General features: G+C 69.8%; 47 protein-coding genes and 2 tRNA genes. 32 read left to right on the plus strand and 17 right to left on the minus strand.

The window, feature by feature from the left end:
- Positions 1-73 precede the first annotated feature (73 nt).
- Genes scpB through VB080_RS06345 form a run of 5 tightly spaced genes read left to right on the plus strand, consistent with a single transcriptional unit; the run spans position 74 to position 4502 of the window.
- Positions 74-733 (plus strand): SMC-Scp complex subunit ScpB, encoded by a 660-nt coding sequence (gene scpB, locus VB080_RS06325; RefSeq protein WP_323417593.1) that lies wholly within the window; start codon positions 74-76, stop codon positions 731-733.
- Positions 730-1470: a pseudouridine synthase gene (locus VB080_RS06330; protein WP_323417594.1), complete on the plus strand. Its 741-nt coding sequence runs from the start codon at positions 730-732 to the stop codon at positions 1468-1470. Before scpB ends, VB080_RS06330 begins: the two co-directional genes overlap by 4 nt.
- Before the next feature lie 6 nt (positions 1471-1476).
- Positions 1477-2820 carry a proteasome accessory factor PafA2 family protein gene (locus tag VB080_RS06335; protein WP_323417595.1) on the plus strand — a complete coding sequence of 448 codons (1344 nt, stop codon included), beginning with the start codon at positions 1477-1479 and terminating at the stop codon, positions 2818-2820.
- A 26-nt stretch (positions 2821-2846) separates the two neighbouring features.
- On the plus strand, positions 2847-3857 hold the full coding sequence (locus VB080_RS06340; protein ID WP_323417596.1) for an FKBP-type peptidyl-prolyl cis-trans isomerase: 1011 nt from the start codon (positions 2847-2849) through the stop codon (positions 3855-3857).
- 12 nt (positions 3858-3869) lie between these two features.
- Positions 3870-4502, plus strand: coding sequence for a phosphatase PAP2 family protein (locus VB080_RS06345; RefSeq protein ID WP_323417639.1), 633 nt, complete (start codon positions 3870-3872; stop codon positions 4500-4502).
- A gap of 18 nt (positions 4503-4520) precedes the next feature.
- On the opposite strand, the gene gluQRS is transcribed toward VB080_RS06345, so the two are convergent.
- Positions 4521-5417 carry a tRNA glutamyl-Q(34) synthetase GluQRS gene (gluQRS, locus tag VB080_RS06350; RefSeq protein WP_323417597.1) on the minus strand — a complete coding sequence of 299 codons (897 nt, stop codon included), beginning with the start codon at positions 5415-5417 and terminating at the stop codon, positions 4521-4523.
- A 102-nt stretch (positions 5418-5519) separates the two neighbouring features.
- On the opposite strand from gluQRS, the gene VB080_RS06355 reads away from it, so the two are divergent.
- Genes VB080_RS06355 through VB080_RS06385 form a run of 7 tightly spaced genes read left to right on the plus strand, consistent with a single transcriptional unit; the run spans position 5520 to position 12475 of the window.
- Positions 5520-6470 (plus strand): helix-turn-helix transcriptional regulator, encoded by a 951-nt coding sequence (locus VB080_RS06355; protein WP_323417598.1) that lies wholly within the window; start codon positions 5520-5522, stop codon positions 6468-6470.
- A complete protein-coding gene (locus tag VB080_RS06360) occupies positions 6467-7429 on the plus strand; it encodes a WYL domain-containing protein (RefSeq protein ID WP_323417599.1) in 963 nt (320 codons plus the stop codon). The genes VB080_RS06355 and VB080_RS06360 overlap by 4 nt, the downstream gene beginning before the upstream one ends.
- 10 nt (positions 7430-7439) lie before the next feature.
- Complete coding sequence (locus VB080_RS06365; protein WP_323417600.1) at positions 7440-7631, plus strand: hypothetical protein; 192 nt, start codon at positions 7440-7442, stop codon at positions 7629-7631.
- A 40-nt stretch (positions 7632-7671) separates the two neighbouring features.
- On the plus strand, positions 7672-7914 hold the full coding sequence (locus tag VB080_RS06370) for a twin-arginine translocase TatA/TatE family subunit (protein ID WP_323417601.1): 243 nt from the start codon (positions 7672-7674) through the stop codon (positions 7912-7914).
- A gap of 2 nt (positions 7915-7916) precedes the next feature.
- Complete coding sequence (gene tatC, locus VB080_RS06375; RefSeq protein WP_323417602.1) at positions 7917-8744, plus strand: twin-arginine translocase subunit TatC; 828 nt, start codon at positions 7917-7919, stop codon at positions 8742-8744.
- Positions 8741-9724, plus strand: coding sequence for a diacylglycerol kinase family protein (locus VB080_RS06380; RefSeq protein ID WP_323417603.1), 984 nt, complete (start codon positions 8741-8743; stop codon positions 9722-9724). Before tatC ends, VB080_RS06380 begins: the two co-directional genes overlap by 4 nt.
- A 9-nt stretch (positions 9725-9733) precedes the next feature.
- Positions 9734-12475, plus strand: a complete 2742-nt coding sequence (locus VB080_RS06385) for a DEAD/DEAH box helicase (RefSeq protein ID WP_323417604.1) — start codon at positions 9734-9736, stop codon at positions 12473-12475.
- A 119-nt stretch (positions 12476-12594) separates the two neighbouring features.
- Here VB080_RS06385 and VB080_RS06390 read toward each other — a convergent pair whose 3' ends face one another.
- On the minus strand, positions 12595-13476 hold the full coding sequence (locus VB080_RS06390) for a hypothetical protein (RefSeq protein WP_323417605.1): 882 nt from the start codon (positions 13474-13476) through the stop codon (positions 12595-12597).
- Positions 13477-13632: 156 nt separating this feature from the next.
- Between VB080_RS06390 and hisF the strand changes: the two genes are divergently transcribed.
- Positions 13633-14394, plus strand: coding sequence for an imidazole glycerol phosphate synthase subunit HisF (hisF, locus tag VB080_RS06395; RefSeq protein WP_323417606.1), 762 nt, complete (start codon positions 13633-13635; stop codon positions 14392-14394).
- A 5-nt stretch (positions 14395-14399) separates the two neighbouring features.
- Positions 14400-14804, plus strand: coding sequence for an HIT family protein (locus VB080_RS06400; protein ID WP_323417607.1), 405 nt, complete (start codon positions 14400-14402; stop codon positions 14802-14804).
- A gap of 13 nt (positions 14805-14817) precedes the next feature.
- On the opposite strand, the gene VB080_RS06405 is transcribed toward VB080_RS06400, so the two are convergent.
- On the minus strand, positions 14818-16407 hold the full coding sequence (locus tag VB080_RS06405) for a SpoIID/LytB domain-containing protein (RefSeq protein ID WP_323417608.1): 1590 nt from the start codon (positions 16405-16407) through the stop codon (positions 14818-14820).
- Positions 16408-16720: 313 nt separating this feature from the next.
- Between VB080_RS06405 and VB080_RS06410 the strand changes: the two genes are divergently transcribed.
- The 5 genes from VB080_RS06410 to VB080_RS06430 all read left to right on the plus strand — a co-directional run bounded on the left by VB080_RS06410 (position 16721) and on the right by VB080_RS06430 (position 23264).
- Positions 16721-18469 carry an acetolactate synthase large subunit gene (locus VB080_RS06410; protein ID WP_323417609.1) on the plus strand — a complete coding sequence of 583 codons (1749 nt, stop codon included), beginning with the start codon at positions 16721-16723 and terminating at the stop codon, positions 18467-18469.
- On the plus strand, positions 18466-19011 hold the full coding sequence (ilvN, locus tag VB080_RS06415) for an acetolactate synthase small subunit (protein WP_323417610.1): 546 nt from the start codon (positions 18466-18468) through the stop codon (positions 19009-19011). Before VB080_RS06410 ends, ilvN begins: the two co-directional genes overlap by 4 nt.
- 2 nt (positions 19012-19013) lie before the next feature.
- Positions 19014-20042 (plus strand): ketol-acid reductoisomerase, encoded by a 1029-nt coding sequence (gene ilvC, locus VB080_RS06420; protein ID WP_323417611.1) that lies wholly within the window; start codon positions 19014-19016, stop codon positions 20040-20042.
- A gap of 167 nt (positions 20043-20209) precedes the next feature.
- Complete coding sequence (locus VB080_RS06425) at positions 20210-20803, plus strand: hypothetical protein (protein WP_323417612.1); 594 nt, start codon at positions 20210-20212, stop codon at positions 20801-20803.
- 55 nt (positions 20804-20858) lie between these two features.
- Entirely contained in the window at positions 20859-23264 is a 2406-nt protein-coding gene (locus tag VB080_RS06430; RefSeq protein WP_323417613.1) for an HAD-IC family P-type ATPase, read from the plus strand.
- An 8-nt stretch (positions 23265-23272) separates the two neighbouring features.
- On the opposite strand, the gene VB080_RS06435 is transcribed toward VB080_RS06430, so the two are convergent.
- Complete coding sequence (locus tag VB080_RS06435; protein ID WP_323417614.1) at positions 23273-23791, minus strand: superinfection immunity protein; 519 nt, start codon at positions 23789-23791, stop codon at positions 23273-23275.
- Positions 23792-23812: 21 nt separating this feature from the next.
- The gene (locus VB080_RS06440) at positions 23813-24886 is read right to left on the minus strand and encodes a 3-isopropylmalate dehydrogenase (protein ID WP_323417615.1); all 1074 of its coding nucleotides are present in this window, start codon (positions 24884-24886) and stop codon (positions 23813-23815) included.
- 39 nt (positions 24887-24925) lie between these two features.
- Here VB080_RS06440 and VB080_RS06445 point away from each other — a divergent pair, with 39 nt between their 5' ends.
- The gene (locus VB080_RS06445) at positions 24926-26011 is read left to right on the plus strand and encodes a branched-chain amino acid aminotransferase (RefSeq protein WP_323417616.1); all 1086 of its coding nucleotides are present in this window, start codon (positions 24926-24928) and stop codon (positions 26009-26011) included.
- 3 nt (positions 26012-26014) lie between these two features.
- Here VB080_RS06445 and tpx read toward each other — a convergent pair whose 3' ends face one another.
- On the minus strand, positions 26015-26512 hold the full coding sequence (gene tpx / locus VB080_RS06450; protein WP_323417617.1) for a thiol peroxidase: 498 nt from the start codon (positions 26510-26512) through the stop codon (positions 26015-26017).
- A gap of 101 nt (positions 26513-26613) precedes the next feature.
- On the opposite strand from tpx, the gene cimA reads away from it, so the two are divergent.
- A complete protein-coding gene (gene cimA, locus VB080_RS06455; RefSeq protein WP_323417618.1) occupies positions 26614-28233 on the plus strand; it encodes a citramalate synthase in 1620 nt (539 codons plus the stop codon).
- A gap of 7 nt (positions 28234-28240) precedes the next feature.
- Here cimA and VB080_RS06460 read toward each other — a convergent pair whose 3' ends face one another.
- A complete protein-coding gene (locus tag VB080_RS06460; RefSeq protein ID WP_323417619.1) occupies positions 28241-29542 on the minus strand; it encodes a thymidine phosphorylase in 1302 nt (433 codons plus the stop codon).
- Between the two features lie 57 nt (positions 29543-29599).
- Between VB080_RS06460 and VB080_RS06465 the strand changes: the two genes are divergently transcribed.
- The 5 genes from VB080_RS06465 to VB080_RS06485 all read left to right on the plus strand — a co-directional run bounded on the left by VB080_RS06465 (position 29600) and on the right by VB080_RS06485 (position 32728).
- A complete protein-coding gene (locus VB080_RS06465; protein ID WP_323417620.1) occupies positions 29600-30532 on the plus strand; it encodes a 2-hydroxyacid dehydrogenase in 933 nt (310 codons plus the stop codon).
- 61 nt (positions 30533-30593) lie between these two features.
- A complete protein-coding gene (locus VB080_RS06470; protein WP_323417621.1) occupies positions 30594-31397 on the plus strand; it encodes a fumarylacetoacetate hydrolase family protein in 804 nt (267 codons plus the stop codon).
- Position 31398: 1 nt separating this feature from the next.
- A complete protein-coding gene (locus tag VB080_RS06475) occupies positions 31399-32370 on the plus strand; it encodes a CPBP family intramembrane glutamic endopeptidase (protein ID WP_323417622.1) in 972 nt (323 codons plus the stop codon).
- Between the two features lie 145 nt (positions 32371-32515).
- Positions 32516-32587: transfer RNA gene (locus VB080_RS06480), tRNA-Gln, on the plus strand.
- Between the two features lie 65 nt (positions 32588-32652).
- A tRNA-Glu gene (locus VB080_RS06485) sits at positions 32653-32728 on the plus strand.
- Between the two features lie 57 nt (positions 32729-32785).
- Here VB080_RS06485 and VB080_RS06490 read toward each other — a convergent pair.
- From VB080_RS06490 to VB080_RS06515, 6 genes are all read right to left on the minus strand, one after another.
- Positions 32786-34204: an MGDG synthase family glycosyltransferase gene (locus VB080_RS06490; RefSeq protein ID WP_323417623.1), complete on the minus strand. Its 1419-nt coding sequence runs from the start codon at positions 34202-34204 to the stop codon at positions 32786-32788.
- 40 nt (positions 34205-34244) lie between these two features.
- Positions 34245-35921, minus strand: coding sequence for a cytochrome c oxidase subunit I (gene ctaD, locus VB080_RS06495; RefSeq protein WP_323417624.1), 1677 nt, complete (start codon positions 35919-35921; stop codon positions 34245-34247).
- Positions 35918-36787: a cytochrome c oxidase subunit II gene (gene coxB / locus VB080_RS06500; RefSeq protein ID WP_323417625.1), complete on the minus strand. Its 870-nt coding sequence runs from the start codon at positions 36785-36787 to the stop codon at positions 35918-35920. Before coxB ends, ctaD begins: the two co-directional genes overlap by 4 nt.
- Positions 36788-36988: 201 nt before the next feature.
- On the minus strand, positions 36989-37339 hold the full coding sequence (locus VB080_RS06505) for an iron-sulfur cluster assembly accessory protein (RefSeq protein WP_323417626.1): 351 nt from the start codon (positions 37337-37339) through the stop codon (positions 36989-36991).
- Positions 37340-37415: 76 nt separating this feature from the next.
- Positions 37416-38429: a glycerate kinase gene (locus VB080_RS06510; protein WP_323417627.1), complete on the minus strand. Its 1014-nt coding sequence runs from the start codon at positions 38427-38429 to the stop codon at positions 37416-37418.
- Complete coding sequence (locus VB080_RS06515) at positions 38426-38926, minus strand: hypothetical protein (RefSeq protein ID WP_323417628.1); 501 nt, start codon at positions 38924-38926, stop codon at positions 38426-38428. The genes VB080_RS06510 and VB080_RS06515 overlap by 4 nt, the downstream gene beginning before the upstream one ends.
- 170 nt (positions 38927-39096) lie before the next feature.
- Between VB080_RS06515 and VB080_RS06520 the strand changes: the two genes are divergently transcribed.
- Both VB080_RS06520 and VB080_RS06525 read left to right on the plus strand, forming a co-directional pair.
- Entirely contained in the window at positions 39097-39678 is a 582-nt protein-coding gene (locus tag VB080_RS06520) for a DUF3043 domain-containing protein (RefSeq protein ID WP_323417629.1), read from the plus strand.
- A gap of 8 nt (positions 39679-39686) precedes the next feature.
- Entirely contained in the window at positions 39687-39890 is a 204-nt protein-coding gene (locus VB080_RS06525; RefSeq protein ID WP_323417630.1) for a hypothetical protein, read from the plus strand.
- Positions 39891-39910: 20 nt separating this feature from the next.
- On the opposite strand, the gene VB080_RS06530 is transcribed toward VB080_RS06525, so the two are convergent.
- From VB080_RS06530 to VB080_RS06540, 3 genes are read right to left on the minus strand one after another with little or no spacing between them, the layout of a single operon-like run.
- Complete coding sequence (locus VB080_RS06530; protein WP_323417631.1) at positions 39911-40198, minus strand: hypothetical protein; 288 nt, start codon at positions 40196-40198, stop codon at positions 39911-39913.
- Positions 40195-41292 carry a glycine cleavage system aminomethyltransferase GcvT gene (gene gcvT / locus VB080_RS06535; protein ID WP_323417632.1) on the minus strand — a complete coding sequence of 366 codons (1098 nt, stop codon included), beginning with the start codon at positions 41290-41292 and terminating at the stop codon, positions 40195-40197. Before gcvT ends, VB080_RS06530 begins: the two co-directional genes overlap by 4 nt.
- A 12-nt stretch (positions 41293-41304) precedes the next feature.
- A complete protein-coding gene (locus VB080_RS06540) occupies positions 41305-42444 on the minus strand; it encodes an iron-containing alcohol dehydrogenase (protein WP_323417633.1) in 1140 nt (379 codons plus the stop codon).
- 557 nt (positions 42445-43001) lie between these two features.
- On the opposite strand from VB080_RS06540, the gene VB080_RS06545 reads away from it, so the two are divergent.
- On the plus strand, positions 43002-44501 hold the full coding sequence (locus VB080_RS06545) for a leucyl aminopeptidase (protein ID WP_323417634.1): 1500 nt from the start codon (positions 43002-43004) through the stop codon (positions 44499-44501).
- Positions 44501-46078: an FAD-dependent oxidoreductase gene (locus VB080_RS06550; RefSeq protein WP_323417635.1), complete on the plus strand. Its 1578-nt coding sequence runs from the start codon at positions 44501-44503 to the stop codon at positions 46076-46078. The genes VB080_RS06545 and VB080_RS06550 overlap by 1 nt, the downstream gene beginning before the upstream one ends.
- A gap of 29 nt (positions 46079-46107) precedes the next feature.
- Here VB080_RS06550 and VB080_RS06555 read toward each other — a convergent pair whose 3' ends face one another.
- A complete protein-coding gene (locus VB080_RS06555) occupies positions 46108-46434 on the minus strand; it encodes a hypothetical protein (protein WP_323417636.1) in 327 nt (108 codons plus the stop codon).
- 426 nt (positions 46435-46860) lie between these two features.
- Between VB080_RS06555 and sucB the strand changes: the two genes are divergently transcribed.
- Positions 46861-48846, plus strand: coding sequence for a 2-oxoglutarate dehydrogenase, E2 component, dihydrolipoamide succinyltransferase (gene sucB / locus VB080_RS06560; RefSeq protein ID WP_323417637.1), 1986 nt, complete (start codon positions 46861-46863; stop codon positions 48844-48846).
- Positions 48843-49417, plus strand: a 575-nt coding sequence (gene lipB / locus VB080_RS06565) for a lipoyl(octanoyl) transferase LipB (RefSeq protein ID WP_323417638.1), incomplete at its 3' end; no start/stop codon positions are given. The genes sucB and lipB, both read left to right, overlap by 4 nt.

A 49417-nucleotide genomic window follows, 5' to 3' on the forward strand; every position in this document is an offset into this window, starting at 1 on the left:
GGTGCCGAGGTGGCCGACGGCATCGGGTCCGAGTTCGACCAGACCACCGACGAGACGACGCAGGAATCGACTGATGAGTGAGCAGACCGACCAGGGCCGGGCGCAGGCTGGCGCTGCCGAGGAACAGATCCCCGAACTGGAGTGGGACGCCACCGCGCTGTCGGGTCCGCTGGAGGCCCTGCTGCTGATGGCCACCGAACCGGTGCCGGCGGCCGAACTGGCCCGGGCGGTGGACGCCCCAGAGGCGGTGGTGGTGGGCTGCCTGGAGCAGCTGCGCGACTTCTACGACCAGACCGGACGCGGCTTCGAACTGCGCAACCTGGCCGGTGGCTGGCGGTACTACACCCGTGCCCAGCACGCCGACCTGATCGGCGCCTGGCTGCTGGACGGCCAACCCGGGCGGCTCTCCCAGGCCGCTCTGGAGACCCTGGCGGTGGTGGCCTACCTGCAGCCGATCTCGCGCGGCCGAGTGGCCGCCGTCCGCGGGGTGAACGTGGACGGGGTGATGCGCACCCTGGCCACCCGTGACCTGATCGTGGAGACCGGCCGCGACCCGGAGAGCGGGGCGAGGCTGTTTGCCACCACCGCCACCTTCCTGGAACGGCTGGGCCTGACCAGCCTTGACCAGCTCCCGCCGCTGGCCCCCAACCTGCCCGACGCCACTGCCCTGGAGGCCGAACTGGCTGGCTTGGTCGCCGAACCCGAGACGCTCACCGAACAGGAGCCGGCATGACCCCCGAGACCGACGGCGTCCGACTGCAGAAGGTGCTGGCCCGTGCCGGTGTCGCCTCCCGGCGCGCCAGCGAGGAGCTGATCGCCCGCGGCCGGGTGGAGGTCAACGGTCAGGTGGTCAACGAGCAGGGTCTGCGAGTCGACCCGGCCCGCGACGTCATCCGGGTGGACGGCGCCCGGATCCCGCCCGAACGCAGCCACGCCTATCTGGTGTTGAACAAGCCGCGCGGCGTGGTCTCGACGATGGACGACCCGCAGGGCCGTCCGACTCTGCAGGACTACCTCGGCCGGCGCCGGGGAGAGCGGCTGTTCCATGTCGGACGACTGGACGCCGACACCGAGGGCCTGCTGATCCTGACCAACGACGGCGACTTCGCCCAGCGGCTCACCCACCCCTCCTACGAGATCCCCAAAACCTATGTTGCCGTGGTCGCCGGCAGCCTGGAGCACGCCACCCTGGCGAAGCTGCGACGCGGCGTCACGCTGGAGGACGGGCCGATCCGGCCCGACAGGATCCGGCTGGTACAGCGCGAGCGCGACCGTTCGATGGTCGAGATCACCCTCCACTCAGGCCGCAACCGGATTGTGAGGCGGCTGTTCGAGGCGGTCGGGCACCCGGTCCGCGAACTGGCCCGTACCGCGATCGGCCCGATCCGGCTCGGTCATCTCAAGTCCGGCGAGGTGCGCGACCTGACCAGCGAGGAGCTCGGCAAGCTGCTGGACACCGTGGGGCTGTAGGCCCGGGTGGAGCGGGTCTTCGGTATCGAGACCGAGTACGGGCTGCTCGGCCGCCGGGGCGCGTCCCGGCTCGGCTCCAGCGACGCCGCCGACCGGCTGTTCCGTCCGCTGGTCGACGCCTACCGCGCCACCAACGCCTTCCTCGGCAACGGCGGCAGGCTCTACCTGGATGTCGGCTCCCACCCGGAGTACGCCACCCCCGAGTGCCTCACCCCCCTGCAGGCGGTGATCGCCTCCCGTGCCGGGGACGAGGTGATGGTCGACCTGGCGGCGGCCGCGCTTGCCCGGGCCGAGGCGGACGGCGAGACACTCACCCTGCGGCTGTTCAAGAACAACACCGACGCCCACGGCAACTCCTACGGCTCCCACGAGAACTATCTGGTCAGCCGGGCACTCGACCCCAAGACGACCGCCGACCTGCTGGCCGGCTTCCTGGTCACCCGGCAGCTGCTCTGCGGCACCGGTCGGCTGGTCCGCGGCAGCTTCTGGATCAGCCAGCGCGCCGACCACCTGCACACCGGCTACGGGTCCACCACCACCCGCGCCCGCCCGCTGGTGAACAGCCGGGACGAGCCGCTGGCCGACCCGGCGAGGTTCCGCCGACTGCACGTGCTGGCCGGCGACTCCAACCTCGCCGAACCCTCGGCCTGGCTACGGCTGGCGGCCACCGACCTCGTGCTGCGACTGGTCGAGCAGGGCCACACGGAGGTTCTCCAGCGAATGCGGCTGGCCGACCCACTGGCCGCGCTGCCCGTCGTCGCGCGCGACCCGCGTGCTCCGCTGGCCAGGCCGGACGGCTCCACCATCACCGCCATCGCACTGCAGCGGGAGCTCGCGGAGGCGGTCGAACCCACACCCGACCAGGAGCCGGTGCGGTCGGCCTGGCTGCGGGTGCTGGACGCGCTGGCGGCCGGCGAACCGGATACGGTGGCCGACACCGTGGAGTGGGCTGCCAAACGCCGGTTGCTGGCCGAGTACCGCGACCGGCACGGGCTGGCGGTCGACGACCCGCGGCTGGCCGCGGTCGACCTCGCCTTTCACCAGCTGGGACCCGACGGGCTGTTCGCCCGACTGGAGGCGCACGGCGCGGTCCGGCGGCTGAGCACGCCCGGCCAGGTCGCCCAGGCGGTGACCACGCCGCCGGCCAACACCCGGGCGGCACTGCGCGCCCGACTGGTCACCGCGGCCCGGGCCGCCGGCCTGGACTACAACGTCGACTGGCTCGGCTTCACCGTCCATGAACCCGCCAGAGCCGACCACCCGGCAACCGACCACGCGCTGACCATGAGCGACCCCTTCGAGGCCCGGTCGGCAGCGGTGGAGGAGTTCCTCGCCCGGTTCGCGGGCTGATTGGACGCCACGGTAAGGTTCGAGGCGTGCATTCGCCCGTTCGCATCGCCCTCGCCGCCGTCGCCGCCCTCGCGCTGACCGCGTGCTCGTCCGGCACCGGAGCCGACAGCCCGACGCCGTCGCCGTCGCCGTCGGAGTCGACCTCCCAGACCCCGACTCCGACGCCCACGCCGACCCCGACACCGACCGTCCCGGTGTCGACCTCGCTGGACGCGATCACGGTGACCGGCAAGCCGTCGGAGTCGCCGAAGGTGGAGTTCACGGCACCGTTCGCGATCGACCAGACCCGGGTCGAGGTGCTCAAGGCCGGCGAGGGGCCGAAGTCGCTGGAGAACAGCTATCTCACCGTGAACTACCACGGCGTCGACGCGCGCACCGGCACGATGTTCGAGGAGTCCTTCGGCTCGGCGCCGGCCACCTTCCCGCTGGACAAGATGATCCCCGGCTTCACCAAAGGCCTCACCGGCCAGCAGGTGGGCAGCCGGGTGCTGATCGCCATCCCGGGCACCGACGCCTATGACAGCATGGCCGCGGTCGGCTATGGGCCGGACTGGTACCAGGTGGGCGACACCCTGCTCTTCGTGGTCGACATCCTGGACATGTCGCTCACCGAGCCGTCCGGTGAGACGGTCACCCCGCCGGCCGGGCTGCCGACGGTGAGCCCCGGCACCGGCAAGCCGACGGTCACCATCCCGGCGACCGCTGCGCCGACATCGATGACCGCCCAGCTGCTGATCAAGGGCACGGGCGCCGCACTGAAGGAGGGCGACACCATCCTCGCCCGCTATGTGGGCGTCTCCTGGAAGACCGGACAGGTGGTCGACGACGGCTTCGCCACCCCGACCACCGGCGAACTGTCCGAGGGCAAGCTGATCCCGGGCTGGGTGAAGGGGCTGAAGGGCAAGACCGTCGGCTCGCGGGTGCTGCTGGTGCTGCCACCTGCCGACGGCTACCCCGAGGGCTCGAACACACCGCCGATCGAGGCCGGCGACACCGTCGTCTACGTGGTTGACCTGCTCTTCGCCTACCAGGCCTAGCCCACCCGCGTGATGGTGGCTGCAGCCCGGCCACGGCGACGGGTGCTGGTCGGACTCGGCAGCGCGACGCTGCTGCTGGCCGGGGTGATCGGGCTGTTGGTGATGCGTTCGGTGCCCTGGATCGACCAGGAGTGGATGACCGAGGTGCTGGCCGTGCGCGGGCCGGCCGGAACCAGCGTGGCCTCGGTGTTCAATGCCCTGGGCGGCGGCGTGCTCGGCGTGGTGGTGGTACCGGTGGTCGGCACGCTCGCGCTGTGGCGGTGGCGCGGACGCTGGGCGGCGGTCTTCTTCCTGGTGGCCTCGGCTGCCAGCGCGCTGGTGGTCCAGGGGCTGAAGGCCGCTTTCGGGCGGGTCCGTCCCGAGGACATCCTGGTCGCCGTCGACTCCGGCTCCTTCCCGTCCGGGCACACCGCCAACGCCGCCACGATCACGGTGGTGCTCGGCATCGTGGCGCAGCGGTGGTGGGTCTGGCTGACCGGCGTGCTCTATACCGTGGCGATGGCGCTCAGCCGCACCTACCTCGGTGCCCACTGGCTGACCGACACCCTCGGCGGCCTGCTGGTCGGCGTCGGAGTCGCCGTCGTGGTGTGGGCGGTGTTTGCCCATCGACTGGAGCCGCCGGGAGGCGCCGGAGCCACTGCCTGAGAGTGCCCGATCCGGGTTTCAGACGACCGGCACCACCCAGGGCTCCCGAGGCAGCACGGACGGCTCGAACCGGTCCAGCAGCAGGCCAGAATCGACGCGTTCACCCGGGTCGGCCAGACCGAGGCTGGTCGCGATCAGGCCGAGCACCTGCTGCGGCCCGACCCCCGCCACGGCCAGGTCGGCCAGGGTGACCGCACCGTCGCGTTTGGCCAGCCGGGTACCAGTGGGGTTCACCGCCAGCGGGACGTGGGCGTAGGACGGCGGCCGACCGCCCAGCAGCCGGGTCAGCCAGGCCTGCCGGGGCGAGGAGGACAGCAGATCATCACCCCGGACCACCTGGTCGACTCCCTGGGCCAGATCGTCCACCACCACCGCGAAGTTGTACGCCCAGACTCCGTCGTTGCGGCGCACCACGAAGTCGTCCACCACGCCGGTGACCTCGCCCGCCCACTGATCGTGGACGGTCTGGACGGCAGCGTCGGCCCGGAGCCGCAACGCCGGGCGACGCTGCCGTCGTCTCGCGGCGCGTTCGGCCTCGGTGAGGTTCCGGCAGGTGCCCGGGTAGGGACGAAACCCGCCGGCGTGCGGTGCGGAGGCTGCCTCGGCGATCTCGCGGCGGGTGCAGAAGCACTCATAAAGCCGGTCGCCCACGCTCGCGGCGGCCTCCGCGTAGGCGGCCAGCCGCCGGGACTGCCACAGCACCGGGGGATCGAAGTCGAGGCCGAGGGCGCGCAGGTCGGCGAGCTGTCCGGCTGCGACGTCGCCGGCCGCGGTCACCCGGGCGGTGTCCAGATCCTCGATCCGCAGGCGGAACTCCCGGCCGGTGTGCCGGGCCATCAACCAGGCGACCAGGGCGGTGCGCAGATTGCCCAGGTGCAGCGCGGACGTCGGGCTGGGCGCGTATCGTCCGGCCATCGTGCCTCCTTTCCCGGCCAGTCAACCACGCTGCGGCGGTGGCTTTGCTACTGTGCCAGCGATGCCCCGCGCAGGGCGTCGCAGCACGAGGAAACCAACGAGATGGCGCCACGCAAGTCCGAGCGGATCATGAACCTCACGATCTGCCTGTTGATGGCGCGCCGGTTCGTCGACAAGGCCTACATCCGCCAGGCGGTGGAGGGCTATCACGGGCTCGGCGACGCCGCCTTCGAGCGAGCCTTCGAACGTGACAAGGAAGAACTGCGCGAGCTGGGCGTGCCGATCGAGACCGGCAGCAACGATCCACTGTTTCCCGACGAGGCCGGCTACCGGATCCGGCGCTCCGACTTCGAGCTCCCGGCGATCGACTTCACCCCCGCCGAGGCGGCTGTCCTCGGCCTGGCCACCCGGGTCTGGGACGACGCCACCCAGGCCGACCAGGCGGTCTCCGCACTGGCGAAGCTGCGCGCCGCAGGCGTCGACCCCGATCCCTCGCGGGTGTCCGGGCTGGCGCCATCGGTGGGCGCCAGAGAGCAGTCCTTCGTGCCGCTGTGGAAAGCCACCGTCGGCTCCACGCCGGTCAGTTTTGGCTACCGCGGCAAGCTCCGCCGGGTACAGCCGTGGACGATGGCCTACCGGCAGGGCGCCTGGTACCTGCTCGGTCACGATCTGGACCGGCAGGACTCGCGCACCTTCAAGCTCGCCCGGATCGACACCGAGGTGACGCCGATCGGCCGGCCGGGGGAGTTCGCCCGCCCGGACGTGGACGCCCGCGCCCTGCTGGACAAGCTACGGCCCTCGCCACCGGACGCCGAGGCGGTGCTCGCGATCCGCGCCGACCGCGGACCGGCACTGCGCCGGCAGGGGGTCGAAGCCGAGACCGACCGTCCGCTGCCACCGGGCTACCACGCCTACCGGGTGCCGTACTCCAGTCAGGCCGACATCGTCGGGGAGATCTGCGCCCAGGGCGCCGACGTGCTCGTGCTCGAACCCTCCGGGCTCGCCGCCGCCGTGATCGCCCAGCTCCGCACCGTCGAGGAGGCGTACCGATGACCTCCTCCGATCAGGTGTCCCGGCTGCTCAACCTGGTGCCCTATCTGCAGCGGCACGGCGGCGAGGCCGACCTCGCCGAGACCGCGGCGGTGTTCGAGGTGTCCAGCGCGCAACTGGTGAAGGACCTCGACGTGCTGTGGTACTGCGGGCTGCCCGGTGGTCTCCCCGATGACCTGATCGACGTGGACTCCGAAGGCCTGGACTCCGGCCGGATCCGGATCAGCAACGCCGAGTTCCTGTCCCGTCCGCTGCGGTTCACCCCGGACGAGGCGTTGAGCCTGATCGTCGCGCTGCAGGCCATCGGGGAACTGGCACCACCCCAGATCGGCCAGGCGGTGGACTCCGCGGTGGCCAAACTGGCTGGCGCCCAGGGGGCCGCGCGTCCGTCGGCATTCGCGATCGCCGAGCAGACCGGTAGTACCGGCATCCGGCAACAGCTGGGGCGCGCCATTGAGGACGGGCTGGCGGTGCGGCTCACCTACGACGGGCCCACCCGTGCCCGGACCACCACCCCCGAGGTCGAACCGGTCCGCCTGGTCACCCGCGACGGCTACGCCTACCTGCAGGCGTGGAGCCTGGAGCGGGGTGACTGGCGTATCTATCGGCTGGACCGGATCGTCGAGGTGACCCCCACCGACCGTCCGGCCGTCGACCGCGGCGAGCCCGAACCGTTCACCACCGGCTGGCTCGAGCAGCGAGCGGACGCCGTCCCGGTCACCCTGGAACTCACCCGGGACGCCGGCTGGATCACCGAGTACTACCCGGTGCGGGAGGCCCGGCCCACCGATCGCGGGCTGGAGATCGACCTGCTGGTCGCCGACCCGGCCTGGCTGCGGGCCCTGCTGCTGCGGCTGGGCGGCGCGGTGCTGCGGGTCGATCCGCCCGAACTGACAGCGGCGGCCCGGGAGGCGGCGACGGAGGCGTTGGGATACTACGCAGCGTTGGGAGCTGGACGGTAGGCTGGCCGGCATGGTGTGGGTGCTGGTCTTCGGCCTGATCGCCCTGGCCGGACTGGTCATGGTGGTGTGCTACGCGGTCTGGCTGTGGCACAAGGCCGGCGATCTGTTCTCCGAGCTGGAGATGCTCGGCACCCGCGCGGAGGAACTGGGGCAGATCCTCGGCAGGATCGAACTTCCCGCAGGTGGCCGGATCCCCGACTGAGGGTAGAGTTTCACTATTCCAGACGACGGGAAGGGTCGCTATGCGCTTGGGTTGGCCTGAATTGGTGATCATCCTCGTGGTCGCCCTGCTCATCTTCGGCGGTTCCCGGCTGGCCGGGATCGGCAGGAGTGCCGGTCGTGCGATCAAGGAGTTCAAGGAGGAAACCGCCGAGCTCAAGGGCGGTACGTCCACCGTGAGCCCGCCCGAGCCTCCTGTCGAGGCAGACGGCCAAGCGGACGGCTTCTCGTCACAGCCGGAGCGGAAGCCCGACCCAGAAGCCTGAGGATGCGCCGTCCGCGCCTGAACCTGGGCTGGCTGCGTCCCCCCAGACCCACTCCCGGCGGGGTGATGTCCCTTGCCGACCACCTGCGTGAGTTGCGGTACCGGCTGATCGTGTCGCTGGCCGCTGTCGTCGTGGCGGCCGGTCTGGCCGCGGTCTGGTACGACCAGCTCTACCAGTTGCTGATGCATCCCTACCTGCTGGCCCGAGACCTGTTGTCCCAGAACAATCCCGAGGTCACCACCACCACGGTGATCTCCGGGGTGACGGCCCCGTTCACGCTGGCGTTGGCGGTCTGCATGATCGCCGGGCTGGTGGCCTCCAGTCCGGTCTGGCTGTACCAGCTGTGGGCGTTCATCGTCCCTGCCCTGCTGTCCAAGGAGAAGAAGTGGGCCCTGATCTTCCTGGCCGCGGCGATCCCGCTGTTCCTGCTCGGCGTGGTGATCGGCTACTACATCCTGCCGCAGGGCATCTCGGTGATGCTGGCCTTCACCCCGCAGAGCATCCCGATCACCAACCTGCTCGACGTACGGCAGTTCCTCACCCTGACGATCCAGTTGATGATGATCTTCGGGCTCGGTTTCCTGATGCCCGTTGTCGTCGTCGGCCTGAACCTGACCGGGGTGGTCAGCGCCCGGCAATTGGCCAAGGCCAGGCCGTACATCATCTTCGCCACCTTCATCTTCGGAGCGGCGGCCACCCCCTCGACCGACCCGTTCTCAATGCTGGCCTTGGCCCTGCCGATGGCCGTGCTCTATCTGGCAGCCGAACTGATCGCACGTCTCCACGACCGCCGCGCAGTTGCCGCTGCGCCTGACCCTGCGACGGTATGAGCCTGCCAACCTACGACGGCCCCACCCTCACCCTGGTCGTCAACCCGACTGCCGGGCGTGGCCGCGCCCGCCGCATGCTGCCGAAGGTGGCCACCGAACTGCTGACCGGGATGCCCGGGGCGAACCTGCGGGTGTACCAGACCAGCTCCTTCGCCGACGCCCGGCTGCGCTGCATCGCTGCCGTCGAGCACGCCCGGCCACCGGTGGCCGGGCACCGTCCGGACTCGCTGCTGGTGATGGGTGGGGACGGAATGATGCACCTGGGGCTGAACGCCGCCGCCGGCACCCACGTCCCGCTGGGGTTGATCCCTGCCGGCACCGGAAACGACTTCTGCCGCGGCACCGGCGTCCCGAACGACACCATGGCGGCGACCCGGACGGTGGTCGCCGGCCACACCCGCCGAATCGACCTGATGGAGGCCGAGGGCCGGCTGGTGGACGGCGCCGAGCGGCGCTGGGTCGGCTCGATCGTCTCCACCGGTTACGACGGCCGGGTGAACCAGCGGACCAACCAGTTCAGCTGGACGCTGGGCGGGCTGAGCTACGCCTGGGCGGCGCTGGCCGAACTCGCCGTCTTCGAACCGCTGCCGTACCGGCTGCTGGTCGACGGCACACCCCTGGAGCAGACGGCGATGTTCATCAGCGTGGGCAACGCCGGCTACTTCGGCGGCGGCATGATGGGCTGTCCGCGGGCCGACGTCACCGACGGCGAGCTCGACCTGACGATCATCAACCCGGTGAGCCGGATGACCCTGCTGCGGCTGCTTCCCCGGATGTACGACGGTGGTTTCGTCCACGACCCGGCGGTGGAGCAGTTGCGGGCCCGCGAGGTGGTCGTCGACGGCGACGGTCTCTACGCGATGGCCGACGGCGAGGAACTCGGCCCTGTCCCGCTCCGGCTGCGGGCGGTGCCCCACCACCTGACGATCTACACCGCACCGAAGGCGAGTCCGGCGGAAGGCCGTCCGCTCACCCAGTAGTTTGGGGATGTGGACGACACCCAGAACGCGCTCGACGGTTTCCGGGCCGGCTACCCGTTCGCGCTGGACGACTATCAGCTCGAGGCCTGCGAGCACCTCGCCGCCGGGCGTGGCGTCCTGGTGGCCGCGCCGACCGGGGCAGGCAAGACGGTAGTGGGAGAGTTCGCCGTCCAGCTCGCCGTGGCCCAGGGCCGCAAGTGCTTCTACACCACGCCGATCAAGGCGCTGAGCAACCAGAAGTTCCACGACCTGGCTGCCCGCTACGGCGAGGACCGGGTCGGGCTGCTGACCGGTGACACCACGATCAACGGCGAGGCGCCGGTGGTGGTGATGACCACCGAGGTGCTGCGCAACATGATCTACGCGGGCTCGCGGACGCTGGACAATCTCGGCTTCGTGGTAATGGACGAGGTGCACTACCTGGCCGACCGGTTCCGCGGGCCGGTGTGGGAGGAGGTGATCATCTCCCTAGCCGACTCGGTGCAGTTGGTGGCGCTGTCGGCGACGGTCAGCAATGCCGAGGAGTTCGGCGACTGGCTGGCCGAGGTGCGCGGTGACGTCGCGGTGGTGGTCTCCGAGCGCCGTCCGGTGCCGCTGTTCCAGCACGTGATGGTCGGACGCCGGCTGGTCGAACTGTTCGCGAACCAGACCGATGGGGCACAGGTGAACCCCGAACTGCTGCGGATCGCGAAGGAGGAATCCCGCGGGGTACGCGACGACAGCCGCCGGCCGCGCGGTCGCTCCGGGAACGGTCGGCGCACGGTCGGTTACGGATCGGGACGCTACGGCGGTGCTGCCGCGCACAGCCGGCCGCAGTCTGGCCGGAGTCTGGTGCCTCGCCGGGACGCGACGGTCGAGCGGCTGGAGGCCTCCGGGCTGCTGCCGGCGATCTACTTCATCTTCTCCCGGCAGGGCTGCGACACCGCCGTCGGGCAGCTGATGCAGTCCGGGCTGCGGTTGACCACCGCCCCGGAACGCGCGGCGCTGGACGAGATCGCCGCCCGGCACACCCAGGGTCTGAGCCCGGCCGATCTTGTGGCACTCGACTACGGGCGCTGGTCGGAGGCGTTGCGCTGCGGGATCGCCGCCCACCACGCCGGCCTGTTGCCGGGGTTCAAGGAGGCGGTCGAGGAGGCCTTTGCCGCTGGCCTGGTGAAGGTGGTCTTCGCCACCGAGACGCTCGCCCTGGGGATCAACATGCCGGCCAAGAGCGTGGTGCTGGAGAAGCTGGTGAAGTACAACGGCGAGAACCACGCCGACATCACCGCGGGGGAGTACACCCAGCTGACCGGACGGGCCGGCCGTCGCGGGATCGACGTCGAGGGCCACGCGGTGGTCTGCTGGCAGCCTGGACTCGACCCGCGCGCCCTGGCCGGGTTGGCCTCCCGGCGCACCTACCCGTTGAAGTCGAGCTTCAAACCGACCTACAACATGGCGGTCAACCTGGTCGCCACGGTCGGACGGGAACGTGCCCGCGGGCTGCTGGAGCAGTCCTACGCCCAGTACCAGTCGGACCGGTCAGTGGTCGGAGTTGCCCGGACGATCGCCCGCAACAAGCGCGACACCGATCGGGAGTGGCGCCGCGCCGGCTGTGATCTCGGCGACTTCCAGGAGTACGCCCGGCTGCGTTCCCGGATCGGTGACCTGGAGGCCGACGCCGCCCGGGAGCGCCGGGCGGATCGGAGGTCGGAGTCGATCGGGGTACTGCGCGGCCTGCAGCCCGGCGACATCATCGACATCCCCGCGAAGCGCCGGCGGGGGTGGGCAGTGGTGATCGACCCCGGCAACGGCCCCGACGGGCCGCAACCGACGGTGATGACCGCCGACTCGCAGGTGGTGCGGCTCACCGTCATCGACTTCCCGCAGCCCCCGCAGGTCGTGGGCCGGATGAAGGTGCCCAAGCACTTCGACCCACGCTCGCCCGCGTTCCGGCGCAACCTCGGCGCAGCGCTGCGCTCGAAGCTGGAGCGGGAGCAGTACGAGTGGCAACGCCCGGCGTCCGAGCTGGCCGACGAAGAGGCGATGGCCGAGATCGCCCAGCTCCGCCAGCAGTTGCGGCAGCACCCCTGCCACGGTTGTCCCGACCGGGAGGTTCACGCCCGGGCCGCGGAGGCAGCGCTCCGGATCGAACGCGAGACGGCGGTGCTGCAGCGCCAGGCCGACCGCCGCAGCAACACGATCGCCGTCCGGTTTGACCGGGTCTGCTCGGTCCTGGAGTCGATGGGCTACCTCACCGAGGGTGGCCAGGCGGTGACCGGGGCCGGACGGATGCTGACCCGGATCTACTCCGAGCTGGACCTGGTGACCGCCGAGGCGATCCGCACCGGCGTGCTGGACGGGCTCTCAGCCCCGCAACTGGCGGCGGTGCTGTCCAGCCTGGTGTATGAGTCGCGCGGCGACCGCCGCCCGTCCCGGATGCCCGACCGGACCAGCGAGCGGGCGCAGACCGCGCTGCGCGGGCTGTGGCGCCAGGTCTCGCTCACCGAGCGCGACCACCGGCTGCCCAGCCACGCCGAGCCCGACATCGGTTTCGCCGAGGCGATCCACCACTGGACCGCGGGCAATGCCCTGGCCGAGGTGCTGGAACTGTCCGGGCTGACCGCGGGCGACTTCGTCCGCTGGGCCCGGCAGGTGGTCGACCTTGCCGGCCAGGTCGCCGAAGCCTGTGACGGCGAACTGCGCCGCTGCTGCCGCGAGGCGATCGACCGGATCCGCCGTGGCGTGGTCGACGTCGCCCCCCTAGAGGACTGACCCCGTCCCCGTCCCGGCCTACACCGTTTGTGCGGACTTCCGGGGGGAAAGCGCTCTGGAATTCCCGGCGGAAGTCCGCACAAACGCTGGGTGGCGGGGGTGGGGGACGGGAGGCGGATCTACTCTGCGGAGTTTTCGGATCGTACGGGGTCGATCCACACGCAAATGCGGTTGTCGACGTGCCCGTCCGGCGGCCACACCGAGGCGAGTCGTTTCGGGTTCACCTCTGCCGTCAGCGTGTGCGGGTGGGTGAGGATCAGGTACATCTCCTCACCATCGATCGAGAGGGGGGCGGCTAGATCCGGTCCAACCGAGCCCCACACCTTGGTAATGCCGGTCTCGGTGCGTTGATGGGTCGGACAGACCCCGCCGTAACCGCGCGGGTCCGCCAGGTTGACCGGCGTGCGCGTCTGGCCATCGCTGCGGACGCCGACACCGCGGGTCACTTCGAAGGTGCCCGGCTGGGCACAGGGCAGGTGGTCGTCGATCACCGGTTCGCGCAGGAACTCGTGCACGACAAAGCCGCCGTCGGTGGCTGTGACGCTCTCGGTGGCGTCGCCGCAGCGAGCCGTCCAGGCGATCGGAATGGTGACCTGCTCCGCGGAGCCTTCCGCAGTGGCGAGCCAGATGTGCCATTGCTCCCGGAAACCGTTCCCGTCCAGCTGTGCGATCGGGACAGCCATGTCCTCCAGTCCGTCGCCGTCGGCGTCGGAGTAGACCGGTGCTCCGATGGTATAAGTGCGGCCATACTGGTCGGGCTGGGTCAGGTCCACAGGTTCGATCCGGGAGTGGTTCTCGAACCACTGCCACGCGAGCTCGGCCGGGTTCAGGTCGCGGATCGCATCCGCGGCCGGCCCGGTGGCCGTCGGCGTCGGCGTCGTCGATGGCGCCCCCGGTGCCACCGCTGACGTCGGCGACGCCTGTGCCCCCACCGCTGACGACGGCGACGCCTGTGCCCCCACCGCACAACCGGCAACGGCCAAACCAGCGATCACGACCACTACCCCTGCTGATCCCCTCATGGTTCACCCTAACCCTCCCGGCCTGCACCGTTTGTGCGGACTTCGGGGGGAAAAGTGCTGTCGGGTTCCCGGCGGAAGTCCGCACAACCGCTGGGTGGCGGGGAGTGCGGAGGCGGGGGTGGCTAGGCTGGCGGCATGTCGATCGCCATTCGCGTGATTCCCTGCCTGGACGTCCATGACGGCCGGGTGGTGAAGGGGGTCAACTTTCGCAACCTGCGCGACGCCGGGGACCCGGTCGACCTGGCGACCGCCTACGGTGCCGAAGGTGCCGACGAGTTGGTCTTTCTGGACATCTCGGCTTCGTCCGAGGGGCGTGCCACGACCGATGACACGGTACGGCGCACCGCGGAGACGGTGTTCATCCCGTTGTGCGTGGGCGGGGGAGTGCGCGGGGTGGCCGACGTCGACCGGCTGCTGCGCACCGGCGCCGACAAGGTGGGGATCAACACCGGAGCGATCGCCCGTCCGCAGGCGATCGACGAGATCGTGGACCGGTTCGGCAACCAGGTGCTCGTGTTGTCGCTGGACGTCCGGCGCGAGGCCGGGCAGCCCTCCGGCTTCGGCGTGACCACCCACGGCGGCCGCACGTCTGCCGGGCTGGACGCGATCGAGTGGGTGAAGCAGGCCTGCGACCGCGGTGCTGGCGAGGTGCTGCTGAACTCGATGGACGCCGACGGCACCACCGACGGCTTCGACCTGGAGATCATCGAAGCGGTGAAGCAGGTGGTGGACGTGCCGGTGATCGCCTCCGGCGGTGCCGGTGCCGTTCAGCATTTCGTCGACGCCGCCCGGGCTGGCGCGGACGCCGTGCTGGCCGCCAGCGTCTTCCACTACGGCAGGTTGCGGATCGCCGAGGTGAAGCAGGCGCTCGCGCGGGCGGGCTTCCCCGTACGCTGATCGCCATGGATGACTGTCTGTTCTGCCGGATCGTGGCCGGCGAGATCCCCTCGCGTCAGGTGTACGCCGACGACACCGCGATCGCTTTCCTGGACATCAACCCCTGGCATGTCGGGCACAGCCTGGTGATCCCGCGCCGGCATGTGGCCGACCTGACCAGTGATGCCACCGCGCTCACTGAGATCGCCCCGGCGATCTCAGCCACGGCCAGCCTGCTGATCGACCGGCTGGGCGCGGACGGGCTCAACCTGCTGAGCAGCACCGGAGCCACTGCCGGGCAGGAGGTGTTCCACTTCCACGTCCATCTGGTGCCGCGCTACGCCCACCGTCCCGGGTTGCGGGAACTGATGGTCAGGGAGCCCGGCATCGACCTCGACCGGGTCTACGCCCAACTCATCCAACAGGACTGATGCGACGCTCTGGTCAGCCGAAGCTGACCACGCACTCCTTCTTGGCGTCGGACGGACAGCTGATCAGTCCGGACTCGAACTGCGCCGATGTGCCCTTGGTGAAGTCCAGCCCCGCCGAGACTTTGTTGCCCGCGTCCTTGACCGGGAAGCCGAGGTTGGACTTCTCGGGACCACCGGCATCGGTGTAGGCCTGGTCGATTCTGGCGGTCAGCCGGATGCTCCCGGTGGCAGACGACGACCACAGCACGCCGTTCTCGAACCCCGCGTACCAGCCGCCGCCCCGCTTCTGCTCGGTGGTGGTGAAGACACCGAGGGCATCGCCCTTCGAGCCGCCCAGCTTCTGCCAGCGCTTGTAGTTGGCCGATGCGGGGTCGAGGCCACCGGCGATCAACATGGTGGTCTCGCGCAGCCCGAGGGCCGACTTGAAGGCCGCGCCGGTCACCTTCTGGCTGCCCTTGCTGCCGGTCAGCGTGACCTGGGTGACCCGGCCGCCCCAGCGTCCCTTACCGTCGCGGGTGACGCTGAGCGAGGAGAAGGTGCCGATCTTGGGGTACTTCTTCTGGATCGTGGAGACCTTCACGGAGGTGGCGTACACCTGGTTCATCGCCAGGTCGTAGGGATCCGCCTTGGCCTTGATGTAGGGGTCGGTGCCGGCCACGGAGTAGCCGCCGTTGGAGGACGAGAACTCTGTCCAGGCGTACTGCCCCTGGTAGGTGAGCACCTTGGTGGCAGTGGCCTTGATCGCCGCGTCGGTGGTCTTGTACTCGGCCGAGGTGCCCTTGTAGACCTGACAGGCTGTGGTGTCGCAGATGTCGTAGGCCTTCTTGCCCTTCAGGTTGGCCTTGTAGCGGGCCGCGTAGCTGCGGGCAGCCACCGCCTGGGCCTTCAGCGCCTCGGTCGACCAGCTGGGCGGCATCTCGGCGGGCACCACCGAGCGCAGGTAGGACTCCACCGGCACCGTGTTGACGGTGATCGTCCCGGAGTCGCCCACGGCCAGGCTCAGCGAGCCGCGGTAGGTGCGGTTGCCGGCGGCGAGGTAGAGCTTGACGGTGCCGGACTTGGGGTTCTCGAAACTCCAGGTCTTCGTGGGGTCGAGGGTGAACTTCTTGTTGGTGTACTTCTTGTACTTCTTCGCGGCGTCGCGGTACCAGAGCACGTACTTCGAGCCCGACCGCGAGATCCGCCACTTGTTGTGGTTCTTGTCGTTCGGCAGGGTGAACTTCTTCCCCTTGCTGTCCTTGATGATCAGGCCCTTGGCGGAGTAGACGTACAGGTTCTTGCTGGGATTGGCCTTGAGCCAGACCCTGATGCTGCTGCCGCTGGTGAGCTTGCCGAGCTTGGTGCCGGGATAGTAAAAGGCGAGGATCTTGTCGTACTTCAGCCCTTGTTTGGCGGCTCCCCAGGCACCGTACTGCGACATGCCGCGGCCGTGGCCCCAGCCTGCCGTGGTGATGGTGAGGTACGAATTCTGCGTGCGGACCGTCTCAGCGGCCGTGGCCGTGGGCGCGGTGACGAGCCCCGAGGTGGCCATCACGGCGGCGGTGAACACGCCAAGCAGCCACCTGCCCGGGCGTGGACGTGCCGAACCGGATGTCGTGGCCATAGTGCTTCCCCTTACTGTGGACGACCCAGCCAGCATCACCCGCGAGCCCGGGAATTCTCCACCTGGATGCCGGATCCGGCGGCGAAGTCGAAGGCTGAACTTGAACCTTGCCCAGCATGCGGGCGATCCTGCCCAGAGATTGACATGATCGCGCCACCTGCGAGTACCTTTGTCCCGTGCGTTCGTTCGTGCTCGTAGTTAGAAGGCGTGTCGCCTGAGCTGTGGCTCACCCGACACGCTCCCTCGCCTGCCCACCAGCAGCGGGGGTTTTTTCATGAACGGACCCAAGAACCCACCAGTGAAGGGAGTGGAGATGACGCAGGTCGAGACACCTACGATGCTCACCGGGGCACAGGCCTTGGTCGAGTCCCTGGAGCGCGCCGGTGTAGAGGTCGTCTTCGGCATCCCGGGCGGCGCGATCCTGCCGGCCTACGATCCGCTGTTCGACTCGACCCTGATCCGGCACATCCTGGTCCGGCACGAACAGGGTGCCGGACACGCCGCCGAGGGCTACGCCGTGGCGACCGGCAAGGTCGGCGTCTGCATGGCGACCTCGGGGCCGGGGGCGACCAATCTGGTCACCGCGATCGCGGACGCCTACATGGATTCCGTGCCGATCGTGGCGATCACCGGTCAGGTCGGCTCGGCCTCGATCGGGACCGATGCCTTCCAGGAGGCCGACATCCGGGGGATCACCTTCCCGATCACCAAGCACAGCTTCCTGATCACCAAGCCGGCCGACATCCCGCACGCGATCGCGGCGGCCTTCCACATCGCCTCGACCGGACGTCCCGGCCCGGTGCTGGTCGACATCGCCAAGGACGCGCTGGCCTCGTCCGCGCCGTTCGTCTGGCCGGAGGCGCTCGACCTGCCGGGCTACCGTCCGACCACTAGGCCGCACGCCAAGCAACTTCGGGAGGCGGCCCGGCTGATCGGGCAGGCGCAGCATCCGGTGTTTTACGTCGGCGGTGGTGTGATCAAGGCGCGGGCAGCCGAACAACTGGCCGAACTGGTCACCATCACCGGGATCCCGGTGGTCACCACGCTGATGGCCCGCGGCGCCTTCCCCGACAGCCACGAGCTGCACATGGGGATGCCCGGGATGCACGGCTCGGTGTCGGCGGTGGCAGCGCTGCAGCGGGCCGACCTGTTGATCACCCTCGGAGCGCGGTTCGACGACCGGGTCACCGGACGGCTGGACAGCTTCGCCCCCGAGGCCAAGGTGATCCACGCCGACATCGACCCGGCGGAGATCGGCAAGAACCGGCTGGCCGACGTCCCGATCGTCGGCGACCTGGCGATCGTGATCGAGGAACTCACCACCCTGTTGCGGGGGGCGGATCTGCCCGACATCACCGGCTGGGTGCACTACCTGTCCGGCCTGAAGGCGAAGTACAGCCCTGATCTGGAGCCCGTTGAGGGCGGCCTGCTCAGCCCCGAGTACGTGATCCAGCGGCTGGGCGAGCTGGTCGGGCCGGAAGCGATCTACGTCACCGGTGTCGGCCAGCACCAGATGTGGGCAGCGCACCTGCTGCCCCACGAACTGCCGGGCCGGTTCCTGAACTCCGGCGGTGCCGGGACGATGGGCTACTGTGTGCCGGCCGCCATGGGCGCGAAGGTTGGCCGTCCCGGCACCGTGGTGTGGGGCATCGACGGCGACGGCTGCTTCCAGATGACCAACCAGGAGTTGGTGACCTGCGCGCTGGAGGGCATCCCGATCAAGATCGCGATCATGAACAACCAGAGCCTGGGCATGGTGCGGCAGTGGCAAACCCTGTTCTACGGGGAGCGCTACTCCAATACCGACCTGAAGTCGCTGCGGGTGCCGGACTTCCCGAAGCTGGCCGAAGCGATGGGCGCGGTCGGCCTGCGGGCCGAGCAGCCCGAGGACGTCGACCGGGTGATCACCGAGGCGATGGCGATCAACGACCGTCCGGTCGTGGTCGAGTTCGTCGTCCACAAGGACGCCATGGTGTGGCCGATGGTCGCCGCCGGCACGAGCAATGACGACATCAAGATCGCCAAGGACCTGGCCCCGGCCTGGGATGAGGAGGAGCTGTGAAGAACCACACCCTGAGCGTGCTGGTCGAGAACAAGCCAGGCGTCCTGGCCCGGATCTCGGGCCTGTTCGCCCGCCGCGGCTACAACATCGAGTCGCTGGCAGTCGGGCCCACCGAGCGTCCCGGGCTGTCCAGGATCACCCTGGAGGTGGCCGTCGCCACACCGCAGATCCTGGAGCAGATCGTCAAACAGCTGAACAAGCTGGTCGAGGTGCTCAAGATCGTCGAACTGGAGGACGACGCGGTGCGCCGCGAACTCGTCCTGATCAAGGTGAAGGCCGATCCGACGGCCCGCAGCCAGATCATCGAGATCGTGCAGCTCTTCCGCGGCAAGACCGTCGACGTCCACAACGACGCGATGACCATCGAGGCCACCGGGTCGCCGGACAAATTGGACGCGTTGCTGCAGATGCTCAAGCCCTACGGGGTTCGTGAGCTCGTCCAGTCGGGCCTGGTCGCTCTTGACCGCGGCAGCCGCTCCCTCACCGAGCGTGCGAAGATCGAGAAGGCACGTTTCGCATCACCCAACAACCAGAAGGACTGAAGATGGCAGAGATGTTCTACGACGCCGACGCCGACCTGGGAGTCATCCAGGGCCGGCAGGTGGCAGTGATCGGCTACGGCAGCCAGGGCCACGCCCATGCGCTGAACCTGCGGGACTCCGGGGTGGACGTCCGGGTCGGTCTGCGGGAGGGCTCCAAGAGCTGGGCCAAGGCCGAGGCCGAGGGTCTGCGGGTGGTCCCGGTGGCCCAGGCAGTCGAGGAGGCCGACCTGATCATGGTGCTGGCCCCCGACCAGCACCAGCGTCATATCTATGCCGAGTCGATCGCGCCCAACCTGGTGCCCGGTGACGCGCTGTTCTTCGCCCACGGCTTCAACATCCGGTTCGGCTACATCCAGCCGCCGGCCGGGGTGGACGTCTGCATGGTCGCCCCGAAGGGGCCGGGCCACCTGGTGCGCCGGGAGTACTCCGAGGGACGGGGGGTCCCGGTGATCGTGGCGGTCGAGAAGGACGAGACCGGCAATGCCTGGCCGCTGGCGCTCTCCTACGCCAAGGCGATCGGCGGCCTGCGGGCCGGCGGCATCAAGACCACCTTCACCGAGGAGACCGAGACCGACCTGTTCGGCGAGCAGACGGTGCTCTGTGGCGGTATGTCGAAGCTGGTGCAGAGCGGTTTCGAGGTGCTGACCGAGGCCGGCTACCAGCCCGAGGTGGCCTATTTCGAGTGCCTGCACGAGCTGAAGCTGATCGTCGACCTGATGTACGAGGGCGGCATCGCCAAGCAGCGCTGGAGCGTCTCCGACACCGCCGAGTACGGCGACTACGTCTCCGGTCCGCGGGTGATCGACGACTCGGTCAAGCAGCGGATGCGTGAGGTGCTGGCCGACATCCAGTCCGGCGCCTTCGCCCAGCGCTTCATCGACGACCAGGACGCCGGCGCACCGGAGTTCAAGGCACTGCGCGCCGCCGCCGAGCAGCACCCGATCGAGGCCACCGGCCGGCAGCTCCGCGGTCTGATGGCCTGGGTGAAGTCGCATGACGACGACTACGTCGAGGGCACGGCTGCGCGCTGACGCTCGCCAGCGACCGTCCTTGCCCACCCAAGGTGTGGCTGAGATCTTGACAACGGGATTTCGGCCACACCTTGTGGGTTCGGAATCCTTAGTTGACTAGCTGAGATGGTGAACTGCCGGCGGTCTCGCCGTTTTGGTGCTGGCCGCCCTCGGTTAGGCTTGCGGACATGTCGCAGCCGCCTGAGGACACACCCCGCTGGCAGACCTACCCCGGCGACGCCGAGGTGCCTCCGCCCAGAAGTGCGCCGGCATCCGATGGCCCGTCGGCGCCCTCGCCAGGGGTGCCCGCCGTGCCGCCGGCCGGATACCCGGCTCCGATTCCGCAGGGAGCCGGCAGCATCGGACGCCCCGGGTACGTCCCGCACGATCCGCTGGTGCTGGCCGCCGGTGGCAGCGGGATCAAGAAGGAGGGGGTCTGGACGGTCCCGCCCTACCTGTCGATCCACGGCGATCTCGGCAGCATCCGGCTGGACTTCCGCCGGGCCGAGGTGACCTCTGCGGTGATCTGGGTACAGGTCTCGGCCGGGATGGGATCGATCCTGCTGATCCTGCCGGAGGGTTGGGCAGCCCAGCTGGACCGGCTCACGCCCGGGATCGGGAGCCGCAAGTCGACGGTGGCCGAGGAACCGGTGGCGGACAACCCCGTCCTGGTGCTGTCCGGCTCGGCCGGGATGGGATCGATCCGGGTGCGTTACCCGAACCGGCGAGACGAGCGGCGCCTCCGCCGGCAGTTGGCCAGGGAGCAGAAGCGACTGCGGTGAGGCTTGCCGGATCGCCGGCATCGGGTTGGTTGCCGCCATGTGGCAGGCTTGCCCGGTGACCCAGACCGTCCACGTTCCTGGCCTGACCGGCGCCGAAGTCGAGGCGCGGGTGCGTGCCGGGCAGGTCAACACGCTACCGCCGCGTTCTGGGCGCACCACCTGGGACATTGTCCGGGCGAATGTGTTCACCCGGATCAACTTCCTGCTGATGGTGCTGTTCGTCCTGATCCTGACCACCGGTTCGATCCAGAATGCGCTGTTCGGCTTCCTGATCATCCTCAACTCCGGGGTCGGCATGGTGCAGGAGTTGCGTGCCAAGAAGACCCTCGACAATCTCGCTGTCGTCGGTGAGGGTAGGCCCAGGGTGCGCCGTGACGGCGCGGTCGCCGAACTCGTGCGGGACGACGTCGTCCTCGACGACGTGATCGAGATCGGTCCGGGCGACCAGATCGTGGTGGACGGCGAGGTGGTGGAGGCGTCCTACCTCGAGGTGGACGAGTCGCTGCTGACCGGCGAGTCAGATCCGGAACTGAAGCAACCCGGCGAGCAGGTGATGTCGGGCAGTTTCGTGATCGCCGGGGTGGGCGCCTTCCGGGCCACCCGGGTCGGCGCCGACTCCTATGCCGCCAAGCTGACCGCCGAGGCCAGCAAGTTCTCGCTGGTGAAGTCCGAGTTGCAGCAGGGGATCAACAAGATCCTGAAGCTGATCACCTGGCTGATGATCCCGGTCGGTCTGGCCACGATCTGGGTGCAGTGGAACCAGCCGGGCAGCTGGCAGGACCGCATCCTGGCGGTCGGCGGCGCGCTGGTGCCGATGGTGCCCGAGGGGCTGGTGCTGCTCACCTCGTTGGCCTTTGCCGTGGGCGTGGTCCGGCTTGCCCAGCGCAAGGTGCTGGTCCAGGAACTCCCGGCAATCGAGGGCCTGGCGCGGGTGGACGTGGTCTGTGCCGACAAGACCGGAACGCTGACCGAGAACGGGATGCGGTTCGGTGAGCTGGAACCGCTGAACGGTGCCGAGGCGGACGCGTTGCGCGAGGTGATTGCCCAGGTGGCGGCGGCCGATCCCCGCCCGAACGCCTCGATCCAGGCGCTGGCCCACGAGATGCCGTCTCCCGGCCACGTCTGGGAGGTGAGTGCGCAGGCCCCGTTCACCTCGGCCAAGAAGTGGTCGGGAGTCTCCTTCGCCGACCACGGCGACTGGGTGGTCGGCGCGCCGGACGTGCTCGCCCGCGACAGTGATGCCTCCCGGCGTGCCGAGGAACTCGGCTCGGCCGGACGCCGGGTGCTGCTGCTGGGACGCTCCGACCGGCCGGTGGATGCCGCCGACGCGCCCGGCGAGGTCACCGCGGTCGCGCTGCTCGTGCTCGACCAGCGGATCCGCCCCGAGGCTCACGACACCCTGGCCTACTTTGCCGACCAGGACGTCACCGTCAAGGTGATCTCCGGGGACAACGCGGTCAGCGTAGGGGCTGTCACGCGCTCGCTCGGGGTGGTGGGCGACACGGTGGTGGACGCCCGCACCCTGCCCACCGACGAGGCCGCCTTCGCCGACCAGGTCGAGTCTGCGAATGTCTTCGGACGGGTCAGCCCGCAGCAGAAGCGGCAGATGGTGCAGGCGCTGCAGGCCCGCGGGCACTCGGTCGCGATGACCGGCGACGGCGTCAACGACGTGCTGGCGATCAAGGACGCCGACCTGGGTGTGGCGATGGGCACCGGCGCCGCGGCCACCAGGTCGGTCGCCCAGATCGTGCTGCTTGACGACTCCTTCGCCACCCTGCCGCACGTGGTGGCCGAGGGTCGCCGGGTGATCGGCAATATCGAGCGGGTGGCCAACTTCTTCCTCACCAAGACCCTCTATTCGGTGCTGCTGGCCCTGCTGGTGGCGCTGTGGCGGCTGCCCTTCCCGTTCGTCCCGATCCACATCACGCTGGTGGGCTGGTTCACCATCGGCATCCCGGCGTCCATCCTCGCGCTGGCACCGAACGCCGACCGGGCCAAACCGGGCTTCCTCACCCGGGTGATGCGGTTCGGCGTCCCGGCGGCGGTGATTGTCGCGGTCACCACCTTCGTGACCTACCTGCGGGTGATCCCGCCGGCCGGAGCCACACCGCAGGTGATCGAGCAGGCGTCCACAGCGACCCTGGTCACCCTGCTGATGGGCGGGGCCTGGGTGATGATCACGATCAGCCGGCCCTACGAATGGTGGAAGCTGCTGATGATCGCGGTCTGCGTCGCGGCGACCATCGCGGTCTACACCGTGCCCCTGGAGCTGACCCTGTTCGGCTACCACCTGCAACTGCAGGAGTTCTTCTACCTGGACTCCGGCAACCAGCCCATGATGGCCACCGGCTTCCTGCTGGGCGCGATCGCCGTGGTCGGCATCGAACTCACCTGGTGGTTGACCGGCCACGTCACCGGCGGGCCGCGGCGTCAGCTGTGGAAGACCGCCAGGACCACCTGAGACTGGGTTCAGCGGCGGACGGCCGCCGTCCAGGCCTGGCCGTCCCAGTAGCGCGATCCGGTGCCGTCCGGTAGCGGGTACCAGCCGGGTGGTGCGGACTGCGCCGGTGCGGCGGTGATGGCGTAGTACTGCTGGACGGGGGCAATCAACCGGTGGGCGCCGCAGGCCTTGACCAGGGCGACGATCCAGCCGACCACCGTCCAGCCGAGCAGCAGGTTGCCGGCGAAGATGCCCCACTGGTTGGACTTGCCGCGGGTGGCCGCGATCGCCCACGGGAGCAGGTAGAACCCGGTCGCCACCGCCACCACCCACGCGACCACCAACAGGGCGGTGGACGGCGGCTGTTGGTCGGTCAGCGGCTGGGCCAGGGCCGGTGTCGTGGTCACCTGCGCGATCGGCTGGGGCGGGGTGTACGGCACCGGCAGCGCCGCCGGCTCAGCAGTGGGCTCGGCGAAAGCGTCCGGGTTGTACACCGGGAACCTCTCGTACGGATCGGGCGAGGTCTCGGGGTAGGGCGATTGGGTCATGGGGCTCCTCCCAGGAACACCCTATCCGGAGATCCGGGCCGCGATCTCGTCTCCGATCACCCAGGTCGGCCGGTGCGAGCTGCCGCGCTCGGCGATGTCGGCGTCGACCGCAGCCTCGATCCGGGCGGCGTCGTCGTTCCGACCGAGGTGATCGAGCAGCAGTGCCATCGACAAAATGGTGGCGGTCGGGTCGGCCACCTGCTTGCCGGCGATGTCGGGAGCCGAACCGTGCACCGGCTCGAACATCGACGGGAAGGCGCCGGTGGGGTTGATATTGGCGCTGGCGGCCAGCCCGATGCCACCGGTGACCGCGCCGGCCAGATCGGTGAGGATGTCGCCGAACAGGTTGTCGGTGACGATCACGTCGAACCGCTGCGGGTCGGCCACCAGGGCGATGGTGGCCGCGTCCACATGCAGGTAGTCGGTGGTCACGTCACCGAACTCGGCGGCGATCTGGTTGAACAGCCGGTTCCACAGCCCGCCGGCGTGGACCAGCACGTTGTGCTTGTGCACCAGGGTCACCTTGTGACGGCGCCGGGTGGCGCGGACGAAGGCGTCCCGGATCACCCGCTCGATGCCATAGGCGGTGTTGATGGAGACCTCGTTGGCGACCTCGTGCGGGGTGCCGGTGCGGAAGGAGCCGCCGTTGCCGACGTAGGGACCCTCGGTGCCCTCGCGCACCACGACGAAGTCGATCGGTCCGCGGCCGGTCACGCTCTCGGCCAGCGGGGTCGGAACTCCCGGGTAGAGCTTGGACGGCCGCAGGTTCACATACTGGTCGAAGCTGAACCGCAGCTTCAGCAGCAGGCCGCGCTCCAGGAGGCCGCTGGGGATCGCCTTCGAGCCGGGCGCGGCGCCCACCGCGCCCAGGATGATCGCCTGGCTGGCCCCGAGCTGCTCCAGCTCGGCATCGGGCAGCACCTCGCCGGTGCGCTGCCACCGTTCGGCACCCAGGTCGTGGTGGACGAACCTGAAGGCGTCCTCGCCGACGGTCGCAGTGAGCACCTTCAGCCCTTCGGCGACGACCTCGGGACCGATGCCGTCGCCGGCGATGACGGAGATGACGGGCGGGCTGCTGGGTTGGGTAGCGGTCACGAGAGGTGAGGGTACTGCACGGACGGATACCATGCGGTCATGTCTCTTTCGTTCCCCGTTACCGCGAACCCGTCACCGGTTTCCCAGGCCCGCTTCGACGAGATCATGGCCAACCCCGGCTTCGGCGATTACTTCACCGACCATATGGCGGTAGCGACGTGGACGAACGAAGCCGGCTGGTCCGACGCCCGGATCCAGCCCTACGGGCCGTTCCAGCTCGACCCCGCCACCGCCGTGCTGCACTACGCCCAGGAGATCTTTGAGGGCCTGAAGGCATACCGCCATGCCGACGACTCGATCTGGCTGTTCCGGCCGCAGGCCAACGCCGCCCGGCTGAACGCCTCGGCGAAGCGGATGATGCTGCCGGCGATCGACGAGGCCGACTTCCTGACCGCGATCACCGAACTGGTGAAGGCCGATCTACGCTGGGTGCCCGCCGGCGGCGGAGAGCAGAGCCTCTACCTGCGTCCGTTCATGTTCGCCTCCGAGGCCTTCCTCGGGGTGCGGGCCGCCCAGCGGGTCACCTTCTCGGTGATCGCCTCGCCGGCCGGGTCCTACTTCGCCAGCGGCGTCGCGCCGGTCGACATCTGGGTGACCGACGTGTGGGCGCGGGCCGGCATCGGCGGGACGGGCGCCGCCAAGTGTGGCGGCAACTACGCCGCCTCCCTGATCGCCCAGTACGAGGGCTACGAGCACGGCTGCTCACAGGTGCTGTTCATCGAGGCTGCCGGCAAGGACCGGATCGAGGAGCTCGGCGGAATGAACGTGTTCCTGGTCACCGGCGACGGCCGGCTGATCACCCCGGAACTCACCGGCACCATCCTGGACGGGGTCACCCGCGGTTCGATTCTGGCGGTCGCCGAGGATCTGGGGCTGCGGGCCGAGTCGCGCCGCATCAGTCCCTCGGAGTTCTTCGGGCTGATCGCCGACGGCACCGCCACCGAGGCCTTCAGCTGCGGGACCGCCGCCGTGCTCACCCCGATCGGCAGCTTCAAGACCGCCACCGACACCTACCAGTTGGCCGAGCCGGCCGGCGAGCGGACCCTGGCGATCCGCAACCGCCTGCTCGACATCCAGTACGGCCGGGTGCCCGACAGCCACAGCTGGCTGCGCCAGGTGGTCTGAGCCTCAGCCCAGCGCGGCGATCGCCGCGTCGTAGTTCGGCTCGACGTGCACGGTCGGGGTGACATCGGTGTAGCGCACCGTCCCGTGCTCGTCGGCGACCACGACCGCCCGGGCGAACAGGCCTGCGCCGGCACCGTTGGCCATCGTGACGCCGTAGTCGTCGCCGAAGCTGGAGCGGAAGGCCGACACGGTGGTGACGTTCTCGATCCCCTCGGCGCCGCAGAACCGGCCCAGGGCGAACGGCAGATCCTTCGAGACGCACACCACGACGGTGTTCGCCAGCCCGGCGGCGAGCTGGTTGAAGGTGCGTACGCTGGTCGCACAGACCCCGGTGTCGACGCTGGGGAAGATATTGAGCACCACCCGCTTGCCGGCGAGTTCGTCGCTGTCCAGGGCGGACAGGTCGGGCCGGGTCAGCTCGAAGTGCGGCAGCCTGCTGCCGACGGCGGGTAGGTCGCCGCTGGTGTGGACGGGTACGTCCTTGAAGATGGTGTCAGCCATGGCTCCATTTAACGGTGTCCGCAACCCGGCAGGGTCTGGGTCGTCCGCATGATGGCCGGTAGTCTCGTCCCTTGAAACACTCACCGAACCTCGAGGTCCCGATGACAAAGCTGCCGGTGGCACCTGACACCTTCCACGTCTTCGACACCACCCTGCGCGACGGCGCCCAGCAGGAGGGTATTCGGCTGACCGTCCAGGACAAGCTGCGCATCGCCGGGCTGCTGGACGAGTTGGGCGTGGGCTTCATCGAGGGCGGCTGGCCCGGCGCCAACCCGAGCGACACCGAGTTCTTCGCCCGCGCCGCCGACGGCGAGCTGACGCTGCGGCACGCCACGCTCGTCGCTTTCGGTGCCACCCGTAAGGTGGGCACCACGGCTGCCGAGGATCCGCAGGTGCAGGCCCTGCTCGACGCCCGCACCGAGGTGGTCTGCATCGTCGCCAAGAGCCACGACGAGCATGTTCGGCGGGCACTGAAGACCACGCTGGAGGAGAACCTGGCGATGGTCCGCGACACCGTCGCCCACCTGGTCAGCCAGGGACGCCGGGTGTTCGTGGACGCCGAGCACTTCTTCGACGGCTATCGCTCCAACCCCGCCTACGCCCTGCTGGTGGTGCGGACCGCCGCCGAGGCGGGCGCCGAGGTGGTGATCCTGTGTGACACCAACGGCGGCATGCTGCCCAGCTGGATGGGCGACGTGGTCAGCGCCGCCGCCCAGATCGGCGTCGACCTGGGCATCCACTGCCACAACGACACCGGCTGCGCGGTGGCCAACACGCTGGCGGCCGTGGAAGCCGGCGTGATGCACGTCCAGGGCACCATGAACGAGACCGGCGAACGCACCGGGAACGCGAACCTGGTCACCGTGATCGCCAACCTGCAGCTGAAGTACGGCTGGCAGGTGATCCCGCCCGAGGGTCTGGTCGAGGCCTCCCGGATCGCGCACGCGATCGCCGCGATCGCCAACGTCCCGATGAACAACCGGCAGCCCTATGTCGGGTTGTCGGCCTTTGCCCACAAGGCCGGGCTGCATGCTTCGGCGATCAAGGTGGACGCCAACCTCTACCAGCACATCGACCCCACCCTGGTCGGCAACGACATGCGGATGCTGGTCTCCGACATGGCCGGCCGGGCGAACATCCAGCTCAAGGGCAGCGAACTGGGCTACGACCTCTCCGACCGCGAACTTGCCGCCCAGATCACCGATCTGGTGAAGGCCCGCGAGATGGACGGCTATACCTACGAGTCGGCCGACGCCTCCTTCGAACTGCTGCTGCGCAGCGAACTCGGGCTGGCCGACGACCTCTACCAGGTGGTCGCGTGGCGGGTCTTCACCAGCTCGAACGTGGGCCCCGAAGGTGACTCCGAGGCCACCGTGAAGCTACGGGTCAACGGGTCGGTCGAGGGCCTGGTGGGGGAGGGGCACGGTCCGCTGAACGCCCTCGACGTGGCGCTGCGCCGCGCCCTGGTGCGGGCCTACCCCGAGGTCGACAACTTCGAGCTGACCGACTACCGGGTGCGGATCCTCGACCAGGGCCACGGCACGGACGCGATCGTGCGCACCCTGATCGACACCACCGACGGCGACCGCACCTGGACCACCGTCGGGGTCGGTTCCAGCGTGGTCGAGGCCAGCTGGGAGGCGCTGCACGACGCCTACCGCTGGGGCCTGCTGAAGAACCACGGGGTGAGCGTCCCGGCCCCGCTGGTAGCGGCCAGCTGAACCCGGGTTACGGCGCATCGATCCGCTCCAGCACGAGCGGGCCGCGAGTGAGCGGCGCAGCCGCGTAGCCAACCGCACCCTGCAACGCCTCGGCGGCCCGCGGCAGTCGCTCGGGGGTATCGGTGTGCAGGGTGAACAGCGGTTGCCCTGCGGTCACGTGGTCACCCACGGACGCCTGCCAGGTCACCCCGGCGGCGGCCTGGACGGGGTCGCCCTGCTTCGCCCGGCCGGCACCCAGCCGCCAGGCCGCCAGGCCGACCGCCATGGCGTCCATCGTCGCGATGTAGCCGGTGGCCTCGGCGGTCACCACCTCGGTGTGCCTGGCCACCGGGAGCGGGGCGTCCGGGTCGCCGTCCTGGGCGCGGATCATCGCCTTCCAGACATCCATCGCCTTGCCGGAGGCCAGAACCGTCTCGGGATCGGCTGCGATGCCGGCACAGTCGAGCATCTCGCGGGCCAGCGCGAGGGTGAGCTCGACGATGTCGGCGGGACCACCCCCGGCCAGCACCTCAACCGACTCGGCCACCTCGACGCCGTTGCCGGCGCTGCGCCCCAGCGGGGTGTTCATGTCGGTGACCAGGGCGACCGTCCGCACTCCGGCGGCCTGACCGAGCCCGACCATCGTGCGGGCCAACGCCACCGACTGCTCGTACTGCTTCATGAACGCACCCGCGCCGGTCTTCACGTCCAGCACCAGGGCCGAGGTGCCCTCGGCGATCTTCTTGCTCATGATCGAGGCGGAGATCATCGGGATCGACTCCACCGTCGCGGTCACGTCGCGCAGCGCGTAGAGCTTCTTGTCGGCCGGCGCCAGGCCGGACCCGGCCGCGCAGATCACCGCGCCGATGGTGTCCAGTCGGGCCAGCATCTCGGCGTTGGACAGCGCCGCCCGCCAGCCGGGGATCGCCTCGAGCTTGTCGAGGGTGCCGCCGGTGTGGCCCAGTCCGCGTCCGGACAGCTGCGGGACGGCGGCGCCGCAGGCCGCCACCAGCGGGGCCAGCGGCAGGGTGATCTTGTCACCCACGCCGCCGGTGGAGTGCTTGTCGACGCTGGGCCGGGAGAGCCGGGAGAAATCGAGCCGTTCGCCGGTGGCGATCATCGCCGCCGTCCAGGTGGAGAGTTCGCGCGGGTCGAGGCCGCGGTAGAAGATCGCCATCGCCATCGCTGCCATCTGTTCGGCGGTGACCAGCCCGTCGGTGTAGTTGCGGATCAACCACTGGATCGCCGGGTCGGACAGCCTGCCGCCGTCCCGTTTGGTGCGGATGAGTTCGACGGCATCGAACTCGAATGCCTGCGCTGCGGTGCTCATGGACGAAACGTTAGTCGTAGGGTGAACCAGACGACATCCGACCATGAGCAGGTGATGATGACCAGACGAGTCTGGCTGCCCTTCACGGACCAGCATGAGGCGTTGGCGGTGGTGGGCCCACTGCCGGACGGTATCGAGGCCGACTACTTCCTGGCTGACGGCAGCTGGCCGGAGTCGATCGGCGAGGTGGAACTGCTGGTTGCGCCGTACATGGTGGCGCCCGAGGCGAGCCTGGCGCGGATCGACGAGATGGTGAACCTGCGGGCGATCCAGCTGCTCTCCGCCGGCTATGACAACTTCCTGCCCTGCCTGCGTCCCGGGCTGCAGCTGTGCAACGCCGCCGGGGTGCACGACGCCAGTACCGCCGAACTGGCGGTGGCGCTGGCGCTGGCCAGCAACCGCAGGCTCGACCACTTCGCCCGCGCCATGACCTCAGGCACCTGGAAGACCGAGTTCACCGATTCGCTGGCCGATCGCCGGGTACTGATCCTCGGCTACGGCCGGATCGGAAAGGCGATCGAACAGCGGCTGGCCGGCTTCGAGGTCGCCTCGATCACCCGGGTCGCCCGCAGCGCCCGCACTGGTGAGGTACCGGTGCACCCGATCGAGGAGCTGCCCGCGCTGCTGCCCACGGCGGACGTGGTGTTCGTGATCACGCCGCTCACCCCGCAGACCACCGGGCTGATCGGGGCCGCCGAACTCGCCCTGCTGCCGGACAACGCCCTGCTGGTCAACGTCTCCCGGGGCAAGGTGGTCGACACCGACGCCCTGGTCGAGGCCGTCCGGGCCGGACGGATCCGCGCCGCGCTGGACGTCACCGATCCCGAGCCGCTGCCGTCCGACCACCCGCTGTGGCAGCTGCCGGGGGTGTTCATCAGCCCGCACACCGGCGGCCAGAGCACTGCCTTCTTCCCCCGGATGGGCAGGCTGCTGCGCTCCCAGTTGACGAAGTTCGCCGCCGGGGAGCCGCTGGACAACGTGGTCGCCTGAGGTCTCCCGAGACGCCGGGACGGTTCCCCGTCCCGGCTGGTGGGTCGCTAGGGTGACTTCCATGCGCGTGGCACGTTTCTCCCATGGTGGTGAGCCCCAGTACGGGGTGGTCGAGCTGGCCGAGGACGGCGGGCCGAACCCCGAGACCATTGCCGTTGTCACCGGTGACCCGCTGGCCGGGCCGGTGCACTACACCGGCGAGCGGGTTCCGTTGGCCGACGTCCGGCTGCTCGCTCCGGTGATCCCGCGCAGCAAGGTGGTGGCGATCGGCCGCAACTATGCCGCGCACGCCGCCGAACTGGGCAACGAACTCCCGCCGCAGCCCCTGGCCTTCCTCAAGCCGAACACCGCGGTGATCGGTCCCGGGGAGGCGATCGTCCGTCCGCCGGAGACCGGCGACCTGCAGTACGAGGGCGAGTTGGCGGTGGTGATCGGACGGATCTGCCGCCGGGTGCCGGTCGAACGGGTGCCCGAGGTGGTCTTCGGCTATACCGTCGCCAATGATGTCACCTGCCGGGACCTGCAGGAGACGGACGGGCAGTGGACCCGGGCGAAGGGCTTCGACACCTTCTGCCCACTCGGGCCGTGGATCGTCACCCACCTCGCGCTGCCGGAGACCGACGACCTGGAGGTCACCACCACGCTCAACGGCGAGGTGAAGCAGGACGGCAGCACCGCCCAGATGACCTACAAGGTCGACGACATCGTCTCCTACGTCTCCAGCTTCACCACGCTGCTGCCCGGCGACGTGATCCTCACCGGCACCCCTGCCGGGGTCGGGCCGATGGTTCCCGGGGACGAGGTGTCGGTGACGATCACCGGGATCGGAACCCTCACCAACCCGGTCATCGAGCAGGAGGGCTGACGTGCCGCTGCTCCGGCGGCTTGGCTCGGGGCTCGACCGGCTGGCGGTGGCGCAGCCGCCGGCAGGGGTGCCCTACTCCGAGGTGCTGGCTGGGGCCGACGGTGCGCAAGGGCCGCGCTGGCGGTCGCTGGCGGTGGGCGTGATCGGTGCGGCACTGGGGATCGTGCTGTTCCTGGTGGTCACCCCGGCCGTCGAACTCGGCGTGCTCGGCATCGGCTGGGCGGTCGCCGGGCAGCCGGGGAGCTTCACGGAGTACTACCGCGCCGGACATGCCTTCCAGACCCCGCTGGGGATGGTCGCTGCCCATCTGGGTCTGGCGATGCTGATCCCGATCACCGTCGCGCTGCTGGTCGGCGTGCACCGCGTCCATCCGCGGTGGCTGCACTCGGTGCAGCCGGGGTTCCGCTGGCGGTACGGGCTGGTGGCCTTCGGCGTCGCCTGCGTGGTGCTGAACGGGGTGATGCTCGTCTCCCAGCCGGCCACGCTGGGCGCGCTGCGCCCGCAGCCCGGCTTCTGGGGCTTCCTGGTGGCGATCCTGCTGACCTCACCATTGCAGGCCGCGGCCGAGGAGTACTTCTTCCGCGGCTATCTGATGCAGGCGCTGCAGCCGGGCCTGCGCAGTCCCTGGTTCGGTGTGGTGGCGTCGGCGCTGGTGTTCGCGCTCTTCCACGGCACCCAGAACCTGCCGCTGTTCCTCGACCGCTTCGGCTTCGGCCTGCTGGCCGGTGTGCTGGTGGTGCGGACCGGCGGGCTGGAAGCAGGGATCGCCGCGCATGTGGCGAACAACATCTTCGCCTTCACCTGGGCGGGCCTGACCAGCACGATCGCCACCGTCCGCGCCACCCAGGTGATCGGCTGGGTGGAGGCCGCCTGGGATCTCGCCGGGTTCGCGCTCTACGCGCTCGCGGCGGTCTGGGTCGGCCGCCGGATGCACCTCGCGACCACGACGCCCGGCGTACGGCAGGTCGGCTGAGTTCCCGGGACGCCGGCTCGGCTCAGTTTGGTTCGTGAGGTCTGCGTCTAGTAAAGTCGGCGGTCGCCGGCCCAACCGGGTCGGCACGTCTGCGAGTAGGGCGCCCGGGTCGCGATCCGACCACCAGCCCCGCTCAAGGACACGATGGGGTATGGGGTAATTGGCAGCCCGCCGGATTCTGGTTCCGTCAGTCTAGGTTCGAGTCCTAGTACCCCAGCGCTGTGATGGCTCGCAGTCGCTGGTAGCGATTTGGTAGTCTTCACAGGCTCGCGAGAGCGCTAGGGCCCCGTTGTGTAGCGGCCTAGCACGCCGCCCTCTCAAGGCGGTAGCGGGGGTTCGAATCCCCTCGGGGCTACCAGGTTCCCGTCCCTGTGCAGGGGCGGGTTTGCTGGTCTTCGGGCGGCTGTGGACGGCGTCAGTCCAGGCTGAACTCGCGGCTGGGAGTATCGCCGAGCAGCCACTTCCCGGCCGCCGCCAGATCGAGGTTCTCCGGCTGCCAGCGCAGCGCCTTGATGGCGGGGAGGTCGAGTTCGATCGACCGGGTGAGCGGTGTCACGCCGACCACGCCCAACTGTTCCTCGGTGAGCACTGCCAGTGAAGCGCCCGTGTCAGGCTCATGGAGCGTGCGCAGCCGGGTATCGAGATCGGCGGCTGCGATGCCGTCCTCACCGGCCTTCGAGATCGACTTCTGGGCGTCCCGGCCGATCCACAGCGGCGGTGCCGACACGGCCAGGGACCGCTCGGCGATTGTGCGGGCTGCCTGCGGGAAACCGATCCGGCGGGCGTTGGCGGCCATGGTGGCCAGCCGTTCCGGGGCGGCGAGCAGGTGGTCGATCTTGTAGCCGACGGTGGTGGCGTAATTGCAGCGGACTGCGGCACCTTCCTCCAGCAGGTAGTCGGCGTTGCGTACTTCCTGACCGGGAATCGGTTTGATCAGCACCATCGGCAGTCCCGCAGCCATGCACTCCGAGGACGACAACCCGCCCGGCTTGCCCACGAAGAGGCAGGCGATCCGCATCAGGTCGGGCATCTCGGTGGTGTAGCCGAGCACCCGGAACCGTCCGGACCCCTCGGCCACCAGCTCGTCCACCTGGGTCTTGAGCTCCTCATTGCGGCCGCACACCACCACTGTCTGGAACTGCTGCTCGCAACGCAGCACCTGACGGACCACCTGCAGGGTGTACGGGCCGCCGGCCGCACCGGCCGAGACCAGAACGACCGGCAGGTCGGGGTCCAGCCCGAAGCGCTGCCGGACGGCCGCGGCGTCCACCGGCTCGGCGAGATCGGGACCGACGGGGATCCCGGAGACGCTCACCCGGTCGGCGGGGACGCCGATCTGGTTCAGGTACGTCCTGGTCTCGTCCCGGGCGACGAAGAAGTGGCTGAACGGCGAGGTGAGCCACAGCCCCTGGAAGTCGTAGTCGGTGGCGACGATCGTCAGCGTCGCCTGCAGGTGGCCGCGGGCGAGCATCAAGGAGACCATCCGGGCGGGCAGGAAGTGCGTGCAGATCACCAGGTCGGGGTCGTAGTCACGGATCTCACGGACCAGCGGCAGGGTGTTCAGTTGGTCCCACCACTGCACCAGCGGGGCCAACCGGAACGGCGGATCCTGCTGGTCGTAGCCCCAGCCGACCAGCCACGGCACCTCCGAGACCAGCGCGAAGTAGGCGTCGTCGTAGAGCCGGTTGAACACGCTGTTGGTGGTCTCGAGGATGTCCAGCCGGCGCACCTCGCCGGCGTCCGGAATGCCGGCGAGCGCCTGCTCGATCGCGCCGGCTGCTTGGTTGTGGCCCGAGCCGACCCCTGCAGCGAGGATCAGAATGCGTCGCGTCATGCGCTGATCGTAGACGCAGCGATTGGCCGGTCGGTCGGCGTCAGTACGACCGGCCCGGGTGGTCGGGGTCGTCGGCGTCGGGATGGTTGAGGTCGAAGGCTGGCGACTCCGAACGAATCCGCGGCAGCTCAGTGAAGTTGAACCGCGGCGGCGGGCACGAGGTCGCCCATTCCAGCGTCCGGCCCCAACCCCAGGGGTCGTCGACCTCCACCAGCGGAGCGTTGCGAGAACTCCAGACGTTCCACAGGAACGGCAGGAATGCGATGCCGAGCAGGAAGGCACCGACCGTGGAGACCTGGTTGAGGAAGGTCCAGCCGTCGGACTCGCGGTAGTCGGCGATCCGCCGCGGCATGCCCTCCACCCCCAGCCAGTGCTGCACCAGGAAGGTGAGGTGGAAGCCGACGAACAACAGCCAGAAGTGCAGCTTGCCGATCCGCTCGTTCAGCATCCGTCCGGTGATCTTCGGCCACCAGTAGTAGAAGCCGGCAAACATCGCGAACACCACGGTGCCGAACAGGACGTAGTGGAAGTGCGCCACCACGAAGTAGGAGTCGGAGACCTGGAAGTCGAGCGGAGGCGAGGCCAGGATGATGCCGGTCAGGCCGCCGAACAGGAAGGTGGTCAGAAAGCCGATCGCCCACAGCATCGGGGTGTCGAAGGACAGCGAACCGCCCCACATCGTCCCGATCCAGTTGAAGAACTTCACCCCGGTTGGCACCGCGATCATGAAGGTCATGAAGCTGAAGAACGGCAGGTTGACCGCGCCGGTGACGAACATGTGGTGTGCCCACACCGACAGCGACAGCGCGCCGATCGCCAACGTGGCGGCGACCAGGCCGACATAGCCGAAGATCGGTTTGCGGCTGAACACCGGGAGCACCTCGGTGATGATCCCGAAGAACGGCAGCGCGATGATGTACACCTCGGGATGGCCGAAGAACCAGAACAGGTGCTGCCACAGGATCGCACCACCGGTGGCCGGATCCAGGATGTGCGTCCCCAGGTTCCGGTCGGCGGCCAGCACCAGCAACCCCGCGGCCAGCACCGGGAAGCAGACCAGGATCATGATCGAGGTGACCAGGATGTTCCAGGTGAAGATCGGCATCCGGAACATCGTCATGCCGGGTGCCCGCATGGTCAGGATCGTGGTGATGAAGTTCACCGCGCCCAGGATCGTCGACAGCCCCATCACGTACAGACCCATGATCCACAGGTCGCCGCCGACTCCCGGGGAGTTCACCCCGTCCGACAACGGCGCGTAGGCGAACCAGCCGAAGGCCGCCGCACCCTCCTTGGTGAGGAAGCCCGAGCAGGCCACCAGCGCACCGAACAGGTACAGCCAGTAGCTGAAAGCGTTCAACCGCGGGAAGGCGACGTCGGGGGCACCGATCTGCAGCGGCATGATCGCATTCGCGAACGCCACGAACATCGGGGTGGCGAACATCAGCAGCATCAGCGTGCCGTGCATGGTGAACAACTGGTTGAAGGTCTCGTACTTCACCAACTGCAGCCCTGGGAAGGCCAGCTCGGCGCGGATCACCAGCGCCATCAGGCCGGCCACGGCGAAGAAGATCAGCGAGGTGACGAAGTACATGTTGCCGATCACCTTGTGATCGGTGGTGGTGAGCAGCTTCATCACCAGCGCTCCCCACCGCTTGCGCTCGGCGACGGTGCGAGGACGGCTGGCACCGTCGGCGGTCACGCGTGCGACAGTCATGATCCATGCTCCTGTGTGGCGGGCACCGTCGGGACGGTGTTGGGGTACACCGGAGCGGTGATCTCGCCGATGTTCTGCGGGTCGGCCTTCAACTCGTTGACCTTGGCCACGAACTCCTCCTCGGTCACCACGTGGACGTTGAAGATCATCGCGGCGTGATAGGTGCCGCAGAGCTCCGCGCAGCGTCCGGTGAAGTCACCCAGCTTGGTCGGGGTGACATCGAAGGAGTTCGGATGGCCGGGGATGACATCCAGCTTGAAGTAGAAGTCGGGGATCCAGAAGGAGTGGATCACGTCCGCCGAGACCAGGTTGAACCGCACCGAGCGGTCCACCGGCAGGTAGAGGTCGGGGATCTCGGTGGGGGTGCCCTTCTCGTGGACGATCGCACCGACGGCCGGGTTGTCGGCCTCCATGTAGTTGAACGTCCACGACCACTTCTGGCCGACGACGTTGACCGTGTGGTCGGGATTCGCCTCCTTGCGCAGCACGCCGTTCTGGGCCTGCACGGTGAAGAAGAACAGCACACCGATGATCAGGAACGGCACCAGGGTGTAGAGCAATTCCAGCGGCAGGTTGTAGCGCGACTGCCGCGGCGCCTCGTCGGCGTGCTTGCGGCGGTAGCGGATGATCACCCAGCCGATCAGGCCCCAGACGAAGACCCCGACCACCATGGAGGCGATCCAGGCGCCGGACCACAGGTTACCGATGAAGGGGGCGCGGTCGCTGGCCGCCTCAGGCAGCCCCCAGCGCGTCCACTGTTCGGCGGTCTCGCTGCTGCAGCCCGACAGCGCGAGCAGACCAGCACCTGCGAGCCCGAGCACGAACCATCGGCCTGAGCGGTTCCGCCCCACCGTGTGCCCTTTCATTCGTGGGCGCCCTTTCATTCGTCGATGAAACCACCTGGCTTGGGGGCACCTTAACGTACCCGCACGCGGCGCCACCCCGTCTTGGCAGCCGCGATGCGCAATAGTGATCATGGCGCGCCGGACCGCCACAACGGAAGCCCCCGAAAGCAGAACACGCGACCCGCCAGTCGGCGAATCGCGTTTCCGCAGTCATGGTTCGACTCAGTGGAAGCTGTCCCCACAGGCGCAGGAGCCGGTCGCGTTGGGGTTGTCGATGGTGAAGCCCTGCTGCTCAATGGTGTCGACGAAGTCGATCGTGGCGCCCAGCAGGTAGGGAGCGCTCATCCGGTCGGTGACGACGTTCACCCCGAAGAAGTCGTTCACGATGTCGCCGTCGAGTTGGCGCTCATCGAGGGAGAGCTGGTAGCGCAGGCCGGAGCAACCGCCGGGAGCGACGGAGATCCGCAGTGCCAGATCGTCGACCCCCTCCAGCTCGAGGAGTTGCTTCACCTTGGCCGCAGCGACCTCGGTGAGGGTCACACCATCGGTGACGGTCTGCTGATCAACGCTCATGTTCGACGTCCTTCCCAGGCATGGCTACCCGGCTCAACTGGTTGTCCCGGCTTGTTATTCCGCCAATACCGTGACATCAGTGTAGGTGACCCTTACCGGCCCCTGTCCACCCGACCGCCACCCGGCGAACCGCTGTCGTCAGGGCGTCCGGCAGCGGACCCGGATCGGCGGCATAGGCGGCCTCCACACCGAAGGTCCGCATCTCGCGGCGGCTGACGCTGGCCTCGGCCGCGAACACCAGACAGGGACGTTCGGCGGCCACGGCCACCTCGGCCACGAACCCGACCACTCCCCCGCCCCGGGTGCCGATGTCGAAACAGCTGCAGCCGGTGACCACCAGGTCGGCGACGGCGACGGTTCGGTCCAGGCCGGCCAGGTCGGCGCACAGCCCGGCGCCCCGCACCGCCCGTCCGCCGAGTGCCAGGACGGCGGCGGCCGCGCCTCCGGCCGCCCCGACGCCTGGGCCGTCGCTCACCCCGAGCAGGCGCAGCCAGGCAGCCATCGCCGACTCCTCGGCGAGGATGTCGGCAGTCTGCCGGTCCTCGGCATAGCCACGGCGGACGACGGCGCCCTGCAGTCCGAGCATCGTCCAGCCGGCCTGCTCCGGCGGTACCACGGCCAGCAGTTCGGTCACGCCGAGGCGTACCGGCGTCAGGTCGACGGCGGTGATACCCAGGCGGTCATCAAAGAACGACCCGCCGTCAGCAGGACCGTTCAGCTCGGCACCGAGCGCGGCCAGCAGCCCAACCCCGCCGTCGCTGGTGTCGATGCCCGTGAGATCGAGCACGAGCCGTCGCCGGTCACCCACCGCCAGGCAGTCGGCCAGCCACGTCCCCAGATGGGCCGAGGTGCCGGACGTGAGCCCGACCACGAGCGTGTCGCCGGCGCTGACCCGCCAGCGCGGACCGTCGACGGCCTGGTCGCCGTCCAGCAGGGCCGCCAGGGCCGCACCGAGCGCGGGACCGCCATCGGCCAGTGGCACCACGGCGACCTGCGCCACCTCCGCCCAGCCGCGGGCGATCGCCGCCCCCGCCTGCGGTGGGTCGAGCTCCCCGATCGCGTCGCTGGCCACCAGCACCCGCAGTGTCACAGCAGCCCCCTCCCCACACCGGGCGGCTGCTCGAAGCCGGAGGGCCCGGCCTCTCCGGAGACGAAGCCGGAGGGCTCGGGATAGCCGTCCTGGGCAGTACGCAGCAACTCGCCGGCATCGCGTTGCCAACCGGCCAGCACCGCACCGGCCCGCCGGGCGGCCTCGTCCGGGTCGGGCAGCCGGGAGATCAGGTCCCGCTCCACCCGGCAGGCGTCGAGCTGGTCATGCAGGGTGTCGCTCAGACCGCGCAGGGCGGCTTCCCTGCCGGCGAGGTCGGCGTCCCGGGCAGCGACCCAGGCGGCGGCCTCCGGGTCGGCCAGGCGCCCGGAGACGGCCAGCCGCCGGCGGGCAGCGGCGACGGCGCCGAGTTCCTGGCGCACCTCGTGCAGGGACGCCAGCCGCTGCTGGTAGGCGACGGCCAGCGCCTCCACGCTGTCGGACGGTGCGGCGTCGGGGTCGCTGAGCAGCACCCGCAGCCGCTCCAGCAGTCCCGCCATCGGCGCCTCCCGTCCTCGTCACACCCGGTCGTCGGCCGCCGACCGCGCCACGGAGGATCACGACGGCGGGAAGACCCGGCGTCGGCGGCCAGCATGCCGCCCCCCACGATATGACCTCCCCGGTGGCCCCGGTTAGGATGAACCGACGTCACCAGCCGAAAGTTGTTCCCGTGGGATTGTTCAGCCCGTACCAACGCGATGAGGACAAGGCAGAGCCGGTCGAGAAGACCCCTGCCGTCGTCAGCACGGAGCCGGCCAAGCCGGCCAAGAAGACCGTCCCCACGCCCACCCGCCGGGAGGCCGAGCAGGCTCGGCGGGAGCGCGTCCATCCCAGCCTGTCGCCGAAACAGGCCAGGGCGAAGGACCGCGAACAGCGCGCGGTCCGGCGCGACGAGCAACTGCGCGCCACCGAGGCCGCCCCGGGCCGGGTGCTGCTGCGTGACTGGGTCGATTCCCGGCGGGGCATCTCGGGCTGGGCGATGCCGGCCATCATGGCCACCCTGGTGCTCTCCCTGGTGGCGACCTCCTGGGGTCCGGTGGCGGTGGCGGCCATCAGCTACCTCACCTGGATCATCCTGGCGGCGATCATCGTCGACCTGGTCCTGATGTGGCGCGGCTACAAGAAGCTGCACGCCGCGCGGCTGCCGCGCGAACCGCTGAAGGGGCTGCTCTCCTACGGCATCAACCGCTCGATCAACATCCGCCGGCTGCGGGCGCCCGCGGCCCGGGTGAAGCCGGGCGACAAGATCTAGCGACGGTCGTGGCGTACCGCTGGAAGGCCTCCCCCGAACCTCCCGACGCGGAGGCAGCAGACCTCGGCCTGGATCAGGACTTCCCCGACCAGTCGGCTGCCGAGCAGTGGCTCACCGGCTTCTTCGCCGAACTGGCACTGGCCGGGGTGCTGGAAGTCTCGCTCTACGAGGCGGACCGGCTGGTCTACGGGCCGATGAGCCTGGAGCCCTGAAGCAAGCCCCCAGGCTCCGGTCACACCCGGGCTTCGTCCCTGGTCGATTCGCTGATCCACAGGTAGGTCGCGAAGCCCACCACCAGCAGACCCACCACCCCGACCACCGGACGGGCACCCTGGGCGGCCTCCAGTCGTTCGTCGTAGGTCTGGATCTTGTCGCCGCCGGCGTGAGCGCAGACGTCGCCCGGTCCCATCACCACGTCGCCGCAGGTGATCTGCGGGTTTGCTCCCCAGACCACTGCCCAGCCGATCGCCACCAGCCCGGCCAGACCGAGCAGCAGATGGGCCCAGCGTCGCCGGGTCACTGCTCGCGTACCGCCGGGGTGACGAACGGCGGACGGACGACCTCGAACTCCTCGACCCGGTCCCGGATCGCCACGCCGACCCGGCCGCCCGGTGTCACCGACCGGTCGATCAGGGCCAGGCCGATGCCCGTGCCGAGGGTCGGGGAGAAGGTCCCGGAGGTGAGCTCGCCCAGCGTGCTGCCGTCCGCATCGACAACGGCCATGTGGGGACGCGGGATGCCCCGGCCGACGGCCTTCAGGCCCCGCAGCAGCCGGCTGGCGCCGGCTGCCTTCTGCTGTTTCAACGCCACCGAGCCCCAGAACTCCGGCTTGTCCCAGCCGACCGCCCAGGTCAGCCCTGCCTGTACCGCGGTGATCGACGGCGAGAGATCCTGGCCATGCAGCGGGTAGCCCATCTCGGTGCGCAGGGTGTCGCGAGCCCCGAGGCCCGACGGAAGGATGTCGAACTCCTTGCCGGCGGCCAGCACCGCGTCCCAGACTGCACCGGCGGCAGCATTCGGCACCACCAGCTCGTAGCCGCGTTCCCCGGTGTAGCCGGTCCGGCAGACGGTGAGCGAGGTGCTGGCCCAGGTGCCCTCGACGAAATGCATGTAGCCCTGGCCGACCGGGAGCCCGAGCGCGCCCAGGGTCTCGTCGGAGTAGGTGCCCTGGACGGCGATCACCGCGTAGTCGGTGTGCTGGTTGACCACCTCGATCCCGGCAGGTGCCGCGTCGCGCAGCGCGGCGACCACGGTCGCGGTGTTGGCGGCGTTCGGGATCAGCAGCACCTCGGTGTCGCCGAGCCGGTAGGCGATCAGGTCGTCGATCACGCCGCCGGCGTCGTTGCAGGCCAGGGTGTACTGGGCCTGCCCGGCACCGATCCGGTTGAGGTCATTGGTCAGGCAGGTGTTGAGGAAGCTCACGGCACCCTCGCCGCTGACCCGCACCTTGCCCAGGTGCGAGACGTCGAAGACTCCTACTGCCGACCGCACCGCCTTGTGTTCGGCGATCACCCCGGAGTACTGCAGCGGCATCAGCCAGCCGCCGAATTCGGAGAACTTCGCCCCCAGTGCGACGTGCCGGTCGTGCAGGGGTGACAACCGGGGCTCGGTCATGGGGACGCTCCTCTACCTCGACGCGCGCAGGATCTCGGCGAACTGCTCGACCGAGAGCCTAACCGGATTCCCCTTCGTGCTCGACGCCACGCTCGCGGCCTGGGCGATCGGCTCGACCTGGTCGTCGGTCATCCCCAGCGCGGCCAGGCCACTCACCCCGAGCAGGGCGACGGTCTCGGCGAACCAGTCCAGGTAGGCCTGCACGTCGCGTGTCCCGGTGAGCAGCTCGCCCACCTCGGCGTAGCGGTCCAGGGCCGGGCTGGACGGATCGGTCTCCCGCAGCATCTCGATATTGGCCCGCGAGACCGCCACCATCACCGAGGCGGTGATCGCCCCGTGTGGCGCGCCCAGCATGCCGCCGGCCGGTCCGGCGATGCCGTGGGCGGCGCCCAGCTTGGCATTGGCCAGGGCCAGCCCGCCGAACAGCGAGCAGACGCACATGTCGGTGCGGGCGGCGAGATCGGAGCCGTCCGCATAGGCCCGGCGCAGGCCGGTGGCCGCCCGCTTGATGCCCTCGCGGCAGAAGCCGTCGGTGACCGGGGTGGCGAACGGGGAGACGAACGGCTCGATGCACTGCACCAGGGCGTCGAGCCCGGAGTGCGCGGTGGTGGCCGGCGGCACGCCGAGGGTGAGCTCGGGGTCGAGCAGCGCCACCACCGGCAGCATGGACGCCGACCGCAGACTGACCTTCACCTGGTGTTCGGTGGAGGTCACCACGCCGTTGGCGGTCACCTCCGAGCCGGTGCCGGCCGTGGTCGGGACGGCCACCACGGGCAGCGAGGGCACTGCCAGCGGCTGACCGCGGCCGATCACCTCGGCGTAGTCCATCGGGTCGCCGCCGCTGGTCACCAGCGCGGCGATCACCTTCGCGGCGTCCAGGACCGCACCGCCGCCCAGCCCGATCACGACATCGGCGCGGTGGGCTCGGGCGGCCTCGGCGCCCGCCCGCACCACATCCATGGAGGGCTCGCCGGCGACGCCGAAGGCCGTCGCGCCGGGCAGCGCGTCCAGGATCGCCTGGTGGCGGGCCGGGTTCGACCCGGTGCAGACGAAGGGACGCTCCCCCAGCCCGGCGACGATGCCCGGCAGTTCAGATACCCGTCCGGCACCGAACAGGATCCGGCCGGCGGTGGCAAAGTTGAAGTTCAGCACGAAACCCAGTCTGCCCTGTTCCGCCCGGTCTTCGCTGCCCCCGGAGCCGTCACCGGATGGGCCGAGCGACGGCCCCGGCCCACCGGGCGACCAAACCGCTGGCAGGTCGCCCTCCTGACGACACCGCCCTGACGACACCACCACCTTGACTGCCGCGTGACCAGACTGCCAACAGACCGCCCGAATGACGACACCACCCGGTCCGCCGAACTCAGTCCGCCGAACTCGATCCGCCAAACAACGACACCGCCAACAGCCCGGCAGGCCCAATGACGACACCGCCGACAGCCCGCTCGGCAGTGAGCAGACTGCCCCTGGCTTGGGCACCCGTCCGACGAAGCGTGGAGCCAACCCCTGCCGCGTGCGGCCGGACCCGACTCCCCCAGCGACGCGCTGCCGAAGCCACGGGCCCATCTCTGCCGCATGCGGCCGGACCGGCCGCGACGGGCCGCTCCCGGCGAGCCGGTACGCGCTGCCCGTCCGGCCCGCGGCGCTGCCGTGATCGTCGCGGGCGCGTTAGCCTAGGAGTGCTTGAGTTTTCCCTGAGAGGATCCACCGTGCCCGCGACCCCGCTGCCGTCCATCACCCTCGCCACCACCCCGGGCAAGGACACCGACATCCTGGTCGTCGGGTTGGCCGACGCGTCGGGTACCGACGTTCTGGTGGGGGTTCCCGACGACCTCGCAGCCTCGCTGAAATCCGTCCTCGGCGGCGAGTTGGCTGAGCTGGTCCGCGGGCTGGGCGGCTCGTCGAAGAATGCGCACCCGGTGCTGCTTCCCGGTCCGTCCGGGCTGCGGGTGGTGGTGGTCGGTCTGGGCGACATCGACGTCTCCCCCGAGCAGCTGCGCCGGGCCACCGGCAGCGCGCTGCGGCTGGCCCTGGAGCTGACCGGGACGAAGCCGCTGCGGGTGGCGGTCAGCCTCGACCCGATCGAGCCGGACGTGATCAAGGGTGTCGTCGAGGGCGCGCTGCTGGGCGCGTACTCCTACCGTCCCGCCGGCCAGGGCAAGCCCGGGGTCGGCAGCATCCAGGTGGTGAGCAGCGCCGCCCGCAGGCCGGAGGCCAAACGGGCCCTCGAACTCGGCACCGGAACCGCCACCGCGGTCTGCCAGGCCCGCACCTGGATCAACACTCCCGCCAACGAGCTCTATCCGGCGTCCTTCACCGACGAGATCACCACCGTGGCCAAGGCCGCCCGGCTCGGCGTCGAGGTCTGGGACGAGAAAGCGCTGGAGAAGGACGGCTTCGGCGGCATCCTGGCGGTCGGCGGCGGCTCCGCCCGCAAACCGCGGCTGGCGCGCGTGAGCTACGCCCCGCGCGGCGCGAAGTTCCACCTGGCACTGATCGGCAAGGGCATCACCTTCGACTCCGGCGGCCTCAACCTGAAGACTGCGGACGGCATGTACACCATGAAGGACGACATGTCGGGGGCGGCGGCCGTGGTGGCAGCGATCACCGCCATCGCGCAGGCCGGAGTGCGGGTCAAGGTGACCGCGTGGGCGGCGCTGGCGGAGAACATGCCGTCCGGGTCGGCCTGGCGTCCGTCCGACGTGCTGACCATGTACGGCGGCACCACGGTTGAGAACGCGAACTCCGACGCTGAGGGCCGGATCGTGATGGCCGATGCACTGGCGAAGGCCTCCGAGGAGCGCCCCGACCTGGTGATCGATGTCGCCACCCTGACCGGCGCCTGCGTGGTCGCCCTCGGCGAGCGGGTCGCCGGGCTGATGGCCCGCGACGACGAGACCGCCGACCAGATCCTGGACGCCGCCGAGGTGGCCGGTGAGCTGTTCTGGCAGCTGCCGATCCCGGAGGAGGCCCGCGGCAAGCTGGACTCGAAGGTGGCCGACCTGAAGTCCTCCGGTGACCGCAACGGCGGAGCGCTCACCGCTGCCGCCTTCCTGTCCGAGTTCGTCCCGGCCGGGGTGGCGTGGGCGCACCTCGACATCGCCGGCCCGGCCTTCAACGAGCACGAGCCGTACTACTACGTTCCGTCCGGTGGCACCGGGACGGCGGTGCGCACCCTGGTGGCGCTCGCCCACGCCCTGGAGGGTTGATGGACGTCATCCGGACCGACCTGGTGGTGGTCGGCGCAGGTGCGGCCGGGCTGCTGGCCGCGGTCGCCGCCCGCCGCCGCGGGCTTGAGGTGCTGGTCGTGGAGGCGTCCGGCCTGGCCGGCGGCAGCACCGCCACCGGTGACGGCCGGCTCTGGCTGCCCGCCAACCACCTGATGGGCAAACTTGGCATCGCCGACTCGGTCGAGGTCGCGGCCGACTACCTGGACGCTGTGCTGGGCTCGCCGTCGGTCACCTCCACGCCGGAACGCCGCGCGGCCTACGCCGAGACGGCCGGCAAGCTGGGCCGCTGGCTGGCGTCCTCGAAGCTGCCACTGGTGGCCGAGAACCAGACGGCCGACCACGATCTCGAAGCCCCTGGCGCCCGCAGCGGTGGCCGGGTGGTGCACTGCGAGTCCTTCGACCGTCGGGTGCTGGGCGAGTGGGACGAGTGGTTGCGCTCCCCTGAGGCGGCTGGCCGCTCCGGCCTGCGCAACCGGGTGATCGGGGCGACCCTGACCCGCCATGCCAGCCGCAGCAGCGGCGAGGCACTGGCCGGCGAGTTGCTGCACCGCGCGATCGGCACCGGGGTGGAGATCTGGCTGGACTCCCGGGTCGTCGACCTGGTCGAGTCCGACGACGGCATCGGCGGGGTGGTGGTGCGCCGCAACGTCCAGGGTTCGGATGCCGAGGTGGGCATCGAGGTGCTGGCCGGACGGGGCGTGCTGCTCGCCGGGAACGGCTTCGAGGCCAACCAGCAACTGCGTGAGGAGTACCTTCCGCTGCCCACCGACGCTGCCTGGTCGGCGTCCGGCAGCAGCGATGACGGTGGCCTGCTCGCGCTGGCGATCGAGCACGGCGCCGCCACCGGTGCGCTCGATGAGGCCTGGTGGACGCCAGTCCTGGTGACCGGTGGGCGGGCCTACCCACTCGACCAGGCCCGGCGCGCACCGCACAGCCTGATCGTCGACTCGGCGGGCAGCCGGTTCTTCAACGAGGCCGGCCCGGACACCGATGCCGGCCGGGCGCTGTACGACCGCAGCCGCGGGGTGCGGGCGATCCCGTCCTTCCTGATCATGGACAGCAGGCATCGCCGGGAGGTTCCCCTGGGGCCGTGGGCAGCCGGGGCGATCCACCGTTCCGAACTCGACACCGGGGACGTCATGAAGGCCAGCACGCTCAACGACCTGGCCCAGCAGCTCGGGATCGACCGGGCCGGGCTGATCGGGACGGTGGTGCAGTTCAACGCCTTCGCCCGCAAGGGAGTCGACCAGGACTACCACCGCGGCGAGGTTCCCGGCGCCCGCCGGAAGGCCAACGCCTCGCTCGGCAAGGTGGAGAAGTCTCCCTTCTGGGCGGTGCGGGTCTACCCCGGCGACCTGGGCACCAAGGGTGGCGTTCTGGTGGACGCCGATGGCCGGGTGTTGCGCCCCGACGGTTCGGTGATCGCCGGCCTGCACGCCTGCGGCGGCACCGCCGCCTCGCTGATGGGCCGCACCTCGCCCGGTCCGGGAGCCGCACTCGGCGAAGCTCTGGTGGGCGCCTTCCGCGCCGTCCTGAAGCTCAGCGAGGCCGCCTGACCCAGCCGACGGTTACGTCGAACCGCGGGTCAGTGGCGGGACGAGCGCTGGCGGGCGTTGTAGTCGCGCATCCGTTGCGGGTAGCCGACCACACCGGCGTCGTAACTCGGCAGGCCGTGTTTGGTGGCGAACTTGCGGGCCCACTCCACCGACTCGACGCTGCGTCGGGTCCACTCGCCGTCGTAGGCGATCAGCAGCAGCGTCGCCCGAGCCATGGTGGTGGGCAACTCGATGAACGCCTCGACACCCCGCCGGGTAGCCAGGAACTGCTCGAGATGGGCGATCGTGGCAGCCTCGACCTCGCTGGTGCGCGCCTGCGCCTCAGCCTTGTGCCGACGTCTGGAGAACCACCCCACGCAGACCATTATCCCTGAGTGGGCCAGCTCGCCGCACGCGCCGGGCGAAGAGCGCTGACAGTTCGACCAACTGTCGCCCGGTACCAGCCCACCACACGCGCCGGACGAAGCTCCTCGATCTCCTTGCCGACCTCGATCAGCCGACCAGCCCGCCACACGCGCCGGGCGAAGACCGCCGACAGTTCGACCAACTGTCGCCCGGTACCAGCCCGCCACACGCGCCGGGCGAAGAGCGGACGCGCCGGTCTCACCCCACCCCAGCACTGGCTCACAGCGCAGCGTCGCCACACCGGTTCACGAGCTCCCAGACCGGTCCGGGCCGGGCCCGGCTCGATTCCGGCCGCGGACGGTGGTGTGTTGCCTGTCGCGGCTGCGGGATAGTCTGATCCGGAGACAACTGCACGAGACGCCGAAGGAGCTCACGCCATGTCCACTCCCGTCCCACTGCCCGCGCTCGGGGAGAGCGTCACCGAGGGAACCGTGTCCCGGTGGCTGAAGCGCGTTGGAGACCCGGTGGAGGTGGACGAAGCCCTGGTGGAGGTGTCGACCGACAAGGTCGACACCGAGATCCCGTCCCCGGTCGCCGGGGTCGTCCTGGAGATCCTGGTGCCCGAGGATGCCACTGCCCCCGTCGGCGCCGTGCTGGCAGTGATCGGTGAGGCGAGCGAGGCCGGCAGCAGCGCCCCGGCGCCCGCCACCCCCGCTCCCGCGGAGCCCCCGGCCGCGCCTGCCGCCCCCGTCGCGCCTGCGGCTCCTGTCGAGCCCCCGGTTGCCGCTGCGGCCCCCGCCGAGCCCCCGGCTGCGCCGGCCGCCGCTGCTGAGCCCGCTGCCACACCTGCAGCCCCGGCCGCCTCCGATGCCGTCGAGGTCGTGCTCCCCCAGCTGGGCGAGTCCGTCACCGAGGGCACCATCTCGCGCTGGCTGAAGAACGTCGGCGACACCGTCGAGGTTGATGAGCCGCTGGTCGAGGTCTCCACCGACAAGGTCGACACCGAGATCCCGTCCCCGGCTGCCGGTACCGTCCTGGAGATCCGGGTGGAGGAGGACGCCACCGCGGCCGTCGGGTCGGTGCTCGCGTTGATCGGCACCCCGTCGGCCGCCCCCGCCGCGCCCGCCGCCCCCGTGGCGCCCGCCGCACCCACTCCGGCAGCCCCTACCTCCGATTCCGTGGCCCCGGTACCGGCTCCTGCCCAAGCCCCCGCCGCTCCCTCTGCAACGGCACCGGTTGCTCCGGCCGCTCCGGTTACGGCAGCCGCTGCGTCCCCGGCTCCCGCAGCCACCCCCGCGCCCACTCCGGTGCCCGCAACACCCACGCCTGCACCCGCAGCACCCTCGCCTGCAACCCCTGTACCCGCAGCACCCACGCCTACAGCCCCCGCACCCGCAGCACCGGCTCCCGGCTCCGGCAGCCCGGCTCCGGCCCGCCGCCTCGCCGAGGACCATGCCGACCTGGTCTACGTGACCCCGGTCGTCCGCAAGATCGCGGCCGCCAACGGGGTCGACCTCGACACCGTCACCGGCACCGGGGTGGGCGGACGGATCCGCAAGCAGGATGTGCTGGCCGCCGCCGAGGCGAAGAAGGCCGCCGAGGCTGCTGCTGTAGCGGCTGCCTCAACTCCGGTGGCACCGGCGGCACCCGAACCGCCCGCTGCCGCGACGAGCCCCGCTCCGGCTTCGCCGGATGCCGCCAAGCGTGGCACCACCGAGAAGATGAGCCGGATTCGGGCCACTATCGCCCGGCGCATGGTCGAGTCGTTGCAGGTGTCGGCTCAGCTGACCGCTACCGTCGAGGTCGACCTGACCGCGATCTCCAAGCTGCGGTCCAGCCAGAAGGACGCCTTCAAGGCCCGCGAAGGTGTCAGTCTCAGCTACCTGCCGTTCATTGCCAAGGCCGCCATTGAGGCACTCAAGCAGTACCCGAAGGTGAACGCCACCATCGACACCGAGGCCGGCACGATCACCTACGCCGACGGCGAGCACCTGGGTATCGCGGTCGACACCGAGAAGGGCCTGATGGTCCCGGTCATCAAGGACGCCGGCGACCTCAGCGTCAGTGGACTGGCCAAGAAGATCGGCGACCTGGCCGCGCGCAGCCGCAGCAACAAGGTAACCCCGGACGAGCTCTCCGGCGGCACCTTCACGATCACCAACTACGGCTCGGCCGGCACCCTGTTCGATACCCCGATCATCAACCAGCCGCAGGTGGCCATCCTCGGCACCGGCGCGCTGGTGAAACGCCCGATGGTGGTCAAGGATCCGAACCTGGGCGAGATCATCGCGGTCCGCGACATGATGTACCTCTCGATGAGCTACGACCACAGGCTGGTGGACGGCGCGGAGGCCGCCCGCTTCCTGAGCTTCGTCAAGGCCCGGCTCGAGGAGGGTGACTTCGGGGCCGAGTTCGGCCTGTGACCCGCGAACAGGTTGCCGACCCGCGCCCGGTCGACTACCGCTACGTCGGGCTCGGCAAGGACGAACTCACCGACTACCACCAGGCCTGGGAACTCCAGCGTGAGGTGCACGCCCGGGTGGCCGCCGGAGAGTCAGGTCCACAGGTGCTGTTCGTTGAGCACCCCCCGGTCTACACCGCCGGACGGCGAACCGAGCCGCACGAGCGTCCGGTCGACGGCACCCCGGTGGTGGCGGTTGACCGGGGCGGCAAGATCACCTGGCACGGTCCCGGGCAACTGGTCGGCTACCCGATCGTGTTCCTGCCCCGAGGGGTCGGCGTGGTCGACTACGTCCGCCGGGTCGAGGAGGCCCTGATCCGGCTGCTGGTCGAGTACGGCATCACGTCCGGACGAATACCAGGCCGCACCGGCGTCTGGCTGCCCCGCGAGGGACGCAGCCCGGAGCGCAAGATCGCCGCCATCGGCATCCGGGTGATGCGCCAGACCACCATGCACGGCTTCGCGCTGAATGTCACCAGCGACCTGAGTGGCTTCGCCAGGATCGTGCCCTGCGGCATCCCCGACGCGGGGGT

The sequence above is a fragment of the Propionicimonas sp. genome (assembly GCF_034927565.1).
In the GTDB taxonomy this organism is placed as follows: Bacteria; Actinomycetota; Actinomycetes; order Propionibacteriales; family Propionibacteriaceae; genus Propionicimonas.

Coding starts and splice junctions, on each gene's coding strand:
- VB080_RS06470 (WP_323417621.1), top strand. CDS start 30,594: ATGCGCGTGGCACGTTTCTCCCATGGTGGTGAGCCCCAGTACGGGGTG.
- VB080_RS06370 (WP_323417601.1), top strand. CDS start 7,672: ATGCGCTTGGGTTGGCCTGAATTGGTGATCATCCTCGTGGTCGCCCTG.
- gcvT (WP_323417632.1), bottom strand. CDS start 41,292: ATGACCGAGCCCCGGTTGTCACCCCTGCACGACCGGCACGTCGCACTG.
- VB080_RS06505 (WP_323417626.1), bottom strand. CDS start 37,339: ATGAGCGTTGATCAGCAGACCGTCACCGATGGTGTGACCCTCACCGAG.
- VB080_RS06345 (WP_323417639.1), top strand. CDS start 3,870: ATGGTGGCTGCAGCCCGGCCACGGCGACGGGTGCTGGTCGGACTCGGC.
- VB080_RS06380 (WP_323417603.1), top strand. CDS start 8,741: ATGAGCCTGCCAACCTACGACGGCCCCACCCTCACCCTGGTCGTCAAC.
- VB080_RS06365 (WP_323417600.1), top strand. CDS start 7,440: ATGGTGTGGGTGCTGGTCTTCGGCCTGATCGCCCTGGCCGGACTGGTC.
- tatC (WP_323417602.1), top strand. CDS start 7,917: ATGCGCCGTCCGCGCCTGAACCTGGGCTGGCTGCGTCCCCCCAGACCC.
- VB080_RS06435 (WP_323417614.1), bottom strand. CDS start 23,791: ATGACCCAATCGCCCTACCCCGAGACCTCGCCCGATCCGTACGAGAGG.
- scpB (WP_323417593.1), top strand. CDS start 74: ATGAGTGAGCAGACCGACCAGGGCCGGGCGCAGGCTGGCGCTGCCGAG.
- VB080_RS06465 (WP_323417620.1), top strand. CDS start 29,600: ATGACCAGACGAGTCTGGCTGCCCTTCACGGACCAGCATGAGGCGTTG.
- VB080_RS06550 (WP_323417635.1), top strand. CDS start 44,501: ATGGACGTCATCCGGACCGACCTGGTGGTGGTCGGCGCAGGTGCGGCC.
- VB080_RS06490 (WP_323417623.1), bottom strand. CDS start 34,204: ATGACGCGACGCATTCTGATCCTCGCTGCAGGGGTCGGCTCGGGCCAC.
- cimA (WP_323417618.1), top strand. CDS start 26,614: ATGACAAAGCTGCCGGTGGCACCTGACACCTTCCACGTCTTCGACACC.
- ctaD (WP_323417624.1), bottom strand. CDS start 35,921: ATGACTGTCGCACGCGTGACCGCCGACGGTGCCAGCCGTCCTCGCACC.
- VB080_RS06360 (WP_323417599.1), top strand. CDS start 6,467: ATGACCTCCTCCGATCAGGTGTCCCGGCTGCTCAACCTGGTGCCCTAT.
- ilvC (WP_323417611.1), top strand. CDS start 19,014: ATGGCAGAGATGTTCTACGACGCCGACGCCGACCTGGGAGTCATCCAG.
- VB080_RS06515 (WP_323417628.1), bottom strand. CDS start 38,926: ATGGCGGGACTGCTGGAGCGGCTGCGGGTGCTGCTCAGCGACCCCGAC.
- sucB (WP_323417637.1), top strand. CDS start 46,861: ATGTCCACTCCCGTCCCACTGCCCGCGCTCGGGGAGAGCGTCACCGAG.
- tpx (WP_323417617.1), bottom strand. CDS start 26,512: ATGGCTGACACCATCTTCAAGGACGTACCCGTCCACACCAGCGGCGAC.
- VB080_RS06425 (WP_323417612.1), top strand. CDS start 20,210: ATGTCGCAGCCGCCTGAGGACACACCCCGCTGGCAGACCTACCCCGGC.
- VB080_RS06460 (WP_323417619.1), bottom strand. CDS start 29,542: ATGAGCACCGCAGCGCAGGCATTCGAGTTCGATGCCGTCGAACTCATC.
- coxB (WP_323417625.1), bottom strand. CDS start 36,787: ATGAAAGGGCACACGGTGGGGCGGAACCGCTCAGGCCGATGGTTCGTG.
- VB080_RS06445 (WP_323417616.1), top strand. CDS start 24,926: ATGTCTCTTTCGTTCCCCGTTACCGCGAACCCGTCACCGGTTTCCCAG.
- gluQRS (WP_323417597.1), bottom strand. CDS start 5,417: ATGGCCGGACGATACGCGCCCAGCCCGACGTCCGCGCTGCACCTGGGC.
- VB080_RS06400 (WP_323417607.1), top strand. CDS start 14,400: ATGGATGACTGTCTGTTCTGCCGGATCGTGGCCGGCGAGATCCCCTCG.
- VB080_RS06355 (WP_323417598.1), top strand. CDS start 5,520: ATGGCGCCACGCAAGTCCGAGCGGATCATGAACCTCACGATCTGCCTG.
- VB080_RS06410 (WP_323417609.1), top strand. CDS start 16,721: ATGACGCAGGTCGAGACACCTACGATGCTCACCGGGGCACAGGCCTTG.
- VB080_RS06405 (WP_323417608.1), bottom strand. CDS start 16,407: ATGGCCACGACATCCGGTTCGGCACGTCCACGCCCGGGCAGGTGGCTG.
- VB080_RS06330 (WP_323417594.1), top strand. CDS start 730: ATGACCCCCGAGACCGACGGCGTCCGACTGCAGAAGGTGCTGGCCCGT.
- hisF (WP_323417606.1), top strand. CDS start 13,633: ATGTCGATCGCCATTCGCGTGATTCCCTGCCTGGACGTCCATGACGGC.